Raw genomic sequence first — 57,671 nt, 5'->3', positions numbered from 1 at the left:
GACTGCTGGGCCTGGAGGGCCTGGCCGTCGTCGGGGTCGAGGATGACGGTGCGGGCGGACCGGTGGTCCACCTGGTCACCGCGGACGAGCAGGCGCGCTGCTGTCCCGATTGCGGGACGCCGGCGGTCCGGGTCAAGCAGTGGACGACAACCCGACCGAGGGATCTTCCTGTCGCCGGCAGGACCAGCCGACTGCGGTGGCGCAAGCGGCGATGGTTCTGCGATCTGGCCGGATGCCGGCGGCGGACCTTCACCGAGCAGGTCACCCAGGTTCCGGCCCGTGCCCGGCTGACCACCCGGCTGCGGCAGGCCGCCGGGGCCGCAGTCGCCGACGCCGGACGCACTGTGGTGCAGGCCGCCCGCGACCATGGCATCTCCTGGCCGGTCGCCGCGGCCGCGTTCACCGTCCACGCCGCGGCAGTGTTGCCGGTCGAGCCCGATCCGGTCACGGTGCTGGGCATCGACGAGATCCGCCGCGGCAAGCCCCGCTGGATCTGGGACGAACAGGCCGCCTCCTGGACCGTCACCGCCGACCGATGGCACGTCGGCTTCGTGGATCTGTCCAACGGCCAAGGCCTGCTCGCCCAGGTCGAAGGCCGCACCACCGCAGCGGTCACCGGCTGGCTCACCGCCCGCCCACCAGCCTGGCGCGAACAGGTCCAAGCCGTCGCGATCGACATGTGCACCGTGTTCAAGGCCGCGATCCGCCAGTCCCTGCCGCACGCGCTGCTGGTCGTCGACCACTTCCACATCGTGCAACTGGCCAACCGGGCCGTCACCGAGGTCCGCCGCCGGACCACCCTGACCCAGCGTGGGCGTCGCGGCCGCGGCAGCGACCCGGAATGGCGCATCCGCAACCGGCTGACCCGATCCGCAGCCCGCATGCCCGGCAAGCACGTCGACCGCCTGGCCGACACCCTCGCCGCCCTCCCGACCAAGATAGGCACCCCGATCCTCACCGCGTGGAACGCGAAGGAAGACCTGCTCGACCTGCTCGCAACCGCCCGTCACCAACCAGACCGCGAACACATCCACCGCCTGCTGCACCGCTTCTACACCCGCTGCGCCGCCTCCGACCTGCCCGAACTGCACCGGCTCGCCACCACCGTCGAGACCTGGTGGCCGCAGATCCTGGCATTCCTCACCACCGGCATCACCAACGCCGGCTCCGAGGGCACCAACCGCGTCATCAAGACCGTCGCCCGCGACGCCTACGGCTTCCGCAACCCCGAAAACCAGCGACTACGCACCCGCACCGCAACTACCCGCCGCCACCGCGGACACCTCAACCCCGCCTAACTTCGAAGAGCCCCCATCCTGGGTGGCGTGTCCGATTCGCTGCCGGTTGCCGAGTTGCTGGGGCGGCTGGCCCGGTTGGAGTCCTCGCTGGTTGAGCGGGACGCGCGGATCGAGGTGTTGACGCGGCGGGTGGCTGAGTTGGAGGCGTTGCTGCGCAAGGATTCGCGGACGTCGTCGAAGCCGCCGTCGTCAGACGGGCCGGTGAAGCCGCCGCCGCGGTCGCGGCGGCAGTCCTCGGGCCAGGCCCCGGGCAAGCAGCCGGGTGAGGCCGGGTTCACGCTGCGGCAGGTCGCCGAACCGGACCGGGTGCTCGTGCACACCCCGGTCGCGTGTGGCGGGTGCGGCCGCTCGCTGCGCCGGGCACCGGTGACGTCGGTCGAGGCACGGCAGGTGTTCGACCTGCCCGAGGTACGCCTCGAGGTGACCGAGCACCAGCTGGAGCACCGCCGTTGCGGGTGCGGGACAGTCACGATGGCAGCCCTGCCCGACGGGGTGGGCGCGCCGGCGCAGTACGGGCCGCGGGTCCGCGCCATCGGCGCCTATCTGGTCGGCTACCAGCACCTGCCCTATGAGCGCGCCTGCGAGACCCTGGCGGACCTGCTCGGTGTCGGCATGTCCGCGGGCACCCTGCTCACCGTGCTCGCTCGCACCAGCGACCGGCTGGGCCCGTTCCTGGCAGCGGTCCGGGACCGGATCGCCGCCGCACCCGTGGCGCACTTCGACGAGACCGGGCTGCGCGTGGCCGGCGCCGGCGCGTGGGTGCACTCGGCGTCAACCGCGACGCTGTCGCTGTTTGCGGTGCACCCGTCCCGAGGCCACGACGCCATGGCCGCCGCCGGGGTCCTGCCCGTGTTCACCGGCATCGCGGTGCACGACGGCTACACCCCCTACCGCCGCTACGGCACCGCGCACGCTTTGTGCAACGCCCACCACCTACGCGAACTCGCCGGCGTCCTCGACGCCGACCCGTCCCAGACCTGGGCGGAGAACCTGATCCGGCTGCTGTGCGAGATCAACGACATGACCCGCTCCGCCCGCGCCGACGGGGCCGAGGCCATCGGCGAACGCCTGCTGCACGTCTACCGACAACGCTACGACACCATCATCGCCGCCGGCAGGGCCGCCAACCCCACCCCGCCGGGCCACCGCGCCCGACCACCCGCCGTCAACCTCCTGGCCCGGCTACGCGGATTCGCCACCGACGTGCTGCGCTTCGCCCACGACCTGCGCGTACCGTTCGACAACTCCCAGGCCGAACGCGACATCCGCATGGTCAAACTCCGGCAGAAGATCAGCGGCGGGCTACGCACCTGGACCGGCGCCGAAACGTTCTGCGCCATCCGCAGCTACCTGTCCACCGCCCGCAAACAGGGCATCAACGCCCTCGACGCACTCACCCGCCTCCACAATGGACGGACCTGGCTACCAGGAACCAGCTGAACAGTTACAAATCGGCGTGGTGATGTCGGCATAGTTCTGGAGCCGGGGCACGGCCCTGATCAGGGGAAGCACGCGCTTCCCGTGAGAGGGGTGATGAGGATGGCGAGTCCACGCCGGAAGGCCGGCGCTCTGGCGGCGCAGGTCGACGGTTATCGGGACTGGTTGGCGGAGCGTGGCTATGCGCCGTTGACGGTCAGGAACATGCTCAAGGACTTGGGCCAGGTCGGGCAGTGGCTGGACCGGGAGCGGCTCGAGGTCGCCGATTTGAGCGAGGACCGGCTGCAGGAGTTTCTGCTGGATCGGCGGCAGGCTGGTCGTCGCAGGCTGGCTGGAGCTCGGGGTTGGCTGCCGCTGCTGACGTTCCTGCGCGGCGTCGGCGTGGTACCAGCGGCGCGGCTCGCGGCAACGCCGCTGGATCCGTTGCTGGGGCGCTATCGCAGCTGGATGCACCGCGATCGCGGCCTGTCGGCGTCCACGATGCTGCGATATGAGAACACGGCCCGTCGATTTCTGACCGAGCGCGCGATGACCGGCGGCCGGTTCACACCGGAGCAGTTGACCGGAGCGGACCTGAACGCGTTTCTGCTGCAGGAGTGCGGACGGGTTTCGTCGGGCTCCGCGAAGGGCAGGGTGGCCGAGCTCCGGTCGCTGATGCGGTTCCTGCACCTCAGTGGCGTCATTGCGATGAAGCTGGGGACGGCGGTTCCTCCGGTCGGCGGGTGGCGGCTGGCCTCGGTGCCGTCGACGATGGCGCCGGGCGACGTTCAACTGTTGCTGGACCGGTGTCCGCGCGGCAGCGCGGTCGGGGTCCGCGACTACGCGATCCTGATGCTGGTGGCGCGGTTGGGGCTGCGATCGATCGAGGTGGCCAGGCTGCGGCTCGACGATGTCGATTGGCGCTGCGGTGAGATTGTCGTGCGGGGCAAGGGCCGGCGCGAGGACCGGCTCCCGCTGCCGGTCGAGGTCGGCGGGGCCGTGGTCGCCTACCTTTGCGACGCACGTCCCCAGCTGGGTGACCGGCACCTGTTCCTGACCGGTCGAGCGCCACTCACGCCGATCCGTGCGGATCTGGTCGGCGACGTCGTCGAGCGGGCCTGCGTCCGGGCCGGGCTCACCCGGGTGGGACCGCACCGGCTGCGGCATGCCCTGGCAGCGCAGATGCTGCGCCAGGGCGCCGGGCTGACCGCGATCGGTCAGGTGCTGCGGCATCAGGATCTGGCCACGACCGCGCTCTATGCGAAGGTCGACTTCGCCGCGCTGCGCCAAGTCGCCCAGCCATGGCCCGGGGCCGCGGCATGAACGGGCTGCGCGGGCATCTTGCGGACTATCTGCGGCTTCGTCGTGCTCTGGGACACCGGATGGCGGAGGCGGCCTGGCTGTCGGCGCTCACGGAATTCGGCTCTGGCACTCATCCGGTGATCGACTGATCTTGATGGTTTGATCGTTCCCTTGTGGAGCTTGTTGGCGCGTTGTTCCCGCATCTGCATGGCGTTGTGGTGGACCGGGTTGTGTTGGCGGAGTCGAGCGTTCATGTGGAGGCGCGGTGCGTTGTGTCGGCGGCATCGTGCCCGAGCTGCCGCGGGACGTCTGTGAGGGTGCATAGCCGGTATCGGCGTCGGTTGGCCGATCTGGCGATTGCTGGGCGTCGGGTGCTGATCCGGCTGATGGTGCGCAGGTTCTTCTGCACCGATGCCAGCTGCGACCGGAAGATCTTCGCCGAGCAGAGCGGCCTGGCTTCACGGTATGCACGTCGGACCCAGTTGGCCGGCGGCGTCCTGGAGACTATCGCTTTGGCGCTGGGCGGCCGGCCGGGTGCGCGGATGACCGACGCGCTCGAAGTCCCGGTCAACCGGATGACGTTGCTGCGTATCATCCGCCGCATCCCAGACCGCCCAGTCCAGGCGCCGGAGGTGCTTGGCGTCGACGACTTCGCGATCAAGAAAGGTCAGAACTACGCGACCATCCTGCTCGATATGGCGACGCACCGGCCGATCGACGTGCTGCCCGACCGCAGCGCGGACGCGTTCGCCGACTGGCTGCGCCAGCATCCTGGCGTGCGTGTCATCTGCCGCGACCGCGGCGGCAACTACGCGATCGGCGCCCGAGCCGGCGCCCCGAACGCGATCCAGGTCGCCGACCGCTACCACCTGTGGGCCAACCTCGGCGAGGCCGTCGAGAAGACGGTACTGGCCCACCGGGCCTGCTTGCACCCGCCCGAACCCGCCGCCGAGGAGCAGCCCGAACCGGCACCCGTGCAGACCGCACTTGCGCCTGACGGCGTCCGTGACGTCCACGGCCGCGAACGGCGCCTGGTCACCCGAACTCAGGAACGCTACGCCGCAGTGCAGACGCTGCTGGCCCAAGGCAAGTCCCTCAGCGCGATCTGCCGGGAGCTCAACCTGGAGCGGGGAACGGTCAGACGGTTCGCCCGCGCCGAAAGCCTCGACGAGCTGCTGTTCAAGGCCACGCACCGGGTGACCAAACTCGACCCGTTCAAGGCCTACCTGATCGAACGCTGGAACCACGGCCAGACCGACGCCGCAGCGCTGTTCCGGGAACTGCTCGAGCAGGGCTACCGCGGCGGCAAGCTGACCGTCCGACGCTTCCTGCACCAGTTCCGCGGCCACCACCACATCCCGCAACCCGGGCCACGCCCGATCAAGCCGCGCCACGCGACCCGATGGATCATGACCAGACCTGACCGGCTCACGGATGCCGACCGCGCCTATCTTCGCCAGATCCGGGACCGCTGCCCCGAACTCGACCGCACCGCCGAATACGTGCGCGCCTTCGCCGTCATGATGACCGGACGGCAAGGCGGCAACCTCGAACGCTGGCTCACCACGATCGAGGGCGACGACCTTCCCGCACTGCGATCCCTCGCCATCGGCATGCGCCGCGACCAGGACGCCATCACCAACGGCCTCACCCTGCCCCACAGCTCAGGAGCAGTCGAAGGCGCCGTCACCAGAGCCAAGGCCATCAAACGCGCCATGTACGGCCGCGCCAACCTCGACCTGCTCCGCAAACGTATCCTCGCCCAGCACTGACATCCCCATCCGCCGATCACCGAATGAGTGCCAGAGCCGAATTCCGTGAGCGGCAGACCGCTACAGCTGGGGAATTCCGGGTTCTGGCTCACGAAAAGTGGACGGGTGGCGGACGATCACGTTGATGTCTTCGGACCAGCTTCGACACCGTCGGTAGGCGAAATCGGCACACGGGTGGCATGGCCGTTGAGCTGCGCGGCTTTGCCGGCGGGCGATCGTCGGTGATCATGGCGCGGTGCTTGATCAACCAGTAGTCGGGCTGCGGCTGCCGCATCTCGACCGGGTCGTCGTGGAACGGGCCGAGACCCGCCCCGACGCGGTCTGGCTTCACGCCCGGGTCCGCGGCGACACGGCTGCCTGTCCCGTCTGCGAGACCGAGTCGAGGTCGGTGCATGTGCGGTACCACCGCCGCTTCCGCGACGCCCCGATCAGCGGCCGACCGGTGTGGATCGTGCTGCAGGTGCGCCGCTTCACCTGCCGGAACATCGACTGCACGAAACGGACCTTCGCCGAGCAGGTACCCGACCTGACGATGCCGCGGAGCCGGCGCAGCGTGGCGGTGCGGGGCATGCTGCACGGCATCGGCGCCGCGTTGGCCGGCCGGGCCGGGGCCCGGCTCGCCGCGAACCTCTCGATCAAGGTCAGCCGGCACACCCTGCTCCGGCTGCTCCGCGCGGCCCCCGCCGCCGAGGTCCGCACCGCGCCACGAGCACTCGGCGTCGATGATTTTGCCCTCCGCAAAGGCCAGACCTATGCGACGATCTTGCTCGACATGGACACCCGCCAGCCGATCGATGTCCTGCCCGACCGGGAGGCCGGCACCCTCGCCGCATGGCTGGTGGCGCACCCAGGCGCGGACATCATCTGTCGGGATCGGGCCGGTGCATATGCCGACGGTGCCCGCACCGGCGCTCCGGACGCGATCCAGGTGGCCGATCGGTGGCATGTGTGGCACAACCTCGGTGAGGCCGTCGAAACCGTGGTGGTGGCCCACCGGGCCAGCCTCCCCGAACCCGCACCACCGCCTACCGACCGGCCCACCCCGGCCATGCCCCCGACCGAACCACAGGCTCCGCCCGCACCAGACCCGGCCCAACCGCAACAACCGTTGCCGGATAAGGAGATCCGGCTTGTGACGAGGACCCGGGAGCGGCACGCCGCAGTGCAGGCGTTGCTCGCCGAAGGGTGTACCCGCGCCGAGATCGGCCGGCGTCTCGGCCTGGACCCGCAAACGGTGCGCCGCTTCGCCGATGCGTCCGACGTGGACGAATTGCTCGCCAACACCCGCCGCGAAACGCTCATCGACACCTACGCCCCGTATCTGCGCCAACGCTGGGACGACGGCTGCACCGATGCTACGACGCTGCTCGACGAGATCCGCGCACAGGGCTTCCGCGGCAGCATTCAAACCGTACGCCGATACCTGCAACCGTTCCGTGGCACCACATCCACCGGCGGCACCCGGCCGAAACGTCGAGCCACGCCCGCCCCGCCGACCCCACCGAAGCCGCGCCGGGTCGCCACCTGGATCATGTCCGACCCGGCTAACCTCCGCGCCGAGGACCAGGCCTGCCTCACCGCGATCTACCAACGGTGCCCGGCACTGCAGACACTGGCCGACCATGTCCGGGACTTCGCTGCGATGATGCGGAACCTCACCGGCGCTGACCTTCCACAATGGATGGCCAAGGTCCTGGCCGACGACCTCCCCGGGCTGCACTCGTTCGTCAAAGGTGTCCGACGCGACCAGGCCGCCGTCACTGCCAGCCTCACTCTGCCCTGGAGTTCCGGCGCTGTCGAAGGTCAAGTTAATAGGGTCAAAATGCTCAAAAGGCAAATGTACGGCCGAGCCAACTTCGACCTCCTCCGCCTCCGAATCCTTCAACCCAACTGACATCACCGTCCGCTACCGGTCCACTTTTCGTGAGCCAGAACCGGAATTCCGTGAGCGCCGACACCAACGACAACCCGTACATCGAGGCCAGCTTCAAGACACTCAAGTACGACCCGACGTTCCCGGACCGGTTCGGGTCGATCCAGCACGCCCGGCAGCACTGCGAAGCCTTCTACACCTACTACAACCACGAACACCGACACTCCGGGATCGGCCTGCACACCCCGGCGTCGGTCCATCACGGCACCGCCGGGCAGATCCGTGAACAGCGGCAACGCACCCTCGACGCCGCCTGGGCCGCGCATCCCGAACGGTTCGGCCGCCGCCGTCCACAGCCGCCCCGCCTCCCGGAACGGGCATGGATCAACAAACCAGACGACAACGCCCTCGAACAGGTCGCCGCCACGGCGGCGACCAACCTTCCACCAGCACAAAGCTAAACAAAATCAAGAAACTGTCTCAGTTGACTTGACAGGTTCCGACCCCGGACGGCCGTATCGGCTCCGCCTTCCCACGTTCCACGCGAAAGCCGCAGATCGAGCTCGCGCCGCCTACATGCCGGACACCGCCTGGCCAGTAAGTGGGTGACCGCCAGACTCATCCCGAAGCAGTTCAGATACCCCGGTTTCGATGTCGACCAAGATCCCTTTCGACACTTCGCAGGCTGTGACGCAACGCCTTCCCGATCCCCGCCTGACGCCTCAACCGGCGCCTTTTCCACCTCGCTCACCACGACGGTCTTCAGCCAACGCAGCAGGTGGCGGCTTGAAGCCTCCCCCCACAGAGCGACTCCGAGGGGCCAATACCCTCATCTTCCACGCAGCACCGCCTCCAGAGGAACCGTCCACATAGGACCTCCATCGACGTTCGTGGCACACCTGGGCTGGGAAGATAGGACTTGTCGAGGGTCCTTATCCATCCGTCCGGAGGGCACCTGCATGGTGAAGCGTACCGGAACGCGTCCGAGGGTTGTGGTGTCCGCCGACGGTCGTGGCGTCGTCGGTCATGCCGGTGCGCGCCTACTCACCGACGTCGCCGATGTGACCGGTCTGACCGTCGCGTGCAGTGATGCGCTCGCCGGGTTGCGGCAGCGTCGAGGCGGCCACGACCCCGGCCGGATCGCGGTCGACCTGGCGGTGATGCTCGCCGACGGCGGTGAAACGATCTCGGACCTGGCTGTTCTCCGCGACCAGGCGGCATTGTTCGGGCCGGTCGCGTCCGATCCGACCGCGTGGCGCCTGCTGTCCAGCATGGACAGTGCGGTGCTGCGCCGGCTCGGCACCGCGCGAGCCCAGGCACGCGAGATCGCGTGGGCGCAACGGATCGACACACACGGCGGCCTGCCACAGACCACCGCCGCCGGCCTACCCGTCCCAGGTCTGGTCCTCGACCTGGACGCCTCCATCGTGATCTGCCACTCCGAGAAAGAAGCCGCGACCCCGACCTGGAAGAAGAATTTCGGGTACCACCCGCTGTTCTGCTTCCTGGACAACACCCGCGAAGCGCTGTCCGGACTGTTACGTGAGGGCCGCGCCGGGTCGAACACGACCGCCGATCACATCACCGTCCTGGACGACGCCCTCACCCAGATCCCCGACCACATGCGGCACGGCACCCCGATCCTGATCCGGTCGGACTCCGCCGGCTGCACCCAAGGGCTCCTCGCCCACATCCGCGACCTCCGCGCCACCGGCGTCGACGCCCGCTTCTCCGTCGGCGTCGCGATCACCGAACCGATCCGCCAAGCCATCCTCACCGCCAAACAGCACCTGCAATGGGTCCCGGCCCTCGACAGCGACGGCGAACCCCGCGACGGCGCCGACATCTGCGAACTGACCGGCCTCGTCCCCGACGACAGCTACCCACCCGGCACCCGGTTCATCGTCCGCCGCGAAGAACCACACCCCGGCGCGCAACTGTCCCTGTTCGACACCGTCGAAGGCCTCCGCCACCAGGTATTCGCCACCGACACCCCACCCGGCAACAGATCCGTGCAGCACCTCGAGGCCCGCCACCGCGGCCACGCCCGCGTCGAAGACCGCATCAGATGCGGCAAGGACACCGGCTTCGGCCGGTTCCCCTCCCGTGTCTTCGCCATCAACCAGGCCTGGCTGCAACTCGCCCTGACCGGGATCGACCTGCTCGCCTGGACCCAGATGCTCCTCCTCAACGGGGCCCTCGCCACCGCCGAACCGAAGAAGCTGCGCTACCGGCTCCTGCACGTCGCCGCACGGATCACCCGCACAGCCCGCAGCACCCGGTTACGAATCGCCGAAACCTGGCCCTGGGCAACAGATCTCGTCACCGCGTTCACCCGACTCAACGGGCTACCACGCCCCACCGGCTGACACCCGCACCCCACCGCGTCGACACCGCACGGAGGAAACCGGCCAACGCGCCGGGACCTCGGCACGCCAGCACACCCCACCGACCCAAACCAAGATCAACAAACCGTCTCAGCCACCACGATCAGCGGTAACGAAAGACCGGGGCTAACCATTCCACCCCGGACAGATAGATTGCTGCCGGCGTGCCTGGCGGTGCCGGGCACGCCGACCAGTCGTGAGATGGATGACAGAACGTCGGTGGCACGTAAGGATCAGCGCGCCTCCGCGCAGCCCCATCGGCTCTCCCGGGCCCCGTGTCGCCCGTTTTGGGACAGCGGCCGGGGCGGCACAGGGGACATGACACCCAGCTGTTCGTTGTGCGCTACTTAAGGCAGCGGTATGCGATGCGGTGCGGCAGGCCGCCAGTCTGGACGCTGGCGGCCTCGCCCTGTGATCTGCTACCGCACACCGGGACGCTGCCACGAAGCAGGCGTCGGTCAGTTTGGTGGCGCACCGTTCCCATGGGTCGAGGCGCTCCTCGTCACCGTGAACGTCGAACGTTCGTCGCGGCGATGCCCGCCGGCATGGGGCGTGAACCTCGCGGCCGCCACGTCCGTCTACCGGGGGTCCCATGCAAGCCCGCGGAGGAGGAAAGCTGTGGTCACCACCCGCCGAGGTGTGCCCGTGTTGCTCACCGCGCTGTTGGCGGCGCTGCTGCTGGCGGCGCCGGGTCGTGTCGCGGCAGCGCCTGCCGAGGCGCCGTTCGTGCTGTACTACACCGTCGCCAGCCCCAGTGAGACGCTCACCGGGCTGGCCGACCGACTCCTCGGCGACCAAAAGCGAGCCGCTGACCTGTACCGCCTCAATGCGGGCCGCACCCAGCCCGACGGAGGGGTCCTCACCGACCCGGGGCAGCTGCGCGTCGGCTGGGTCCTGGTCCTGCCCTGGGACGCGGTCGGCGCCGGCGTCCGCTACGGCCAGCTACCCGGCACCGCGGCCCCAACGGCCCCCGCGGCGGACCCCACGAGACCCACGGGCAGCACCCCGCCGCCGACGAGCGCACCGTCGACCGCCGCACCGACGAGCGCATCGGTGGTACCACCGAAAACTACGGCACCGGCCGCGAACCCGACGGGGCCGAACGGCTGCGTCCTCGGCGCCGCCGTTCCCAAGACCGACTGGGCGCGCGAGCGCGTCGACGCCGGTCGCGTCTGGGACAAGGCTCGCGGCACCGGGGTCACCGTCGCCGTCGTCGACTCCGGTGTCGACGGCAGCCTGCCGCAGTTCGGCGATCGGGTCCTTTCCGGTGCCGATCTCGTCACCGGAAAGGGGCGCGGCGACCAGGACTGCCTTGGCAGCGGCACCGCCATGGCCGGCCTTATCGCCGCAGGAGGTGAACAGCCGCTCGGCGTCGCGCCCGCCGCACAGATCCTGCCGATCCGGGTCAACGACACGGGCGCGGCGATGACCGGTGCCGCGAAGGCGTCCGCTCTCGAGGTCGCAGTCGCCGCGGGCGCCGATGTCGTCGCGCTCGGCGCCGGGTTTGACGTCGCTGACCCGGCCATCGCCGAGGCGATCGCGCTCGCACTGCGCCATGACGTCCTCGTCGTCGCCGCCGCACCCGCCAAGGGCTCTCCGCCGGCGGCGCCCGGCGACGGATCGACCGGCGCACTGTTGCTCGTCGGTGCCGTCAACCCGGCCGGTGCACTCGCCAGTCGCTATCCCGAAGGGCTCGTCGATGTCGTCGCCCCGGGGGTCGACCTGCGCAGCCTCGGTATCGCCGGCACCGGAGAGATCGGTGTCGCCGGCGATCAGTACGCGGTCGCCCTGGTCGCCGGCGCCGCCGCCCTGGTCCGCTCGGCCGAGCCGAAGCTGACCGCGGTCCAGGTCAAGGACCGGCTGACGCACACCGCCAACCGGATGGGCAGCGGCGCACCCGACGCACAGTTCGGCTGGGGCATGATCGACGCGGCCGCGGCCGTGACCGAAACAGCGGCCGATGACGGCAACTCCCCCGGTGGCAAGGACGGTGGTTCGACCGGCACTGCCTGGCTGGCGCTCGCCGTGATCGCGGTGGTAGCCCTGGGTGCCGTCGCCCTGTTCATGGTCCGCGTCCGGCGCTGGGCTCGTACCGAAAGCCCGGCGGAGCCCGTCGAAGCGCCGGAACCCTCACCCGCCGACGACAACCGGTCCGCGTGGGACCCGGACGAGCCCGACCTGCTCGACCGCAGCCTGCTCAGCCGGGAGCCGTCGGCAGGCGACAGAGGACCGCGTCCGAGCACACCGCCGCCTGGCGACCAGGGTTGAACGCGGTCGTGGAACACCGGTCGCCGAGTCGTGCACTCGTTGACAGCAGGCGGCGACCCGTCTCGAGGATCCCGTTCGCCGTCTTGATGCAGATGAACGGTTCGGGGCGGACGTCGCAGGCCGCGACCCCGGCAGCCACACGTCGGCTGCCGGGGTCGGCGACGCTGCGGTGGAGGCACGGCAGAGTTTGCGGTTGGTCAGTTGGCGAGCTGGATGTCAGATCCAGGCCGGAAGCCGATCGTGATCAGCAGCGGAAGGGCTGGACCTGGGCCGGGCCGGCGCCCGCCTGCGGTATCCGATCGCGCAGGTTGAGCTTGGGGCATCTCGATGGCGCCGTATCGGGGTCAGCATTTGGCGTGGTGGTCGGACGGTGCGTCGTCGTGCCGGATGGTGCGCAGCAGCAGTTGCCGCTCGGTTGGTTGTGGCGTTTGCAGGTAGGAGAGGCCAGGTTGGTGTGCCCGGCCTGGGCGAGGTCCAGCGGCGTCTGGAAATTTCCGGGCGTTGGTCGTCGGGTGAGCGGGCGGCGATGTCGCGGTGCTGCACCGCGTCGCGTCGTCGCGGTGCAGCACCTCATGGTGCTCGGTGTATATCTGCTGTGCGTAGGTCAAGTCGGTGGCTGACAGGAACTCGGCCAGTGCCGGCGATGGCCGGTCCGGCAACGGCATGACCTGGGACAGGCTGTGGGCAGCGTGAGACCCCGCTCGGCGGCGACCAGGCCGGCGATGCGGTTGACGACAGCGTTCGGGTGGGGTCGGTGGGGGCAACGGCCCATCGACGGCAGGGACGAAGGTGGCGGGGGCGACGGTTTGGCAAGGTGCACCGAACTGTTGAAAGCTTCGGGATTTGCAGGAGTGATCGCCTCGCCGGGCGCGTCGATCCGCTCCAGGGCATACATGCGGCCGGGCTCGGAAAAGCGCGGCGGCCCAGTTCCGCACCGCCAGCCGAGCCTCGTCGGTCCAACATCGTCCTGCGGCAACACCGCCCGGTAGAAGATACGGTGCCCAGCACGGGCGGCTTCCTCGGCCATCCCCTGGGCCCGCAACGCCCGCAGGCAACGGGCAGCGGCGGCCGTCGATTTGATACTGAGCGCGCCCAGGGCACCGGAGGCAATGTCGCCGGCGCTGGCCTGCTCCGGCCCGGCGAGCATAACCGCCCACAACCGCAGCACGGACGTGGCATCCGCCTCGGGATACTTGTCGAGTGCCTCCGCGATTGCGGTAGGGACGGACGGTGGCGTCATGATGGTGGGGAGGGGGTCGATCCGTTGCAGGGCATGGGTGCTGCCAGGCTGGGGAAGTGCGGCGGCCCAGTCCCCGCACCGCCTGCCGAGCCTCGTCACGGCCCGCACACCATCAACCCGGCACCAGCCCACCCAAGGGGACGTTGCCGCCCCGGAACCCATGCGGTACCGCAGCGAAGCGCGCCGTCGGGGACGCGTTTCAGCCAGAAGCGCCCGCGCCTGGACTCTGTGCAGATGTGCGGAAGGCTCAGGAGGTCGAACGCAGAGGCTCACCCGTCCGGCGCGGCGACCGCCTGGGGAGGAGGGCCGCCGCCGCGCCGGGCGAGCTTCATGCGGGAGCGGTCAGGTCCGCGTCCACCTGAAGCCGGCGGTCGCGGCGGCGTTGCCCGTCGCGCCAAACGTGTACACCTTCACGCCCGGATTGGTGTCCGAGTTGACGAGCAGAGCGCCGAGCGTGAACTGGTTGACCGAGGTGTGCCACTGGCCCATCACCTCGACGGTTTCAGATCCCTTCGGGATGTTCCACGCACCGCACGTCCCCGGCGCGACCAGGGTCGTGTAGGCCCGCCCGCCCGTGGCCGGCCCCGGCGGGTCGGGCCAGAGAAACGACAACATGGAGCTGTAGCTGCCCTGCGAACAGAGCATGACCCGCCCCTTGCCCATCGGCGCCGCGGCAGCCGACCCTGTCGTGGCGATCAGCGTCACGCCGGTCACCACCGCCGCGGCAGCAACACCGGCCGCCGCCTTCTTGATAGTGGTGGTCTTGATACCCACTCGCGCGTCCTCCTCCGTCGTGCCTCCCAACCCCCAGCAGAGCGCCAGGGGCGTGACACACCCGCAAGACGTACACGTCAACGGACAAGTTCACGGATCACGGGTCTGTAGAACGAACGGCTCTGGCGCAGAAACGGGGACTGTAAATTTAACGGTGTAACTCAGACAAAGAGGACACCGAGATGACGATGACCGCAGACGCGAATGTGCAGCCGCTGGCCGATGACGTGGGGTTGGCCGGGTTGGTCGACGATGACCTGATCGCACGGTTGGCGGGGCAGGCCCGGGCGCAGGGGTGAGCCTGGTCGGTGAGGGTGGTCTGTTGCAGCAGCTGACGAAGCGGGTTCTGGAAGCCGCGTTGGAGGGCGAGATGGACTCGCATCTCGGCTCGGGGAAGCACGTGCGTGCGGGCCGCACGTCCTCTGGTAACGCCCGCAACGGTCGGCGGGTCAAGACCGTGCTGACCGAGGCCGGACCGGTCGAGCTCGACGTGCCGCGGGACCGGGACGGGTCGTTCACGCCGCAGATCGTGCGCAAGCGGCAGCGCCGGCTGTCCGGTGTGGACGATCTGGTCCTCTCGTTGACCGCGAAAGGGCTCACCACCGGGGAGGTGTCGGCGCATCTGGCCGAGGTGTACGGCGCGGATGTGTCCCGGCAGACGATCTCCACGATCACCGACAAGGTCGTGGAGGGGATGACGGAGTGGCAGAACCGGCCCCTGGACCCGGTCTACCCGGCGATCTTCCTCGACGCGATCCACGTGAAGATCCGGGACGGGAAGGTCGCGAACCGGCCGATCTACGTCGCCCTGGCCGTGACGGTCGAGGGCACCCGGGACATCCTGGGGTTGTGGGCCGGCGACGGCGGTGAGGGCGCCAAGTTCTCATAGTAGGTCCCAGGTCCGGGACCGCTCCTTTGGGAGAGTGGGCTGATCTTTCCCCTGAAGGAGGTTGATATGGCGAGCTTCGCCGGTGGTGTCGCTCAGGCTGGCTATGTGGATCGCATCCGTGATCTGGCGCCGCAGCGCTGTCTGGTGGTCCCGGTCGACGTCGGTAAGCGCACCGCGGTGGCTCTGGTCGCTGACCACTATGGACAGATCATCGTTGCGCCGTTCGAGTTCGACCTCACCGTCTCCGGCGCTGGGAAGCTCGTGACGACTATCGCCGCTACGCGGCAGCGGGTGGGTGCCGAAAGCGTGCGGGTGGGCATCGAAGCCGCCGGGCACTACCACCAAGCTCTCGCCACCACGTTACGCAGCAACGGGTTCGACGTGGTCGAGTTGAACCCGTACCAGGTCAAGATGGCCAGGGCTCAGCTCGGAGCTGCGCGGGTCAAGACCGACGTGCGGGACTGCACGGCTATGGTCGAGCTGCTGGTGCGGGGGCAGGGCTGGCCGCTGCACCGCCAGGACGGCGCGATGGCTGAGCAGGTCGTATGGGTGGCCCACCGCCGGCGCAAGTTGGCCGCCGCGCAGGCGTTGGGCAGCCAGGTCCACGCCCTGGCCGATCTGGCGTTCCCGGGCCTGACCGGGTGTTTCACCACCGGCCTGGAGGCCAAGACGTTGCGGATGCTGCTGGCCACGCTGCCCGACCCGGCGCGGGTGACCGCCATGAGCGCCGAGGAACTGGTGCACCACGCCCGATCCCGTCAGGTGCGGATGACCCGCCCGAAAGCGGCCCAGGTCATCGCCGCGGCGGGCGAGGCGATGTGCGTGCCCGACGCGCAACGCGCCGCCGCAGCGCGACTGCTCGCCGCGGAGGTCGAGGTGTTCGACGCCCTGCAACGCGACCTGGCCGCCTGCGACCAGCGCCTGGCGCAGCTGCTGCCCGACACACCCGCCGGGGTGCTGACCTCGATACCCGGCGTCGGGACACTCACCGCCTCCTACTACGGCGCAGCCCTGGGCGATCCCGCCCGGTTCGCCAACGCCGGCGCGGCCTACCGCTACTCCGGTCTGGCCCCCACCAGCTACGAGTCGGCTGGACGGCGCACCGCCAAGGTGAAGATCAGCAAGGTCGGCTCGGTCGAGTTACGGCAGGCGATGATCGCCCTGGGCACCGGGATCGCCTTGCACCACAACGATTTCGCCGCCTACAAGCGCCGGCTGGTCGACGCGGGGAAGAAGCCGATGGTGGCCGCCATCGCCGTGGCGCACCGCGCCCACCGGCTTGCGTTCGCGGTGATCCGATCGCAGCAGCCCTACGACCCGGCCAAGTGGGCAGCCAGCACCTCCGGCCGTCAGCGGCGAGACCGGTCCGCCATGGCCGCCGACCCGGCGACCGCTGCGACGTAACCGGTCTCAGCAGCCACCATAAACCCCGGGGTCGACCGGATGCAGTCTCCTTGCGGCACGACCGCAAGGCCGAAGGTGGCAGGGGCCGGAGCGACGTCGTCAAGCATCAGCAGCCGAGCCTGGACTGCGTAGCCAGCAAGACGTCCGGTCTCTTCCGCTCACGCGAGTGCGCACAACAGCCAGCGTCACGAACGCGACTACATGAGTAAGCACCGCACCGTGAAGTTCCACCCCAGGATCGGACACCGGGGTTTCATGCCGCGAGGGCGGTGGTCTGACCGTAACAGACGCGGGCCTCGTACGGGGTTCGGTGGCTGAGTGTCGAATGTAGACGGTTGCGGTTGTAATAGGCAAGGTACGCGAACACGGCTCGGCGCGCGTCGGCCCGGGTGGCCCAGACCCGGGTGCCGATCTCGGCTTTCAGGGTCGCGAAGAACGATTCGGCGACGGCGTTGTCGTAGCACGATCCGACGCGGCCCATCGACCCTCTCATGTGGAGCGACTTGAGCGTGGTGCGGAACTCGGTCGAGGTGTACTGACCGGTTTCAACCAGTCGTTGCAACACCACTGTCCTGAGTGGACGATAACAGGTCGTTGAGGGCTTCGCCGGGAGTCCTCCACCCGAGTGCCTTGCGTGGCCGGCTGTTCAATGTTGCCGCCACCGCCTCGAGTTCGCCGGTGTTCCAGCGGGCCAGGTCCATACCTTTGGGAAAGTACTGCCGCAGCAGCCCGTTGGTGTTCTCGTTCGTGCCGCGCTGCCACGGACTGTGCGGGTCGGCGAAGTAGACCTGCACGCCGGTGTCGATCGTCAGCTTCGCGTGCTGGGCGAGTTCCTTGCCGCGATCCCAAGTGAGCGTGCGACGCAACTGCTCGGGCAGGGCGGTGATCGTCGCGGCGATCGCTTCCCGGACGGCTTCAGCGCCGTGCCCGGCCAGGGCCGGGCCGTTCTTCGACCGCGCTTCGACGCCCCAACCGTCCATGCGGGGCAGGTGCAGCAGCATGGTGAAGCGGGTGGTCCGTTCCACGAGGGTGCCGATCGCGGACCTGTCCAGCCCGATGATCAGGTCACCTTCCCAGTGCCCCGGCACGGCCCGGTCCTCGACCTCGGCCGGACGCTGACTGATCATCGCTTCAGGGGTGACCATACCGTCGCGGCGTAGCCGGGCCCGGGCGCGCGGCACCCGCAACGCGCGGCCGGTGCGCAGACACGCGACCAGTTCACGCTTCAGCGCGCCCCGGCCCTGGATGAACAGCGATTGGTAGATCGCCTCATGCGAGATGCGCATGGACTCATCATCCGGGAAGTCCAGCTTCAACCGGTTGCTGATCTGTTCCGGGCTCCAGGCTGTGGCCCAACGACGGTCTTCCCGGCGGGGCTTGTTACGTCCCTTCCAGGCCCGAGCCGTCGGCCCGGCCACGAGCTCGCCACCGGCCCGGCGCACCGCCCCGGACAGTCGGTCCTGCACGTACTCGCGCAGCCGCGGATTGGACACCAGCTTGGCGGTCTTCGGGCGCTTGGCCGCCTGCTGCGCCTTCCACTGCGCCACCACGGCCCGATACTCCTGCCTGCCGGCCCGGGTCGCCGCGTTGCGCCGCAACTCACGCGAGATCGTCCCCGCATCGCGCCCGATCCTGCGGCCGATCTCCCGCACACCCGTGCCCTGCGCCCGCAGCAGCGCGATCTCCTCGCGCTCGGCGAAGGACAGATAGCGGCCCGAAGGCTCGTCCAGGCTGATCGGCGGCATACCGCCAGCGTGACGAAACCACCGCGCCCCAACCGGCCACGACACGCCAACGGCAAGCGCCGCCTCGACCGTCGTAACCCCCGTCGCGATCAGCCGCCAGAACTGCCGCTGCACCGCGCGCGAAGGCTCAGGCCGACCCGGCGACCGCATCGGCGCCCGCAGCGCCCGGTCCGCCGCCCACTGCCTCCGCGCCCCCTCCGGCACCTGCTCCAACTTCATGTTCCGGCCCATGCACACCTCCGTGATCAAAGGTGTTGCGACGACCGGTTGAAACCGCCCTGGGAGCCGCGGTCGGAGTGGAAGATGGCCCGTGGCTTGACCAGACCGCGCCGGTGGGCCAGCTCGACCGCGTCGCACACGAGGTCGGCGCGCATGCGCTCGGCCATCGCGTAGCCGACGACCTCGCGGTTGAACAGGTCGATGGTGGTGGCCAGGTAGAGCCAGCCTTCCTGGGTGGGCAGGTAGGTGATGTCGCCGACGAGGCGGTGCCCTGGAGCGGGCGAGGTGAAGTCGCGGCCGATCAGGTCCGGCGCGGGCGCGGCGGTCGTGTCCTGCTTGGTCAGCGACCGCCGTCGGCGGCGGGTGATGCCGACGATGCGGCGTTCCCGCATGATCCGCTCGACGCGCTTACGGTTGACCCGGCGGCCGCGCCGGCGCAGCTCGTCCGTCACACGCGGCGAGCCGTAGGAGCCCTTGTGCTCGCCGTGGATGGTGCGGATCTCGGCAGCGAGGTCGTCCTCGGCCTCAGCACGCTCCTGACGGGCGGGCTGGGCAGCGACCCACTCGTAGTAGCCCTGCCTGCGACCGACCGCCAGAACGCGGCACAGCCGCGTGACGCCATAGGTGGCGTGGTGCCCGGAGATGAACCGGTAGCGGTGGATCATCGACCCATCTGACTCGAAAATATCCGCGACCACCGGCTCAGGCTGCCGCGATGGGGTCGAGGCGGACGGTGTAGCCGAGGTTGTTGAGTTGGGTGACGAGTCGTCGGGTCTGTCTGGCGGTGCCGGCGCGTTCGGTGAAGTAGTTGGCGCCCAGGTCGTGGTAGGCGACGTCGTGTGTGAGCATGTGCCAGATCGCGATCAGCATCGAGTGCTGAACCGCGACGATCGCGCGTTTCTTACCGCGGCGGGAGGCCACCCGTTTGTATCGGGCCGCGAGGTAGGTGTCCTTGGTGCGGGTGACCGCCAACGCGGCCTCACCGAGCGCGGCTCGCAGCGCGGCGTTGCCGTTGCGGGTCTTGCCGGACAGTTGCTTGCCGGCGGACTCGTTGTTACCTGGACACACCGCTGCCCACGAGGCCAGATGGCCGGCCGACGGGAACACCGACATCGTGACACCGATCTCGGCGATGACCACCTCGGCGATGCGGGTGCTGATCCCGGGGATCGTGGCGAGCAGGTCGGCTTGACGACGCATCGGCGTGATGTGGTCGCTGATCCGCGCCGAGATCCGCTCCACGGTCAGGGCCGCGGCGTCGATGCGGTCCAGCATCGCGCGGACCAGGAAGGCGTGGTGGTCGGTGAACCGTCCGGTCAGCGCCTCGACCAGCTGCGCCCGTTTGGACTTCATGCGTCGCAGCGCCATGTCGGCCAGCACCTGCGGGTCACGTTGCCCCGCGATCATGGCTTCCAGCATCGCCCGGGCGGACTTGCCGAGCAGATCCGCCACCACCGCGGACAGCTTGATCCCGGCGTCTTCCAGCAGCTTCTCCAACCGCGCGATGTCCCGCACCCGTTCCCGCACGACCTCGGTGCGGTAGCGGGTCAAATCCCGCAACTGCCGGATCGGCGCCGGCGGCACGAAGCTTGGCCGGACCAGACCGTGCTGCACCATCCGGCAGATCCACTCCGCGTCGATCACATCGGTCTTGCGCCCCGGCACGTTGTGCAGGTGCCTTGCGTTGAGCAACTGGACGTCGAACGCGTCTTCCAACGCGTAGTACGGCGGCTTCCAATACGCTCCGGTGGCCTCCATCCCGACGGTGGTGATTCCTTCAGCGGCCAGCCAGTCCCGCAGCCGCAACAGATCACCGGTCATCGTTGTGAAGGTGCGCACCTCGACCCGCCAACGGCCGTGCGCGTCCGGCACCCGGATACATGCCTTGACATCACGCTTACCGACATCGATGCCTGCGCATCGCACAACGATGACCTCCACCAGCACCCTCCGACTCGCGAATCATCCGAACCGCCCAGGGGCACCCGACAGGCCGAAGAATCTGACTCACGTGCTCGAAGCAACACTGCGGGGAGCCTGTCACGCGGGCACCCAGCGTCATACTCCTTCTCGGGCGCGCAGCACCACGATGGAACGACGTCGCCGGGCGGCCCACCATTTTCTCCCCGCGGGGAGGCGCGCAGCGCCCGGACTACTCCTTCGCAAAATACTGAGCCGCCTTACGGAGAATCTCCTTCTCCAGCTCCAGCTCAGCGACCTTCTTCCGCAACCGGCGCAGCTCCTCCCGCTCATCCGCGCTGACCTGCCCGCCGCGCTCGGAGCTGCCCCCGCCGCCCGCGCCGGCCTGCTCAGCCCGCTTGGCGACGTTCACCCAGTTACGCAGGGTCTCGTGGTTCACGCCGAGCTCTCGGCCGATCTCACGAATCGTCCGGCCAGGCGACGAGCGGACCAACTCGACCGCATCCCGGCGGAACTCCTCGGGGTACTTCGATGGACGGGGCACCAGGACATCCTTCCCCAGACCAACTGTCTGGTTTCAGGGTGTCCGGTCCGCAGGTGGAACTTCACAGCGGCGGCTTCCCCACAACTCCGGACTGCTCTCAACAACGTAGCGACCACCCTACTCGAATGCTGAGCTTGTGGTTCCCCTCGTAACGTGGAGGCCAGGACTTGAGGATTGAGGTTCATGGCTGAGACGAGACGTCGGTTCCATCCGGAGTTCCGCCAGGGAGCGGTCCGGATTGTGCGGGAAGCGGGTAAATCGATCGCGCAGGTGGCGCGCGACCTGGAGATCAACAGCGGCACCCTGGCCAACTGGGTGAAGCAGGACCGTGAGGCCCGCGGGGAGGCCGCGGCAGGGCAGTTGCCGGAGGACGAGCGGGCCGAGTTGGCCCGCCTGCGGCGCGAGAATGCCGAGCTGGCGATGGAGCGTGATGACGCCCCTATGTTTGTCAAGTAGCGGTTTGTGCTGGTCGTAGCGCTGCGGTGATGAGCGGGAAGACCTCGCGGGCGACGTTGTCAATCCCCTGGAATCGTGGAGGACTCGGTTATGCGGCCTGGTCCTCCAGGGCGCGACTGGTTGATCGCTCGTAGTCGATCGGTGAGCGTCCGTCGCAGACGGAGTGGCGGCGTCGGCGGTTGTAAAAATCGGTGATCCAGGTGGCGATCTTCAGCCGGGTGTTGCCCGGCGTTTTCAATGAGGACGTAGCCGTCGTTCGTGGTGAGGACGGGCGGGCAGAGAAACGCCCCGCCAGCGGTTGCTGGGCGGGGCGTTGGTCATCGCGGTGACGTGCTGCTGATCGTGGTGATGTTGTCATGCTCGCGGTGCCGGATCGGGCTATTCGGTCATGACTTCGCTGATCGCGGCGCGGGTGGAGGATTCGTCGACGATGGCTTTGCCGTCGGCGAACGCGGCGATGAGGGCTTGGACGGCGAGGTTGTTGACGGCGCGGGGGTAGCCGCGGCTGGATTGGTGGATCGCGGTTGCGGCGTCGTCGGAGAACAAGGGGTCGTCGCGGCCGGCGAGGCGCAGGTGATGGCGGAGGTAGGCGGTGGTTTCCTGGCTGGTCATGCCGGGCATGGCGTAGCGCAGGCCGATGCGCTGGTCGAGGGCGGCCAGGACGCCGAGTTTGATGCGTCGGCGCAGGGTGGGTTGGCCGATGAGGAGGCAGGCGAAGGGTGACCAGCGGTCGAGGTCGTGGTTGGTGAGCATGCGGATGCCTTCGAGTTGGTCGTGGTTGAGGAGGTGGGCTTCGTCGATGACGAGGACGGGGGTGCGGCCGCGTTCGGCGTGTTCGCCGGCAAGGGCTTCGGCGGCTTGGGGGACGAGGATGGCCATGTGTGGGTGCGGGACGCCGCCGAGGGCGGTGACGATGGCGTGGTGGATGCCGCGGGCGCCGATGGTGGGGTTGCCGAGGTAGATGATGGTGTGACGGACCTGGTCGAGGGCGGCGAGGGCGGCGCGGACGGCGACGGTTTTGCCGGCGCCGACTTCGCCGGTGATGACGCCGAGGACGCGTTGTTCGACGCACCAGTTGATCCGGGCGACGGCCTCGGCGTGGGCGGCGTGCCGGTGCAGCATGCCCGGTGCCAGGTCACGACCGAACGGCATCCGGGTGAAGCCGTGGTGTGCTTGCAGACGGTCGATCATCGGGTGGTCTCCTCTCCGGGCGTGCTGGTCGGCGTGCTGGGGCCGGTCCGTTGCCCGGTCAGGGCGGTGTAGTTGACCCGGTCGGCCAGTTCGGCCTGGTGGGTGGCGTCGATGAGCTTGAGGTAACCGATCCCCGACGCCGCTGGTGCCGGGTCGGGGGTTTCGGGTTTGGCCTTGGGGTGGGCGTGTCGGCCAATGCGGTGCGGGATGGCCAGCCCGACCGGCTTGCCCTGCAGCCGGACCTCGATGCTGGTCGGGTCGAACGGGTCGAACACGAGCTCGACCCGCCGGCCGGCCAGGCCGCCATCGACCTGGTAGGTGTTGCCGTGCAGGGAGACGGTGCCGGTCTTGGTAACCGTGCGGGCGGCTTCCCAGAGGAACGCCTCGCGCAGCGCGGCCGGGCTGGGCAGCCGAGGCGGGTCACCGGCCTGCCAGCGGTCCAGGGGTGTCTGCCCGGTCTCCGAATGCGTGCGGCGGTGGTACTCGGTCTCGGCCCAGGCGGTGAACAACCGGTTGAGGCTGACCAGATCCGGCACCAGCAGTTCACTGTCCGGTGTGGACAGTTCGACGAGGAACTGTTCACGCACCCGCCGGAAGAACCGTTCGATCTTCCCACGGCCCTGTGGACGGCCCGGGGTGGAGTGCACCAGCTTGATGCCCAGCTTGGCGCAGGCCCGCAGCAGCCACGCGTCGACGAACGCGCTGCCGTTGTCGACGTAGACCCCGGCGGGCACTCCGCGCGAAGCCAGGGCCGGGCGCAGCGCGGCCGCGAGGCGCACGGTGTCCTCGGCGAACCCGAACCGGTGCCCGACCAGCAGCCGGCTGTGATCGTCGAGGAACGCGAACAGGTAGGTCTTGCGCCCGGCGATGACCGGGCCGTGCAGGGCGTCGCCGACCCACAACTCGTTGGGGTGGCTGGCTTCGAACCGGCCGAACACCACGGTCTGCGGCGCCGGGCCGACCAGTTCGAGCCGGTTGAGATGGCGCAGCACCGTGGACTCCGACGGCGCCCAGCCCAGATGCTTGTGCAGGATTCGGGCCACCTGCGCCGCGGTGCGGCCCGGGTTCTCCCGCTTGAGTGCCGCAGCCATGTCCAGGATCTCGGCCGGAGTGCGCGGGGTCGCCTGCCGGGGACTGGGCACCAGGGCGTCGAACCCGCCCCGCCGCCACGCCGTGATCCACCGGTCCAGGGTCGCCCGGGCCACCCGCACCGGCGTCCCGAACGGCCCCGGATGCTCCCGCTCGGCGAGCTGGCGCACCATCCGCCCGCGCTGGCGGGTGGAATACGCCGGGTCGGCAGCCTCCCGGATCAACTGATAGCGCCACAACGCAATCTGCCGGGCGCGGTCGGCCCGCACCCGGACCTCGTCATCAACGGTCGTCAACAACAGCCTCCTCAACACTCGAAGATCGGCAAATGTTGAGGGTTGCCGGTCACACGGCCGCCGACCAGGGCGAACTCGTGTTGATCCACTCCAGCGGCCGATCCGGTGGCCAGTCCGGCGACAACAACCGGCCACCGGACACCGCGCCGGCGACCTGCCACGCCGTCACCATGCGTAGCGCGAACCGGTCGGCCACCGCCCGCGCCGCGGCCTCGATCGCGGCCACGGCATCGGCGAACACCGTCGCGGCCGGGCCGGGCACCACCGGATCGGCCGCCACGGCCACCAGCAGCCCGGTGAACCAGGCCCGGACCTGCTCAGCCTTGCCCGCGAACCGGCGCAGCCAGCCCCTCACCGTCCCCAACGGGCGATCCACCACCGCAGCGACCGGCCGCGCACCCAGCCCGGACGCCGTCGCGGCCAGGGCCCGACCGACCACGCCGATCTCGTCCGCCCGGCGCACCAGCACACCGACCGGCAACAGCACATGCGTCGCCGCGCAGCCCGAGCAGCGAGTACGCCGCGGCCGCACCAGCCACCGCCGGCCCGCCTCACCCCGGATCAGACGCCGCCTCGCCCACCCCCACCCGGTCAACCGGCCCTGACAACCCGGACAACACAGCCCACCCGCCCCGAGCTGCCGTTCGACCCCAGCCGGGTCGTCGTTTACCGTCATCACCAAGGTGCCTCCGCACCGAAGCGGCCCTCCCGAGCGCCTGGCCAAAGGAACACCGGGAGGGCCGCTGCCTGCAGCAACGTCCTCACGGTGATGACGCGCACGAACAAGCGCAACCCCTCCGGGCTGCACCACAGACATCCTCAAGATCAATGACGGACAAGAGCAAACTCGTCGTCACCTTCGGTGACGGCTAACACCGCCTGGCAGCAGCCCAAACGGCATGACCCCCAGCACGGCCCCCGGCGGCCGGCCGCCCCCGGACCCAGCCGTGGGCAGCCGCACTCACATCCACTTTTTCAGGTCGAAGTAGCTAGCGGTAGTTTGTTGCCTGCGGCTTCTGGGCAGTAATAGCCGTGAAGTGTTCGGACTTTTGTAGGTTTGCTGAGGTGTGAGCGATGACTGTGCGTCGTCGGTGTCCACCGGCGCCGGGTTCGTTGGAGGGCTACGCTGCCCGCTTCGATGATCTGTTCGGCAGGCTGGCCCAGCGTCGGGGGTTTCGTGAGTACCTGACCGGGCTGCTCGCGCCGCGTGACCGGAACAAGACGTTGACCTGTCTGGCCGGGGCTGAGCCGGTCATCGGGGCTCAGCATCCGGCGGTACAACGGCTGCAGTTCTTCCTGTCGGAGTCCACCTGGGACCATGAGCAGGTCAACGCCCGGCGGGTGGAGTTGCTGCTGGCTGATCCCGCCACCGCGCCGCATGCCGGTGGGGTGCTGGTCGTCGACGATTCCGGTGACCGCAAGGACGGTACCGCCACCGCGCATGTGGGCAACCAGTGGCTGGGCCGCTATGGCAAGACCGACCGCGGGATCGTCACCGTGACCACCCTGTGGGCCGACGAGCGGCTGTACTACCCGCTGCATGCGGTGCCCTACACCCCCGCGCACCACTTCCCGAACTTCCGCACCAAGCTGCAGATCGCTGCCGACCTGGCCGTGCAAGCCCGTCAGTCGGGCGTGGTCTTCCGCGCGGTGGCCGCCGACTGTGCCTACGGCGACCAGGACGGCTTCCGGGCCGACCTCCGCGCGGCGGGACTGCCATTCGTCATGGCCCTCAAACCGCACCGGGGGACATGGGCCTACGCAGACCAGGCGTACACCCCCGTCGACGCTGCCCGCGACCTGGCCTGGAACAGTCCCGAAGAGCCGGGCGACTGGACGCCGGCGCCCCGGACGTTCCGCGACGGGCATACCCAGACGTGGTGGGCCGCCGAGGCGCGGCTGGGCTGGTGGGGGCCGGACGGGACGACCCGGCTGGTCGTGGCCACCGCCGACCCGGCCACCCTGCCGGAGAAGGCCACCTGGTATCTGGCCACCGATCTGCCTCGACTCGGCGGCCCCCGGGCTGTCGACAGCCCTCATCCACCCGCGGACCTGGCGGAGATCGTGTGGATCTATGGGATCCGGCACTGGATCGAGCAGGGCTACAAGCAGGTCAAGGACGAACTCGGGTGGGCCGATTTCCAAGCCCGTTCCGACACCGCCATCCGTCGCCATCAGACCCTGGTCAACTGCGCGTTTTGCTTCTGCTGGGATGCCTGGTTAGCAGATCGAGCACCGTCACAGCCAGCAGCACCACCCCCTGATCCCGGTGCTCGAGAGGGGGACCCGCACCCGGCAGGCCGTCGGCAGCCCTGTGCTGGCCCCGAACCATCCGGGAGGTCCGCGGCTGGCTCGTTCCCTGGATCATGTTGCGGCGCTGTTGGCGGGCGTGGTCGAACAGGCCCCCACCCGCCGAGCTCCAGGCACTCCTCGACGCCGTCGCAAGTGGACAACCCCTGTACCTGTACCACCTGAGCTAACAAACTACCGCTAGCGGTAGTTTGTTGCCTGCGGCTTCTGGGCAGTAATAGCCGTGAAGTGTTCGGACTTTTGTAGGTTTGCTGAGGTGTGAGCGATGACTGTGCGTCGTCGGTGTCCACCGGCGCCGGGTTCGTTGGAGGGCTACGCTGCCCGCTTCGATGATCTGTTCGGCAGGCTGGCCCAGCGTCGGGGGTTTCGTGAGTACCTGACCGGGCTGCTCGCGCCGCGTGACCGGAACAAGACGTTGACCTGTCTGGCCGGGGCTGAGCCGGTCATCGGGGCTCAGCATCCGGCGGTACAACGGCTGCAGTTCTTCCTGTCGGAGTCCACCTGGGACCATGAGCAGGTCAACGCCCGGCGGGTGGAGTTGCTGCTGGCTGATCCCGCCACCGCGCCGCATGCCGGTGGGGTGCTGGTCGTCGACGATTCCGGTGACCGCAAGGACGGTACCGCCACCGCGCATGTGGGCAACCAGTGGCTGGGCCGCTATGGCAAGACCGACCGCGGGATCGTCACCGTGACCACCCTGTGGGCCGACGAGCGGCTGTACTACCCGCTGCATGCGGTGCCCTACACCCCCGCGCACCACTTCCCGAAAGGCAAGCACGACCCAGACTTCCGCACCAAGCTGCAGATCGCTGCCGACCTGGCCGTGCAAGCCCGTCAGTCGGGCGTGGTCTTCCGCGCGGTGGCCGCCGACTGTGCCTACGGCGACCAGGACGGCTTCCGGGCCGACCTCCGCGCGGCGGGACTGCCATTCGTCATGGCCCTCAAACCGCACCGGGGGACATGGGCCTACGCAGACCAGGCGTACACCCCCGTCGACGCTGCCCGCGACCTGGCCTGGAACAGTCCCGAAGAGCCGGGCGACTGGACGCCGGCGCCCCGGACGTTCCGCGACGGGCATACCCAGACGTGGTGGGCCGCCGAGGCGCGGCTGGGCTGGTGGGGGCCGGACGGGACGACCCGGCTGGTCGTGGCCACCGCCGACCCGGCCACCCTGCCGGAGAAGGCCACCTGGTATCTGGCCACCGATCTGCCTCGACTCGGCGGCCCCCGGGCTGTCGACAGCCCTCATCCACCCGCGGACCTGGCGGAGATCGTGTGGATCTATGGGATCCGGCACTGGATCGAGCAGGGCTACAAGCAGGTCAAGGACGAACTCGGGTGGGCCGATTTCCAAGCCCGTTCCGACACCGCCATCCGTCGCCATCAGACCCTGGTCAACTGCGCGTTTTGCTTCTGCTGGGATGCCTGGTTAGCAGATCGAGCACCGTCACAGCCAGCAGCACCACCCCCTGATCCCGGTGCTCGAGAGAGGGGACCCGCACCCGGCAGGCCGTCGGCAGCCCTGTGCTGGCCCCGAACCATCCGGGAGGTCCGCGGCTGGCTCGTTCCCTGGATCATGTTGCGGCGCTGTTGGCGGGCGTGGTCGAACAGGCCCCCACCCGCCGAGCTCCAGGCACTCCTCGACGCCGTCGCAAGTGGACAACCCCTGTACCTGTACCACCTGAGCTAACAAACTACCGCTAGTGTCGCGTGATTCTGGTGTCGTTACTTCGCGTTGTTCTCGACGAGTTGTTTGACGCTGGCCTGGACCCAGCGGACCTTGGCGAGGATCTCGTCGGCGGTGGCGGTCCAGGTGAATGGCTTGGCTTCGGCGTTCCAGTGCGCGACGTAGTCGCGGATGCGGACGATGAGGGCGTTGACCGAGGTGAACGTGCCGCGGCGGATGGACTGGCGGGTGATGAGTCCGAACCAGATCTCGATCATGTTCAGCCAGCTGCTGCCGGTCGGGGTGTAGTGGAACGTGACGTTCGGGTGTGCGGCCAGCCAGGCCCGGACCTCGGGGGTGCCGTGGGTGGACAGGTTGTCCAGCACCACGTGGATCTCTTTGCCGGCATGGGGTTTCACGGCTTTGCGCAGGAAGGCCAGGAACCGGGCGCCGTCGCGGACGGGCTGGCAGTCGGCGGTGACCTGCCCGGTGGCGACGTCCAGGGCGGCGAACAGGTTGGTGATGCCGTGCCGTCGGTAGTCGTGGGTGCGTTGCTCGGTCACCCCGAAGTCCAGCGGCAGCAACGGCTGGGTCCGGTCCAGAGCTTGGACTTGGGTCTTTTCGTCGATCGACAGGACGACCGCGCCGCCGGGCGGGTCGAGGTAGAGCCCGACGATGTCGGCGACCTTCTCGGCGAAGCGGGGGTCCCTCGACAGCTTGAAGGTGCCCTGCCGGTGCGGCTGCAGCTTGTTGTCCCGCCACAGTTTCGCGACGTAGTGCCAGGACACCGACACGCCCTCGGCCCGTTTGAGGTATGCGGCCAGTTGCCGGGACGACCAGTGCGACAACCCGGTCTCCACCGGCGGTGTGGCACGGGTCAGCGCCAGGACCCGGGCCCTCACCGCGGCCGGGACCTGCTCCCGCGGCGCGGCGTGGGAGCCGTCTTCCAGACCGGCCAGACCGTTGTCCGCGTACCGCTGTACCCAACGGTCCACAGTGGGCAGTGACACCCCGGCCAACCCGGCGACGTCCTTACGGCGCCGGCCCTCCGCCATCCACAACACGATCCGCGCCCGGGTCGCCACCACCGCCGGCACGTCCCGGCTGTTGATCACCGCCCGCAACTCCGCGGTCTGGCCCTCGGTCAGCATCACACCAGGATCAACGACCGACCCGACATAACGCAACCAGCATCACGTGACACTAGGCGATTCGACCGTTCCAGCACCCAGACGGCCCGGTGACCTGCAGCTTTACCGCCGCCCGTGCCTAGAACCGCCGCTCAACTGTGGAACGTGGGTGAACGGCTTCCACAAAGACCGAACTGGTCGAGCGTCACGGACCGTGGCGCAGCCTTGACGAGCTGGCACGACGTCCCGGTCGCCCCGGCCGGAGCGCAATACTCAGAGTCTCCAAGATCACCTGGGCGGTCCAGATCCGCAACGGATCAAGTGGAGCCCGACACTGTGACCCGAGTCGCGCCCCAGCACTGGATGAACCGTCGCGGTGTGGCGTTCGTTCTAGAGGTGTCCGGGAGTGGCAGCTGCGCCGGCGGGTGTTCGAGTAGGAATTGAGCCCCCGTGCGGGGATGGCTGGACATGGTCGCTCGCCGAAGGACGATGCCGACCGCGGTACGCAAGGAGATGGTGGGCCATGACACCGATTAGGCGCCGGCGCGGCCGGCAAACGTCGGCCTCGTGCGCCGGCTGACACGGTTGGAGTGATGTCGATGTCCGCATCCGCGGACCATTCCAGTGTGCGTTCGGTCTTCCTGACCGGCGCCTCCAGAGGGCTCGGCGCGGCCCTGTTCCAAACGCTGCAGACCGACGGCGCCAGGGTGCTCGGTCTGGCCCGCACATTCACCACCGAGCAACAGACGCTGGCGGCGCAGCGGCCGACGTCCGTACGGCTGCGCCCCACCGACCTGTCCGATCCGGCCACGCTATCCGATCCGGCGGGCGTGGGCCCGGCCGGCCTGCCGTCCGGCGCCGAGTTGGCCACGTTCGTCGGCGAGGCCGGGCCGGACGACGAGATCGTGCTCGTGCACAACGCGGCCACGGTCGAGCCGATCGCGCTTGCGGGTGAACTGCCGCCGGCGGCGGTGCTCGCGGCGGTCAACCTCAACCTCGTCGCCCCGATCCTGCTCACCAACCTGTTCCTGGCCACGTTCCGCGACAGCCCGGCGCGGGTGCGGATCGTGTACATCGCGTCGTCGGCGGCACACCGGGCGTACCCGGGCTGGGCGACGTACTGCGCGACGAAGGCGGGCGCCGAGGCGTTCGTCCGGTGCGTAAGCGAGGCGGCGAGCCGGGCGTGCCAGGTCGACATCATCGACCCAGGCGCGATCGAGACACAGATGCAGCAGGCGCTGCGCGACCGCGGCACCGGCATGCCGGGGCACGCGCGGCTGGTCGAACGGCATCGGGTCGGCGACATCGGCGACCCGTCGACGGTGGCGAAGAGCATCGTCGACCGGTACTTCCCTCCGCTGGCGCCGGCGCTCTGACGCCGGTGGGCGGTCCCCGAACGGACCGCCCACCGGGCGGGCATCGACCACCGTGTGCTGCAGTGTGTGGCGGACCGCCCGCGCGGGTAGTTTCACCCAGAGGAGGTGCCTCCGATGTTTATCGTCATGGGTGTTGCCGGGACCGGGAATACCACCATCGGTGCCCTCCTCGCGGGCCGACTCGGCTGGCGCTACGCGGAGTCCGAGCGACTTCCACTCGACGTCCAACGTGGACAAGAGTGGCGTCCGGCCGGCCGCTGCTCTGGGTGTGTACGCCTCGGCTTGGTACTGCCAGGTGCCGCGCGGGTGCGGGTTTGAGCGCCATCACGAACCCCAGCCGCCCTGACGCATTTCGGCACGCAGATCGTCGTGGTCGCCGTGGCCGCAATCGGCCACCACCGCCCGGCACGCGACCCCGGCCGCGCGCGCCTGAGTCACCAGATCCGAAGCGATCTGCAGCGCCCGGCAGCACTGCGAAGCGTTCTACACGTACTACAACCACGATCACCGGCACTCCGGGATCGGCCTGCACACCCCAGCCTCGGTCCACCACAGCACCGCCGGTCTCGTCCGCGAGCAGCGGCAGCGCACCCTCGACACCGCCTGGGCCACCCATCCCGAGCGGTTCGGTCGCCGGCGGCCCCGCCCACCCCGCATCCCGGACCGGACATGGATCAACAAACCCGACAACCCCGACCCCGACCCCGACCCCGACCAACCGACCACCAGCATCCACCCAGCAGCACACCTACCAGCAAGCTAACCGAAATCAACAAGCTGTCTCACTGGACTTGACAAGTTCCGAAGTGCGACGCCGGGGTGTACGCCTGGGCGTGTAACGGGCAGTAGACCCGCGGGTCGGCCCACAGCGTGGTCACTTTCGGTGTTGTAGCTGCCCGGCTTGGTCTGGAACACCAGTTTCGCGCGGCTGCGGTCGGGCCGGTAGGCCAGGACGCCGGCCATGGACATGCGGGTCCAGGAGAACCGGTGCCGCAGCACCGGAGTCTGGCCGCGCGGTGCCCAGGTTCCGCCGACTACCGGCAGGAGCGAGAACCCGCTCTCGTCCTGGAAACAGATCCAGGCGCCGCGTCGCCGAGCCCCCTTTTGATCCTCGGCCAATCCCGCTTCACCCACGCCTCGATCGCTGCGTCGTTACGTTCCACTGCCCGCCGGGCGGGCCGCTGCCGGGTCCAGCCGAGGCGCTGGCGCAGGATCAGCCAGGTCTGCGACAGCGTGTACCGAACCCCGGCCACCCGCTCGATCACCTCAGCGACCCGGGCCAGGGTCCACAGGTCCGTCCCGAACCCGTTCGCCTTCGGCCCCTCCAGCAGCGCCGCCTCCACCTCAGCCAACTGCTCGTCGGACAGCCGCGGGGTCCGCCCCAGCCGGGCCGCGCCGGCCAAGGCCTCCCGACCACCGCTGCGCCACGCCGCATGCCACCGCGACGCGGTCTGCGCCGACACCCCCAACTCGACGACCACATCGGCCTGCCGCGCGCCGGCCTCGAACAACTCCACCGCCCGCATCCGCCGCTCCCGCAACGCATCCACGTCACAACCGGGATCACGACGCGGCCCTATCTACCGTCCAGCAGTACGCATGACCATGATTGTCTTACCCACCAACGGCATCGACCCGCAACGACTCACCCGAATGTTGAAAGATCTTTAATGGACAGTGCTTGCCGCACGACATCTCACGAGCCGTTCGCCTCGCCACCGGCGGCGCCCGCGCTCGCGCAAGGCTCCAGGCCTGCGACTAACCAAAGGCTCAGCCCGCCGGCGAACCACTCAGAGATCATGCCCGCCGATCACCGCGACCGCTGCACGCCCCACTCGACATCCCGGGTCAAGCCTTCAACGTTCTGCCAGGGGTCAACAGCGGCCGCGGTCCTCAACCAGGGTCGGGTAGCCGGAGGCATTTCAGCCTCCGGCTCCCACAGATCCCGGCGTGACAGTCTCTGCAAAGCAGATCGACGCGGCCGTAGCGGGCGATGGTTTTGGTGAGCTGCTTGTCGTCGGCGGCCTCGACGAGCTCGTTGACGAGTTTGGCGGCCATGACGTAGCGGACCCGGTAGCCGGCCATGGCCGCGGCGGCGCCGAGACCGATGAGCAGGTGACTCTTGCCGGTGCCGGAGTCGCCGATGAGGCAGAGCGGTTCGCCGTTGCGGACCCAGGCGCAGGTGGACAGGGTGTGGATCATTGCAGGGTTGACGGTGGGGTTGGCGTCGAAGTCGAAGTCCTGCAGCCATTTGTCGCGGGGGAACCCGGCGGCGCGGATGCGGCGTTCGGAGCGGCGCCGGTCGCGTTCGTCGCACTCGGCGAGCAGCAGTTCGGCGAGGAACCCGCGGTAGGTCAGCTGCTGGCGGTTCGCGGCGTCGGCGACCTCGCCGGCGCGGTCGCGCAGCGTCGGCAGGCGCAGGGTGCGGCAGGCGGCCTCGATCGCGGCGTCGGCGGCCTGTTCGGTCAGGCCTCGACCGCGTTGCGCGAACCCGGCGGTCGGGCTGGTCGTGACCGCCGGCGCGGTTTCGGTCTCGCGGTTGGCGGAGCGGCTGCTGGTGCGTGGGCGTGGGGTCGTGGTGCGGCTGGTGGTCATGACACTCTCCCGGTAGCCGGCGGCGGGCCGTCGTTCGCGGCGCGTCGCAAGGTGAGTAGTTCGTCGTAGTGCGCGACGCTGGGCAGCGGCCGCGGGTCTGGGGGCAGCCCGCCGATGACCGCGGCGGGGTCAGCCAGGCGCCGTTCGGTGAGGCTGACGACCTGCGCCCCGCCGGTGTTGCCCGGCCAACCCGACTGGCCGGTCTGGGCGGGTTGGCCGGGTTGAGTGCGCCGCGGTGTCTGCTGGGTGCGTTTGCGGGCCTCGACCGCCACGACGTCCGGGGTGCTGGTCCCGGCGCGTAAGGCTGCCTCGAGGCCGGCGACGACGTCGGCGTGCGGCAGGTAGCGGTGCAGCAGCAGGACCTCGACCAGCGCGCGGGTGCCGCCGGCGTCGCCGTGGGCGCGGCGGGCAGCGGCCCAGAACGCGTCGTGGGCGCGGGTGAACCAGCCGTTCGCGCGGGCCTGCGCCAGGACCGTCGCGCCGGGCAGCGCGCCGGGCTTGCGGGTGAACACCTCGAGGTAGTGATCCAGCACGAGGGTCTGCGAACCTGTCGCCACCGCCCGTTGATGCCGGGCGACTTCCCGCCGGCCGTCGAAAACGATCACCTCCGACGCGCGCAGCAGCACCCGCACCTGCCGGCCGATCAGCCCCGCCGGGACGGAGTAATGGCAGCAGCGCACCGTGACCCGACCGAACCGGTCGACCCGCGGGGTCAGCCACAGCCCGGTCTCGAACGCGTCGCTGGGCAGTTGGCGCAGCAGCGGCCGCTCGGTCAGGAAGTCCTGCCCGACCGTGCTCGTCCGGCCGGTGATCCGGCGGGCGTCCTCCGCGGTGTCGGCCTGATCGATGACCGCGTTGAGCTCGGCCAGGTCGTCGGCCACCGGGGTGAGGTGGGTGCGCCGGAACCGGCCGATCTCACCCTCGACGCCGCCCTTCTCGTGCGCGCCTTCGACGCCGGGAATGCAGTAGAACGGGTCGAAGCCGATCCCCGGTGAGTTCACGAATACTGACGTCATGCTTGCCTGAACTCACCGCTGCAACAGCGCAGCGGCGGGTGAGTTCGGACTTCGTGGCGTCGATTGATGACACGCCCGTTGAGATCTTTATGCTCCGGCCTGCCGGATTGTGCAGCACTCGTCCCTCAATGTGGTTCAGTGCGGACGGCCGCAAGTCGGCGGTCATCTTTTGTTACTCAGCCGCTCCCAGACTGTTGTCGGCTCTCTCTGCGGCGAGCAGCCTTCGTAGTATCTCCATGTCGCCGATATCTTTCTGCCGCCACGGCCGGCCGTTGCGCAGGTGCGGGAACTGCTCCTTCATCGCGAGCATGCCGGAGACGCTCATGGCAAGGACCGGCGTGCCGTCGAGCGTCACGGGCTCGTCGTCGAAGGACCCTGGCGGAAACAGCCAGTCAGAAAATCCTCCGAGGGGCTGGTCGAATGATCCGTCGGGTCGTCGGTCGAAGTAGGCGGTGCTGAAAGAGGTCCCGTCAAGGATGAACTCGCAGGACTCTTCTGGCGGCTGAGTCGGCAAAGCCGTGCCGCCGGTCCCTTCGATCAGTGCCTTTGATTGCTCGGCGTGGGTGCGTTCGACCCAGAACTCCACGTCGCCGTGCTCTCGCGTGATCCTGCCGATCCTTGCGTCGAGTCCCCAGCCGCCGAACAACCACGCCGGGATGCCCTCGGCTTGCAGGGCCGCGATGACTTCGCGGATGACACGTAGCTGCGCCGTGGCCTTTGGACCCATGGATTGATCCTGTCACGGGGCGCGACGGCCGATCTATAACCCCTGGAGCCAGCGAATCGTGATGTCTATCGACTTGCTCTCAGTGTTCACGTCGGTTTCTGCTCGGCGGGCTCCCCCGGCCAGACGGTCTTGGCGTAGCGCAGAGCGGGTTTGGCGCTGAGTCCGAACATCACGGCGATGTGCAGCGGGTCGCCGTTGGCAGCTCGCGCCTCTTCCAGGATGCGATCTTCGCGGAGTTGGGCGGCGGTGGCCGGTAGGCCGTCGAAGAGGCTGGTGAGCCAGTAGGCGCTGACTGGTCCGCGTTCGTGGGCGGTGCGGCGCGTCAGCAACAGGTGCTGGTTTCCGGTGTCTGGCCAGCGCTGATGCCGGTAGTGCAGGTAGGCGGCCAGCGCGGCAGTGGTGAACGCGTCCAGGCGCCGTCGGGCGGTGCCCAGGTTAATGCGCTGGTTGGGTAGATCGATCTGGTCGAGAGTCAGGTCGCGGACCTGATGAGGGCGTAAGGCGTGGACGCCGATGAGCGCCACCACGGTCTGCAGAGGGGGGTCGTTCTTAGCCGCGTCGCCGATGGCGTGCAGTGCTTCTCCGGTCAACGCGGCCGGCGTGCTCGGGTTGGCGCTGCCGACGTGAATCCGTGCGAGCGGATTGGCGAACACCAGTCGCTGGGCCTTGAGGACGCCGAACAGGTCGCGCAAAGCGTGAGCGTCGGAGGCCCGGTGTTTGCGGTCGTCGAGCCAGTCGAGCACGTCTTGGCGGGTGACCTCCCGCAGTGTGGTGTAGCGGTCGGTGATCTCGGTGAGGAACGGGTGGGCGGCCGCCAGCAGGGTGAAGGTGGTGATGCGGGGTCGGGCTCGCCGCCGTGGGGTGCCGTGTCGGAGCACGGTGATCCAGGCGTCGAGCTCGTCGCGGATCCGCGGGGGCAGCGAGGCGAACTTGGCGTCGATCCAGACGGTGAGCGAGTCGGTGCGGTCGTCGACGACGAGGTCGTCGCTGGCGGCGAATAGGACTTCGAGCACGCGCAGGCCGGGGACGCCGTGCGGGCTCATCGCGGTGACGGTGCTGGCCTTGACGGGCTCGCCGGGTTCGTGGCAGCTGGCGATCATGCGCAGGCCGCGGCGAACCTGTTGCAGGGTGCGTGGTGGCCAGCCGTTGTGCTCGGCCAGGACATCCGCGTGGCGCAGCACCAGCTGCAGGAAGCCTGGATCGCGAGGCGGGTCGAGGCTGCTGGCGTGCCGGCAGTCGCGCGGCGCATCGACCAGGATCGGCTGTTCCCAGCCCTTCGGCCGCGCGGCCGGAGCCGCCAGTGCCGCCGAGAGCGCCGGTGACTGCGCCGGCTTCGAGCGGCTCCTGGCCGCCCGGGAGAAACCGGCGAGGAACAGCTGCTGGCCGGTGCTGGCCGCAACGGTCAGATCCAGCGCGATCTTGCAGTCGGGTCCGGCGACCAGGCTGGCCTGCCGGCGGCAGAGCCGGCAAACGCCCTCGTCGACCGGGACGGCGCGGCGGGCGCAGGTGCGGCAGCGGCCGAGCGGATTCTTGCGGGCGAACGCCTCGCAGCCGCGGCAGACCCGCTGACGCAGCACGCCCCAGGCCAGGCACTGCTCGCAGCTGCGCGCCGGGCCCCGATAGACGCGTTTGCCCCGGCGGCGCGGTGAAGCTGCCGTCATACTGGGGGTTTGCTGCGGCCGGTGTGCCGGCGCTGGATAGGTGCCTCGCCCGCCACGGCCCGCAGCGGAGCGGCCTCGGCCGGGCGCGGCGCCGGCAGCGGAAGGTCTTCCAGCACCAGCAGGTCGTTCGGGGTGCAGCCGAGCACCGTGCAGATGATCTGCAGATCTTCCAACCGGATCGTCACCGGTTGGCTCGACCACAGGTGCGACATCTTCCCGGCGCTGATCACCAGGCCCGCGTCGGCGAGCATGGCCTGTAGCTGCGAGGCTTTCCAGATGTCGCGTTGCGCGGCGGCCAGGCGCAGGTTCCACTTCATCGTCGGCTCCCGAAACGGTTCGCGGCCCGCTGGCCGGCACCGGCCCAGGCGTCTTCGATGTGGGTTTTGTCGACGTGAACGTAGATCATCGTTGTGTTGAGCCAGGCGTGGCCCAGGATCTCCTGGATAGCCACGACGTCCATGCCGTTGCGGTAGAGATCGGAGGCCGCGAAGTGACGCAGCAAGTGCGGTGACAGCCGGCCGGTCTGCGCGGGCAGGTGGGCGGCGACGGCCTCGGCGAGCCCGTCGCGCAGCGTGTCGGTGGTTGCGAAGCCGCTGCTGCCGTCGGCTCGGCGGCGTTCGGACGGGAACAGCGGCGCCATCGGGTCGTTGATCCGGTCGTCGAACTCCCAGCGCGGTCCGTGTACCCACCAGTCCAGCAGTTCACGGGACCCGTTGATCAGCGGGACCAGGCGTTCCTTCTTTCCGCGGCCGTTACTGCCCTTGCCGCGCAGCAGCACCTTGCCGAACCGGCCCAGCTCCCAGCGCAGGTCACCCATGCGCAGCAGGCACAGCTCCGACACCCGCGGGCCGATCAAGCTGACCAGCCGGAATGCCGTGTAGTTGCGGACCGCCGGCGCGTACTTGCGGGCGCTGTCCAGCCCGTGCTGCCAGCCGGTGAACAGCTGCGTGACCTCCCGCGGTGTCGGCGGGATCCGCAGCCGGCCATGGGTGCCGCCGCGCGGCCGGTTCATCTCGTCCAGCGGTGACTCGACCACAAACCCGGTCGCCGCGTGGATGTCCGGCTTGTGCCGCAACTCCAGGAACTCGAAGTAGACGGCGAACCCGGCCGCCTTGCGGACCTTCGTGCCCGGCATCGCCTGCCGCAGATGCCGGCCGAAGAAGGTGTCGATGTGCTGGGGCGTCATCTCCCATAGCGGCCGGCCGAACCACTCCCGCAGTTCCTCGACCGCGGCCACGTCGGCTCGGATCGTCGCGTCGGTGATTCCTGCTGACGAGCGTGCCAGCACGAACTCGGCCAACAGATCCTGCTCGAACGCCGCGATCTGGCCGGGTTCGTCCAGTCGCTGATGCGCCCGCAGGTCCCTGACCACTGCCACCGACACAGCGGCCTCCAGCTCGAAGATCCACGACAACCATCGGCTTCCCGATGGATACCTCAGGAATCCCGAGACTGGATCATAGATTCATCGAAGATCAGGAGTCCAGCCCTGCGTCGAGGTCAGCCCGGTCACCACGCTGGCCAAGGTGGACACCCGGCCGCGGGAACTCACGGCAACACGGGTTTAATGCGACCGGAACGCGACCCAATGCTCCGACTCGCGGCGGTTGCGGCCCAGCAGCACCCGCGACACCGCCGAACGCAGATTGTCGTAACGGATGTGCCCAGCCGGCACCCCACCGATCGCCGTGAACGCGTGGACGTGCCCTTCGATGAACGCCTCCTGACCCTGCGAGGCAAACACCCGATGCACGGCCTTGCCGGAGAACGACAACCGGAACGCGAACAGGAAACACTTCGTGCGTTCCCCGGCCAGCTCGACCCAGACCTCGCCGAAGTCGACTTCGGCCTCCGCCCCCGGTGCGTGATCCTGCAGGATGAACGCCGCCGGCCGAGCCCGCCCAGCGGCCGCCGCGATCTCCGGCCGACGCCGGCGCACGTAGTCCCGCACCGCCGAGTACGACAACCCGACCACACCATGCTCGGACAGCAGCCGATCATGAATGCGTCGTGCGGTATGCCGCTGCTTGCGCGGCGCGTCCAGATCCCCGTGCAGGATCTCGTCGATCACCGACCGGACCGGATCAAGCTTCGGCGCCTGCGCAGTGCGCGGCTTCCGCGGAACGGGCACCGCCGAGCGCAGCGCCTCCCGCACGGTGCGCCGATGCACACCATGCCGCTCAGCCAATGCGCGGATCGACAGCTCTTCACGGCGCGCGTCGCGCCGGATCGCCTCGAACAGCTCCACCCTGGATCTCAACCAGCCCCCTACCGCGATGCGACACGGAACCGCCGAAATTCATCCTGCCGGTGGGGCCAATATCAACCGTCACAAACGCCTGCCATGTCACCCGGCCGGGGCCAAATACGACCGTCACACCACCATCCCGAACTCCGGGTGGGGCCAATTTCGGCCGTCGCATCAATCGGCCATCATCACCGCGGCCGGGGCCGGATATGTCCGTCATCGTGGGGCCACGAACGACCGTCACAGCCAAATCGAAATTCGGCTTAACGACCGCACCGACGCGTTCGAGCGCGCGGTAGGTGGCCTGACCTGGGCAGATGCTCCGACCTAGTGACACGCCCTACCACCAGGTAGCCAAGGGTTTCTGCAGAGCTCAGACCCCAGAGGCGTGGGACTAGTCACCTCCGCAACTGCGGAACCCGGGTTTCGGGCGCGTTACGTTTCTGCTGGTGGGTGCCTTTTTTTGTGGGACGTCGGGGGCTGGAAGGTGGACTCGTTGGGTGGGCGGTGTGGGTTTTAGCGTGTGGTTGCAGGGGTCTGAGTTGTTGGAGGTTGTCGTGCCGGAGAGTGGTTTGGCGTTGTCGTTGTGTCCGGATCGGGTGGCGATGCCGGTGCCGTCGGGTTCGGTGTTGGGTGTGGGGTTGGTGTCGCGGGTGGTGGCGGTGCGGGTGGTGCGGTATGCGTTGGGGTGGCGTGCGCCGCAGACGGGTGAGGTGCGGTTGATCCTTGCTGGGGCGGGGTTGTTGGGGTCGCCGTTGTTGTCGCGGTTTTTGGGGCAGTTGCCGGTGTCGACGCGTGGGGTGAGTTTTGTTGATGCGGTGCCGGTGTCGGTGCCGGGGTTGGGTGTGGTGGTGGAGGCTGCGAATGCGTTGGGGGTGCCGGTGGAGGTTGGGTTGGGGGCGGTTGGGGGGTTGGACGGGTTTGCTGACGGGTTGGGGTTTGGTGGGGGGTTGTTTGAGTTTCGGGATGGGTTGGGGTCGGTGCCGGGGGTGTTGGCGGATCGGGTGCGGGTGTGGCCGGTGGATGTGGTGGGGGAGGGTGTGTTGTCGGTTGAGGTGGTGGCTGGGCGGGTGGCGGAGCGGTTTGGGGTGGTGGTGGGGGATGCGGGGGTGGGGGTGTTTGGGCTTGGGTTTGGGTGGGTGGTGCAGGTGTTTGGGTGGGGGTTTTGGGTTCGGCCGGAGGGCGTTGGGGATGGTGTGGTGGCGGGTGTGGTGGGTGATGTGGTGGCGGGGCGTGTGGGTGCGGGGCGGGTGCGGGCTGGTCGGGCTGGTCGGGCTGGTGGGGGTGTGGTTCGGCCGTTGGTGTTGTTGGGGGTGCCGGGTGGTGGGACGGCGCCGGATGTTGTGTTGGAGCGGTTGGAGGGGTTGCGTGGTGTGCTGTCGCGGGTGGTGGTGGCGCGGTTGTGGGTGGAGTGGCTTGGTGGGCGGCCGTTGCCGCGGGTGACTGAGTTGTCTGATGCGGAGCGTGTGGAGCTGGCCGGGACGGTTCCTGGTGGGGTGACCGAGTTGGGTGGTCACGCTGGGTCTTCGGGTGTGGGGCGTCGCCGGTTGTCGGGGATGCTGGCCGATTTCGGTGTTGTGGGTGGTGATGTGACGGTGGGTCGGGTCGGTGAGCTTGCGCCGCGGTGGGTTGCGTTGCTGCTGGGTGGTGAGGTTGTTCATGCGGATGGGCCGTTGCTGGCGTCGTTGCTGGATCTTGTTGAGGAGGGGGTTGACGCGGCGGGGTTTGACCGGGCTGGGATTGTGGCGGTGGCGGGTGCGGCTGGTGTCAGCACGGTGTTGGTGTCGGCGTTGAGTTTGCGGATCGGGCGGGTGCCGGTGGAGTTGGTGTCCGCTGATCCGGGTGGGTGGTTGATCCGGTTGGCGGCGTGGTTGGGGGTGGACCCGGCGGTGCTGCCGACCGACTTCAGCCGGCCCGGGGTGTCTGGGGTGTCTGGGGTGCCGGGTGTGGTGGGGCCGGTGGATGCTGCTCGGTTGGCTGCGGTTGCGTTGCGGGGGGATCCGGTGTGGTCGGCGGCGCATCCGCCGGAGCAGGAGCTGCGGGTGCGGTTGACGCAGACGGTCGTGCAGGCGTTTGCGTTCGGCTCGGCCGCGGATGAGCTGGGACCGTTCGGGGAGTGGCTGGCCGGGCAGGGGCGGGACATCGACAGTCTCAGCCTCGGCATGGAGGCGGTCGAGGTGCAGGAGCGGTTGCGGCGGCAGTGGCTGGCTGCGGTGTTCCTTGTCCCGGTGGAGGAGATCGTCGAGGATGAGGTCATCCGGCCGTGGCTAGTGTATGGGGCGATGTGGCGGCTGGCGCGGAGGCTGGGGGTCGCGCCGCAGGTCGTGCGTCAGGCCGCGGTCATGGCGGAGGATCTCCTGGCAGATCTCGACGACCTTGATGAGATCGGCGGGCGGTACGGGCTCAGCGGTGCGGCGTTGTGGCGCCTGGCGTTCGATCTCGACCTCGATCCGTGGGCGCTGGAACCGGTCCTGGCCGGCCGGACCACGTTCACCGCCGCCGCCGTCCGCGCCGATCTCGACCGGTGGAGTGCCCTGCTCGGTGTCTCGGACCGCATCGCTCTGGCATTCCTGCGTGACACCCGCCGCACCGGCACCGACCTGGCCAGCACCAGCATCGACGACCTCGACGCCTGGGCCGCGATGATCCTCGTTCCGAGCCGCTCCGCCGACGGCTGGACCGTTCGCGGCGCCCGGGAATGGCTCGGCCCCCGCTACCTCGACCCGGTCCTCTGGGCCGCTGACGCACTCACCTACACCCCGGGCGACCTGATCCGCACAGCCCACGCCAGCGGTGTCAGCCCGTACTGGCTCGCCGCCGCCAGTATCCGCACCGGCCTGCCGTTCACGGACCTCGCCACCATCGCACGAAAACTTGCCATCGACCCACCACAATTCCTCGCCATCGCCGCACACCTGAGCATCATCCCGGACCGGCTCGGCGGCCTGCTGCAAGACCTGCAGGACGACCTGCCCGAATGGCGTTCCCGCCTGAACAGTCCCCAGCCGCACGGCGACCTGTACCGCGCGGCGCTGGCCCTGGCCGAGCAATTGCGTCCTGCAGCATCGCCACGTGATCCGCGCCGGCGTAATCCAGGGCGACGGGTTTTCGGCGACAGCGGTCCCGGCGGTCTTCTCAAGATTCTGCCGGTCGTTACCGCCGACGACCGCGACGTGGTCAGCCATGCCGTGCGCGAAGAGTATGTGAGCGTGCTCCCTGTCGATGCCAGCGGTAAAGTGCGGCGTCGCCTCTGGGCGCATTGGGCCAGGAACTGGGCGCCGCGACTAGGCCAGCCGGTCGAGATTGTCGAAGCAGATCTGTGCCGCCGCCACTGGCTGTCACCCGGCGCGGTCGAAGCGGCTGCTGCCGCGATCGGTGGCGGCATCGACCCGGCCGAGGTGTGGAAGTTCGCGGTCCGTTTCGGCCGTATTCCCAGCGACGTTCACCAACTCGCCGACCAGTGGGGCATCGAGCCCAGCGCCCTGTTCCAGATCGCGCTGACCTTCGACACCGACCCACGCCACCTCAGCCCGATCCTTTCGGTCTACCGGCCAGATCAACAGCGCACCCTGACCGACCACATCACCGAATGGGAAGCGTGGTTCGACGAACAGCGAGAGATCCGGTCCGACCGCGGGCTGCTGATGACCGCCCTGCACGACCATCGCATGACCATCGAATCGGCGACCGACACCGACGAACTCCGCGACATCGTCGACTCCTGGATCGCCACCACCCTCGGCCAGTCCATCGAAGCGTTCCACGAACTCGAACGGACCGGCCCGATCGACGTCCGCGCTGGCTGGGGCCTTATGGCAGGCGTGACCATCCGGCGGCACCGGACATGGAGCCCGTTCTGGACCAATGATCCTGAACAGCTGCGGTATGATTGGTCGTATCCCTTGATCGCCCAGCGGTTCGGCGTTTCGGCGGAATGGCTGCGCGGCGTTGTTCTTCGCTCCGACATCAAGCTCGACGTCACAAACTGGGACGCGTCCCTGCCGACGACCGCCCTGCCGACGACCGCCCTGCCGACGACCGCGCAACTCGCGCTTGCGGCCGACCTCGGGTATCTTCCGACGCTTTCCGTCGAGCAGACCGACCAGCTGCGTGAGCCTGGCGCGTGGCGGGCAACCGTCCGGGAGATGGCGGCCGCGTTTCCCCGTGGCCCCCGGCGGGACCCCCAGGCCAACCTTCTCCGCGCGTCTTCTGTCGCGAAGACTCTGGCGCTGTTCGCCACGTTCCAAAAACTCCCGCGCCCCTTCGACTGGTCCCGGTTCAACGGTTTGGAGCAGGCGATTAAGCACGGCCTGACCGACCGCCCCAAGGGTACGGACCGCAGTGTCATAGATGGCCGGGACTATGACCTTCTCGCGCGGAGCCCGCAGTTCTGGGCCGCCTTCGCTGAAGAGGCAGTAGAGGCAACAGCCTCCCCGGACCTGAAGTTGGAAGCCCACCTGCGGCTGATGGACCGGTTCGTCGACATGCTCGGGAGGCCCTGGTCGGACCCAGGCATCCCCGCCGGCCGGACCTGGCGGGTGGTCCACGCAGCCGACGCGGCGGGCAGCGACACGCACCTTGCGCAGCTGTATGTGCGGCGCGCCATTGGCCTCTACGCCCCGGGCGGCTGGCGGGGGATCCACCTGCAGCCGGCTCCGGAGTCGGCCCGGCTGTCGCGGGCGGCCCTTGGCTTGGACCGAGTCGCGGAGGTGCTCGACAGCGCCGGCTGGGACCGCTACACCAGGTGGCTCAGGGAATATGGTGATACCCCTCTGCCCAGAGCTCAACCTTACTGGAAGTTCCTGCGGGACACCGGCGGGCTTTCCATCGATTCGTTGCTCGCGTCGTTGCTCGCGGCCTACCCCGGCCGCTCGTTTGTCCGGTTCGACGGCTTGCAGGACGACCCGGGGTCTGTCTTCGACGGCGTCGTGCGGCACCTCGCGACGACCGAAGGCGCACGTGGCATCGTCCTCTATCGCACGGGGACCGAGACCATGACTAGGATGGGGCTGATCAACGCCTTCCGTGGCCCGTCCGGCGCAGTCCTGTTCGTCGACCCGCTGACGCTGTCGCTGGCGGTCCTGCCGACCGAAGGCCAGGTCGAGGTGTTGTTCCTGCCGACGGATGGTGCCGGGCCCGGCACCGGTGTCACCCGCGTCGACCCACGCACCGACCTGGCCTGGCCAGATCCACTACGGGACCACGCGGATGCACTCGGTATCAACCGGCTTGTCCTCGGGCAGATGTTCGTCGACACCGGCCGGACGGCGGAGTGGTCCGGTGACCTGAAGGCCGCCCGTGGCGTCGTCGACGACTGGCATACTCACGTCCTCGGCGTGACCGGCGTGCCGGTGGCAGCAGCGGGGCGGATCGAGCGGCTGATACTGCAGCTGTTCCGGCTCGCCGGCTCGTCGGTCGAGACCGCCGACGAGGAAGCCCGCCAGCACGGCGTCTCCGCATCGTGGTTCCGCGCCACGGTCCTGCGCGCTGCTGATGGCGCGTTTACGCCGGATCTTCTGGTGCCCGCAGGCAGGTTCGCCTCCGGGCAGGGGCCGTGGGCCGGTGTGCTGAGTCTGTTGCCGTACGTTGGTGATCTCACCGATGAGCAGTTCGAGGCGCTGCGTGTGGGGTTGGCCGATGACGATGTCGCTATCGCCTCGCTGCCGGATGCCGGGCGGGCGCCCTACGCCGCAGCCGTGCTCGGCGATCCGCAAGCGCTCGCCACATACCTGCTGTCGCAGGTCGCTCCAGCCGGGGTCGCGCACGCCAGCTCCGGCCGTGCAAACCTGACCGAGCAGCGCCTGTACCTCAGTCGTGGCGGCCCTCAGTTGCCTCGCCGGCAGGATATCGTCAGCACGGGCAACCCGCTGGCCGACGTGGTGGCGCTGGATGAATGGCGCCGCGGGCCGGTTGCTGGCCGTCTCTTCCCGCAGTTGGAAACGTTGGGGATTGCGGATCTGGTGCAGCGCTATGCGGGTGGTGGGGGGTTCGTCCGGTTCCTGGACGAGGCCGGCCGTCCGGTGATCGGTGTTGGCGGTCTGGTGCGTCATCTCGCGGGTACCGGCGATGCGGGTGTGGTGTTGTATCGCGCCCTGGATGGTGCTGGCGCGCCCGTCGAGCGGGTGATGTACGCGTTCGACGAGCAGGGCACGGTCATCCTCATCGACCCTGTCACCCTGGAACTGGCCGACGTGGACGAGGATGAGGCTGACGTGCTGTTCCTGTCCACCGGCGGGCAGGCAACGACCGGCGGCCGGGCTGAGCATGTCGACGCCGGTGCTGACTGGGCGGGCAGCCTGGCGGAGTTGCTGCTGCCGCCGCTGCTGCTGCCGGACGGGGTGACCAAGGTCGTGAACAAGCGCGGCGGCAGTGCACTGGTCGTCGACGATTCGGGCGAGCGGAGCCCGTTGTGGAGGAATGTCAGGCGGCTCACGGGCGCGTTGCCCGCCACGTTCGTGATCGTCGACCGGCCGGGCGACGACGAAGTGCTGGGCGGGCTGAAGGTCCTGCTGGAACGGCTGCGGCTGCGCGGGCAGGTGCCGGTGGTCCTCACATCCCGGTGGACGCCGGCGCTCAGCGGTGTGCGCGATCAGTTCGGGGTGGCGATCGTCTATCAAACCGTGCCCCCCGGCGGGCAATCCAGCCTCCGGTTGGACAACGTGTGGGCACTGACCGGCGCTCGAGCCACCGAGCCCGAGCATCACGGGGCGACGCTGGCCCTGCAGATCCTCCATGATGCGGAAGCGCTGGTGGTGCCGTCCCCGCCGGTCCCGCGGAAGCTCGCCTCCTGGCTGGACATGTGGGCCCGCGGTGATCGGGAAGCCTGGTGGAACCTGCTCGCCGTGCATCCCGCACGACTGACGTCCCAGGCGGTGCTGGACTGGCTCGCTGAGATGGCCGACCGGGCACCGCGCGGGGTCAACGACGCCCACGTCCACGGTGCGGTCATCCGGCTGGCCCGCGCCCAACACACCGACCTCGCCTACCGGTTCTTCACCGCGCCCGATGCGGAGGCGCGGGTTGCGGTGACGCTGGCGGTCGAGCCGCAGGACCTGCGGGACGTGACACCGCAGCTGGCAGACCTCGGCGAGGCCATCTCCGCAGGGCCCGTCGACAAGGCCAACGCCGCAGTCCTGCGAGCCCTGCACGAGGTCCTCACCAAAGACAGCCCGAAGGCCGAATGGTTCCCGGCAACCGTCATCAGGAACCTCACCCCGCCCGACAGGATCCTCTGGGCCGACCGGCTCAGCGCGCTGACCACGCTACCGAACCTCGGCCCCAACCAGCAGCTGGCGCTCGACGACCTGCGCACCCTCACCCTCACCTGCTGAAACGATGACCAAGACGTTGTTGCTCAACTGCCGACGCTGTCATGACCAACCGGCGCCGGTCGGTCCTGTGATCCGGGGTCCCTCTGAGAGTCGAAAATGAACAAAAAACCTCGGGTCTGTCAAATTAACGGTGGAAGTGTTGTTCAGGTTTGGGTTTCGGTAGTCGGGGTTGTCTATGTGCGGGGGTTGGAGAGGCGTCCGTCGAAGGTGATCTCGAAGGCGTTCAATGCCTGTTTCCAGCGGTTGGACCAGCGTTGCCGGCCGCGGCCGGTGGGGTCCAGGGACATGACGGTGAGGTAGAGGATCTTCATCGCGGCCAGCTCGTTGGGGAAGTGGCCACGGGCGTTGACCGCGCGGCGGAACCGGGCGTTGAGACTCTCGATGGCGTTGGTGGTGCAGATGATCGACCGGATGTCGGTGTGGAAGGCCAGGAACGGCACCATCTCCGCCCAGGCGTTGGTCCACAACCGGACGATCGCCGGGTACTTCTGTTCCCAGGCGGCGGCGAACTCGGCGAACCGGTCCAGGGCGGCCTGCTCCGACGGCGCGGTGTAGACCGGCTTGAGCGCGGCGGCGATCGCGGTCCAGTCCTTGCGAGAGGCGTATTTGAACGAGTTTCGCAGTAGGTGCACGATGCACGTCTGGACCACCGTGCGGGGCCAGACGGTGGCGACCGCGTCGGGCAGGCCCTTCAGCCCGTCGCAGACGACGATGCACACGTCCTGGGTGCCGCGGTTGCGGATCTCGGTCAACACGCGGAGCCAGCTGTTCTGAAGCACATGTCAAGGGCCTGTTGGGCGTGTTTCTCCGACCTGACGTGATGGCCAGGTTGTTGATCTCTATGGCCGGAGTGGTGCTGGGTGCGTGGCGGCGTTTCCGGTGCGGTGCTTACTCATGTAGTCGCGTTCGTGACGCTGGCTGTTGTGCGCACTCGCGTGAGCGGAAGAGACCGGACGTCTTGCTGGCTACGCAGTCCAGGCTCGGCTGCTGATGCTTGACGACGTCGCTCCGGCCCCTGCCACCTTCGGCCTTGCGGTCGTGCCGCAAGGAGACTGCATCCGGTCGACCCCGGGGTTTATGGTGGCTGCTGAGACCGGTTACGTCGCAGCGGTCGCCGGGTCGGCGGCCATGGCGGACCGGTCTCGCCGCTGACGGCCGGAGGTGCTGGCTGCCCACTTGGCCGGGTCGTAGGGCTGCTGCGATCGGATCACCGCGAACGCAAGCCGGTGGGCGCGGTGCGCCACGGCGATGGCGGCCACCATCGGCTTCTTCCCCGCGTCGACCAGCCGGCGCTTGTAGGCGGCGAAATCGTTGTGGTGCAAGGCGATCCCGGTGCCCAGGGCGATCATCGCCTGCCGTAACTCGACCGAGCCGACCTTGCTGATCTTCACCTTGGCGGTGCGCCGTCCAGCCGACTCGTAGCTGGTGGGGGCCAGACCGGAGTAGCGGTAGGCCGCGCCGGCGTTGGCGAACCGGGCGGGATCGCCCAGGGCTGCGCCGTAGTAGGAGGCGGTGAGTGTCCCGACGCCGGGTATCGAGGTCAGCACCCCGGCGGGTGTGTCGGGCAGCAGCTGCGCCAGGCGCTGGTCGCAGGCGGCCAGGTCGCGTTGCAGGGCGTCGAACACCTCGACCTCCGCGGCGAGCAGTCGCGCTGCGGCGGCGCGTTGCGCGTCGGGCACGCACATCGCCTCGCCCGCCGCGGCGATGACCTGGGCCGCTTTCGGGCGGGTCATCCGCACCTGACGGGATCGGGCGTGGTGCACCAGTTCCTCGGCGCTCATGGCGGTCACCCGCGCCGGGTCGGGCAGCGTGGCCAGCAGCATCCGCAACGTCTTGGCCTCCAGGCCGGTGGTGAAACACCCGGTCAGGCCCGGGAACGCCAGATCGGCCAGGGCGTGGACCTGGCTGCCCAACGCCTGCGCGGCGGCCAACTTGCGCCGGCGGTGGGCCACCCATACGACCTGCTCAGCCATCGCGCCGTCCTGGCGGTGCAGCGGCCAGCCCTGCCCCCGCACCAGCAGCTCGACCATAGCCGTGCAGTCCCGCACGTCGGTCTTGACCCGCGCAGCTCCGAGCTGAGCCCTGGCCATCTTGACCTGGTACGGGTTCAACTCGACCACGTCGAACCCGTTGCTGCGTAACGTGGTGGCGAGAGCTTGGTGGTAGTGCCCGGCGGCTTCGATGCCCACCGCACGCTTTCGGCACCCACCCGCTGCCGCGTAGCGGCGATAGTCGTCACGAGCTTCCCAGCGCCGGAGACGGTGAGGTCGAACTCGAACGGCGCAACGATGATCTGTCCATAGTGGTCAGCGACCAGAGCCACCGCGGTGCGCTTACCGACGTCGACCGGGACCACCAGACAGCGCTGCGGCGCCAGATCACGGATGCGATCCACATAGCCAGCCTGAGCGACACCACCGGCGAAGCTCGCCATATCAACCTCCTTCAGGGGAAAGATCAGCCCACTCTCCCAAAGGAGCGGTCCCGGACCTGGGACCTACTATGAGAACTTGGCGCCCTCACCGCCGTCGCCGGCCCACAACCCCAGGATGTCCCGGGTGCCCTCGACCGTCACGGCCAGGGCGACGTAGATCGGCCGGTTCGCGACCTTCCCGTCCCGGATCTTCACGTGGATCGCGTCGAGGAAGATCGCCGGGTAGACCGGGTCCAGGGGCCGGTTCTGCCACTCCGTCATCCCCTCCACGACCTTGTCGGTGATCGTGGAGATCGTCTGCCGGGACACATCCGCGCCGTACACCTCGGCCAGATGCGCCGACACCTCCCCGGTGGTGAGCCCTTTCGCGGTCAACGAGAGGACCAGATCGTCCACACCGGACAGCCGGCGCTGCCGCTTGCGCACGATCTGCGGCGTGAACGACCCGTCCCGGTCCCGCGGCACGTCGAGCTCGACCGGTCCGGCCTCGGTCAGCACGGTCTTGACCCGCCGACCGTTGCGGGCGTTACCAGAGGACGTGCGGCCCGCACGCACGTGCTTCCCCGAGCCGAGATGCGAGTCCATCTCGCCCTCCAACGCGGCTTCCAGAACCCGCTTCGTCAGCTGCTGCAACAGACCACCCTCACCGACCAGGCTCACACCCTGCGCCCGGGCCTGCCCCGCCAACCGTGCGATCAGGTCATCGTCGACCAACCCGGCCAACCCCACGTCATCGGCCAGCGGCTGCACATTCGCGTCTGCGGTCATCGTCATCTCGGTGTCCTCTTTGTCTGAGTTACACCGTTAAATTTACAGTCCTGACCTTTTTACAGACCCATAGTCCCGGTTGGGGGACTGTGGCCGTGTTCAAGGTCAGGGGTCAGGGCCTTTGGGTGGGTTGGGGTTATGTTGATGGTGGATGGGTCTGTTGTATTGGGGGTGGGGTGTTGACGGGTGCGCAGTGGTTGGGTCTGTGTCCGGTGTTGCGGCAGGTGCCGGCGGGGCGGGCGACGGTGGTTCGGTTGCGTTCGTTGGTGGGTGAGGTGGCTGAGGATGTGGTGGAGTATGCGCGTTCTCGTCCGGCTGATGGTGTGGTCCGGGTGGTGTTGGATGGGGATTTGTTGCGGGGGTCTGGGCTGGAGTTGGGTTTGGTGCCGTATGTGGCTGGGTTGTCGTCGTTGGTGCGTGCCGTGTTGGTGATCGATGCGGGTTTGGTGCGGCCGTTGCCGTCGGCGGCTGAGGCGTTTGCTGCGGTTGACGTTCTGGGTGTTCCGGTGGAGTTTCCGGTGGGGTTGCCGGTGGGGTTGCCGGTGGGGTTGCCGGTGGGGTTGCCGGTTGGTGTGGATGTTGGTGATGACAGCGGCCGGTTGGAGTATCGGGATGCTGGTGGTCGGCCGGTGTCGCGGCGGTCTGCGGTGTCGGTGTGGTTGTGGCCTCGTGGGTATGTTGCGGGAAGCGGCGCTGCCGATCTGTCGTTGGGGACCGGCTTGTTGGGGACCGGCTCGTTGGGGCAGCCTGTGCTCGACCAGTTCGCCACGGACCAGCGGTTGGCAGGCCACGCGCTGGTCTCGCCGGCCAACACGTTCGGCGCGGGCGACGGGTCCGACCACGCCTTCCACGCCGCTACTCACGCCGCTACTCACGCCGCTACTCACGCCGCTACTCACGCCGCTACTCACGCCGCTACTCACGCCGCCGCTGACGCCGCTACTCACGCCGCCGCTGACGCCGCCACTCGCGTTGTTGCCGGTGGGGGCACCGTCGGGCGTGGGGGGCGCGGTCGGGGGGTGAAACGTCGGCGGTCTGTTCAGGGTTCGGTGCAGGGTTCGGTGCAGGGTTCGGTGCAGGGTTCGGTGCAGGGTTCGGTGCAGGGTTCGGTGCAGGGTTCGGTGCAGGGTTCGGTGCAGGGGTCGTCGGGGCGGGTGGAGCGGGTGGAGGTGGTGTGGGCGGCCGATTCTGTTGATGTTGTTGAGGCTGTCGAGGGTCGTTTCGGGCGGCCGGTGACGCCGCCGGGTCGGCCTGATATTGACGGTGGTGGTTCGTTGGGGTTCGCGGCGGTGGGTGTGGAGTTGGAGTTGCCGCGGTTGAAGCTGGCTCGTCCGAAGCGGTCGGGTGGTGGTCTGTTGCTGGGTACGGGGAAGTTCACCGAACTGGTGATGGACGGTCTGTATCGTGACGTGCCGGAGATTGTCACGGTTCCGGTTGGGTTGTTCGGGGACCGGCCGGGCCGGCCTGCCCGGGTTGAGGTGTTCGGGGAGGTGCGGCGGTGGGCGGCGGCGTTGCTGGCCGTCCCGGTGGACGGCCAGCGTCTCGACAGGCTCACCGAGGAGGTCATCGCCGAAGGTCGCGGGTTGGCGCTGGAGCCCAGGTTGGCTGGGACGTTGGTGGTTCCCGATCCCGACGAACCGAGCATCGACGTGGACTACAGCGTGGGTGTGCCGGTCACCCGGCTCGCCGAATTTCTCCGTCTTGCGCTTGAGCGGGCCCGGACGGTGCCGGCGTTCTTTGAGATCACCGCCGCCATGCAGCACACGGTTGACGCGTTGGACTACGCACGGCACGAGGCCGGTCGGCTGCTGCCCGAAGACCCGGGCTCGGCTGAGGTCCTGTCCGGGTTCCTGGCGCTGCTCTACACCCAGATCGCGGCCTTCCTGCACGTCTTCGACGATGACGACAAGGCCGGCAATCCCAAGAGATACACGCTGCTGATGTCCCGTACCTCGATGTCGGGCATCCGCGCGGCCCTGCCCGACGGCCTGGCCGGCATGCTCAAAGAGCATGTGGCAGACCTGATCGACCGCTTCGCGGCACACTTCAACAACCACAACGCAACCTTCGTCGGCCGTGTCGCCCGCAACGATGTGGACACCATCTTCCGCCAGCGACCGTACGGATACGACTTCACGCCGTACCAGTACCTCCGAGCCGCGCTGGGGGCCGGCACCAAACCCATCCACCAGGACAGGCTCCTCGTCCACACGTACTTCCCCGTAACCGACCGCGCCGGCGGGCATCACCTGGCCATCCTCGAAATGCGGTATGCCCTCGGTCAGAACGCCACTGTCGACGAAGCCCTCGACTACGTCGAACAACTCAGCACCCTCCTGGCCCCCTCCACGACCGCGACATAAGCGACACCCCCACCACCCCCGCTCACCCACAACCCCGCCCACACGACCCACCCACCACGCCGCACGCCGGACCCCACCTGCCGGCCCCGACCAGCCAACCGCTGACCAGCCAACCGTTCGAGCCGGGCGGCGACCCCATCCATCCACGCCGGCCGACCGTCCCCACCCACACCCACACCCACACCCACAGCGACACCGGCAGCGGCAGCGGCAGTGACACCGACATGCCTGACGCGCTGCCACCGGCCAGCCCAGCCAGTCCCACGGTCAGTGATCCGCCCCTGCTCGTGGTGACTGCTCTCACCGCGATCCACACGCTGGAACGCGGCACCGCCGACCCGGTTCAGCGCACGTCGGTCGAGACCGCGGCACGGTTGTGGACACACATGTTCACCACCCCCGGGAACTTCTCACCCACCGACGTCACCGGCATCGTCGCGTCCGAGGACCCAGCCGGAAGCGGGGAATCCCCGACCCGGCCCGGGTGGCTCGGACATACCAGCACCTCAAACTGCTGCGGTTGGCAGGCCTGGCCCGACAGGTATCCCACTCCGCCGGCGGCGTGCGCTACCGGCCCGGCCTGCCCCGCACATGGCAAACCAGCGAACACCAACAGATCCAACACTGGACCGGCCAACTCCCCGACCCCGGCCGTACCACCGCCCAACAGCGGATCCCCCCCACCACCACAGCCGACCCACCGCCCGTCCCCACCACCATCAAAACGGCACTGACCGAAACCCGCAAGGTGGTTGCCGCGACCGCGCTGCGGTTGTGGGCAGCCCTGCTCACCAAGCCGGAAGCGGTCAGCGTCGACGACATCATCGCCGGGGACCTGGGCCCGCTCAACATCAACTCGGCGTCCGCCGCTAGCAGCTACCTGTGGGCGTTGCAGGCCCAGGGGATGGTCAAGGAAGCCGCCCGTGCCGGGAACCGTCAATTCCACACGGCGGTGCTGCCACCCGGCGGTGCCTGGACCGACGAGGACCGGCGGAAGATACGGGACTGGGCCGACAAGCTCCCCGAGTCCGACCACAACTGGGCCCTCCAGCGGATCGACGCACCCGGCCAGGTCATCACCACCACCCCCACCGAAGCCGACCCACCGCCCGTCCCCACCACCATCGATACAGCACTGCAGAAAACCCCCAATGTGGATGCCGCGACCGCGCTGCGATTGTGGGCAGCCCTGCTCACCAAGCCGGAAGCGGTCAGCACCGACGACATCGCCGCCGGGGACCTGGGCCCGCTCAACATCAACACGACGTCCGGCGCTAGCAGATACCTGCAGGCGTTGCAGGCCCAGGGGATGGTCAAGGAAGCCGCCCGTGACGGGCACCGTCGACTCCACACGGCGGTGATGCCACCCGGCGGTGCCTGGACCGACGAGGACCGGCGGAAGATACGGGACTGGGCCGACAAGCTCCCCGAGCCCGACCAGGACTGGGCCCTCCAGCGGATCAACGAGCCCGGCAAAGTCATCACCACCACCCCCACCGAAGCCGACCCACCGCCCGTCCCCACCACCATCGATACAGCACTGCAGAAAACCCGCAATGTGGATGCCGCGACCGCGCTGCGATTGTGGGCAGCCCTGCTCACCAAGCCGGAAGCGGTCAGCACCGACGACATCGCCGCCGGGGACCTGGGCCCGCTCAACATCAACACGGCGTCCGCCGCTGGCATATACCTGCGGGCGTTGCAGGCCCAGGGGATGGTCAAGGAAGCCGCCCGTGACGGGAACCGTCGACTCCACACGGCGGTGATGCCACCCGGCGGTGCCTGGACCGACGAGGACCGGCGGAAGGTACGGGACTGGGCCGACGAGCTCCCCGAGTCCGACCAGGACTGGGCCCTGCAGCGGATCGACGCACCCGGCAAAGTCATCACCGCCGCCACCACCACAGCTTCCACCAGTTCGCCAAAGCCTGCCAAACGTCGCCGAACCATCCCCACCACCACCACCACCGCCGCCACCGAAGCCGACCCACCGCCCGTCCCCACCACCATCGATACAGCACTGACCGAAACCCCCCGGGTGGTTGCCGCGACCGCGCTGCGGTTGTGGGCAGCCCTGCTCACCACGCCGGAAGCGGTCAGCGCCGACGACATCATCGCCGGGGACCTGGGCCCGCTCAACATCAACTCGGCGCCCGCCGCTAGCAGGTACCTGGGGGCGTTGCAGGCCCAGGGGATGGTCAAGGAAGCCGGCCGTGACGGGCACCGTCAACTCCACACGGCGGTGATGCCACCCGGCGGCGCCTGGACCAACGAGGACCGGCGGAAGATACGGGTCTGGGCCGACAAGCTCCCCGAGTCCGACCACAACTGGGCCCGCAAGCGGATCGACGCACCCGGCCAGGTCATCACCACCACCACCACCACCACCGAAGCCGACCCACCGCCCGTCCCCACCACCATCGATACAGCACTGACCGAAACCCGCAATGTGGATGCCGCGACCGCGCTGCGGTTGTGGGCAGCCCTGCTCACCACGCCGGAAGCGGTCAGCGCCGACCACATCGCCGCCGGGGACCTGGGCCCGCTCAACATCAACTCGGCGCCCGCCGCTGGCCACTACCTGCGGGCGTTGCAGGCCCAGGGGATGGTCAAGGAAGCCGCCCGTGACGGGCGCCGTCGACTCCGCACGGCGGTGATGCCACCCGGCGGTGCCTGGACCGACGAGGACCGGCGGAAGATACGGGACTGGGCCGACGAGCTCCCCGAGTCCGACCAGGACTGGGCCCGCAAGCGGATCGACGCACCCGGCCAGGTCATCACCACCACCACCACCGAAGCCGACCCACCGCCCGTCCCCACCACCATCGATACAGCACTGCAGAAAACCCGCAATGTGGATGCCGCGACCGCGCTGCGATTGTGGGCAGCCCTGCTCACCACGCCGCAAGCGGTCAGCGCCGACCACATCATCGACGGGAAACTGGGCCCGCTCAACATCAACTCGGCGCCCACCGCTCGCGGATACCTGCGGGCGTTGCAGGCCCAGGGGATGGTCAAGGAAGCCGCCCGTGACGGGAACCGTCAATTCCACACGGCGGTGCTGCCACCCGACGGTGCCTGGACCGACGAGGACCGGCGGAAGGTACGGGACTGGGCCGACAGGCTCCCCGAGTCCGACCAGGACTGGGCCCTGCAGCGGATCGACGCACCCGGCCAGGTCATCACCGCCGCCACCACCGCCGAAGCTTCCACCAGTTCGCCAAAGCCCGCCAAACGTCGCCGAACCATCCCCACCACCGCCACGGCCGGCCCACCGCCCGTCCCCACCACCATCGCCCCGATCGTCGTCCCCACCGTCGACGGGACCCTGACGCCCACCAACCCCACCACCAACCCCACCACCAACCCCACCACCAACCCCACCACCAACCCCACCACCAACCGCATCGCCGGCCCCATCGCCGCCGACCGGGGTCTCACGCTGATCAGCGCAGACAACGGACGCAACAGCCCGAGCCGGATCGCGTTGCGCGATGCGGCTGCAACGCTACCGTTCCCAGTACTCGCCTTGAACGACCCGGCTGCGCTGCTGGACCTGATCGCTGCAGTCGAATGGCTCCGGTGGCGCGGCCAGGCACCGGTCGTGCTCGTCCCCCAGGGCGAGAACCCAGCAGTGGCACACGCACTGCAACAACAGCAGGTCGCGATCGTGTACCCGAGACCAAGAGGACTCGGACACGAATGGCACATACAGGGACCAGACCAACCAGCAGACCAACCAGCAGACCAACCAGCAGACCACCTCACCGAGACCGTCACCGAGACCTTTACCGAAGCGCAGCTGCGGCAGGCACTCGAACACGCCCACAACCTGTCCCAGCCCATGCCGATCCCGGACCGACCATCACCAGAACTGGCCGAGTTCCTGTCAGCCACCGACTGGTCCCACGCACAGCAGATACACACCACACACCACCAGGTGCTACACCAGGACGACGCACCACGGCAGATACGCGAGATCACCACCCGGTCACCCAACGACCACCGCCCGAAGATCTTCCAAGCAGTACTGGACCTAGCCCGTGCCGAACACGCCGACCTGGCCTTCAACTACCTGCAAACACCAGACCCAGCCAACCGGCAGCAGCTACTGCTCCGCAACACCCAACACGACAACGAACCGCCCGACCAGCACCGCAAAATGGACCTCTTCATCATCGCCGATCGGCGCAACCTCCTCGCCGAACTGATCAGATCAGCACGGACAACGGACACAAACACAAGCAACAGCGAAACCGCACTACAGATCGCAATGGAAATCACACTGAGCGGAAACACACTGACACTCACCGACACCGAACGCAACGCAATACGCTGCCTCGACGCCAACCGCCGCGATGAATGGCTGACCGACCGGCACAGAATCCTCAACCTCATCAACAACGAACTCGGACCAGCCGGCACAGACCTCATCAACACCATCCAGCAACTCGCAAAACTCGTAGTCAAATGTTGACCGCGGGGTCTGTGGGTCTGTCAAATTAACGGTGGAAGTGTTGTTCAGGTTTGGGTTTCGGTAGTCGGGGTTGTCTATGTGCGGGGGTTGGAGAGGCGTCCGTCGAAGGTGATCTCGAAGGCGTTGAGAGCCGCCTTCCAGCGGTTGGACCAGCGTTGCCGGCCGCGGCCGGTGGGGTCCAGGGACATGACGGTGAGGTAGAGGATCTTCATCGCGGCCAGCTCGTTGGGGAAGTGGCCACGGGCGTTGACCGCGCGGCGGAACCGGGCGTTGAGACTCTCGATGGCGTTGGTGGTGCAGATGATCGACCGGATGTCGGTGTGGAAGGCCAGGAACGGCACCATCTCCGCCCAGGCGTTGGTCCACAACCGGACGATCGCCGGGTACTTCTGTTCCCAGGTGGCGGCGAACTCGGCGAACCGGTCCAGGGCGGCCTGCTCCGACGGCGCGGTGTAGACCGGCTTGAGCGCGGCGGCGATCGCGGTCCAGTCCTTGCGAGAGGCGTATTTGAACGAGTTTCGCAGTAGGTGCACGATGCACGTCTGGACCACCGTGCGGGGCCAGACGGTGGCGACCGCGTCGGGCAGACCCTTCAGCCCGTCGCAGACGACGATGCACACGTCCTGGGTGCCGCGGTTGCGGATCTCGGTCAACACGCGGAGCCAGAACTTGGCGCCCTCACCGTCACCGTGCTCCCCGGCCCACATGCCCAGGATGTCGCGGTGCCCGTCCGCGGTCACGGCGAGGGCGACGTAGATCGGCCGGTTCGCGACCTGCCCATCACGGATCTTCACCTGAATGGCGTCGATGAACACGACCGGATACACCCGATCGAGGGGCCGGGACTGCCATTCACCCATCGAGTCCAGGACCCGGTCGGTGATCGTGGAGATCGTCTCCTTCGACACCTCCGCGCCGTACACCTCGGCCAGATGCGCCGACACCTCCCCGGTGGTGAGCCCTTTCGCGGTCAACGAGAGGACCAGATCGTCCACACCGGACAGCCGGCGCTGCCGCTTCCGCGCGATCTGCGGCGTGAACGACCCGTCCCGGTCCCGTGGCACGTCGAGCTCGACCGGTCCGGCCTCGGTCAGCACGGTCTTGACCCGCCGACCGTTGCGGGCGTTACCAGAGGACGTGCGGCCCGCACGCACGTGCTTCCCCGAGCCGAGATGCGAGTCCATCTCGCCCTCCAACGCGGCTTCCAGAACCCGCTTCGTCAGCTGCTGCAACAGACCACCCTCACCGACCAGGCTCACACCCTGCGCCCGGGCCTGCCCCGCCAACCGTGCGATCAGGTCATCGTCGACCAACCCGGCCAACCCCACGTCATCGGCCAGCGGCTGCACATTCGCGTCTGCGGTCATCGTCATCTCGGTGTCCTCTTTGTCTGAGTTACACCGTTAAATTTACAGTCCCGACCCCCGCAGGCATCAACGTAGGGCCCACCACGGGGTCAGCCACCAGTCCCACTTTCACGCCAGCG

General features: G+C 68.7%; 36 protein-coding genes and 6 pseudogenes (1 of these 42 cut by a window edge). 18 read left to right on the top strand and 24 right to left on the bottom strand.

Features of this window, described 5'->3' with window-relative positions; translation table 11 throughout:
* The 9 genes and pseudogenes from ACQEVZ_RS40315 to ACQEVZ_RS40275 all read left to right on the top strand — a co-directional run.
* Positions 1–1,298, top strand: the 3' portion of a protein-coding gene (locus ACQEVZ_RS40315; protein WP_433376534.1) for an ISL3 family transposase. The gene continues 19 nt to the left of window position 1, outside the view; the window shows 1,298 of its 1,317 coding nt (coding positions 20–1,317); its start codon lies beyond the left edge, outside the window; it ends in the stop codon at positions 1,296–1,298.
* 27 nt (positions 1,299–1,325) lie between these two features.
* Positions 1,326–2,738 carry an IS66 family transposase gene (tnpC, locus tag ACQEVZ_RS40310; RefSeq protein ID WP_433376531.1) on the top strand — a complete coding sequence of 471 codons (1,413 nt, stop codon included), beginning with the start codon at positions 1,326–1,328 and terminating at the stop codon, positions 2,736–2,738.
* Positions 2,739–2,837: 99 nt separating this feature from the next.
* The gene (locus ACQEVZ_RS40305; protein WP_433376528.1) at positions 2,838–4,037 is read left to right on the top strand and encodes a tyrosine-type recombinase/integrase; all 1,200 of its coding nucleotides are present in this window, start codon (positions 2,838–2,840) and stop codon (positions 4,035–4,037) included.
* Positions 4,034–4,165 (top strand): hypothetical protein, encoded by a 132-nt coding sequence (locus ACQEVZ_RS40300; RefSeq protein ID WP_433376525.1) that lies wholly within the window; start codon positions 4,034–4,036, stop codon positions 4,163–4,165. Before ACQEVZ_RS40305 ends, ACQEVZ_RS40300 begins: the two co-directional genes overlap by 4 nt.
* A gap of 24 nt (positions 4,166–4,189) precedes the next feature.
* The gene (locus ACQEVZ_RS40295; protein WP_433371632.1) at positions 4,190–5,788 is read left to right on the top strand and encodes an ISL3 family transposase; all 1,599 of its coding nucleotides are present in this window, start codon (positions 4,190–4,192) and stop codon (positions 5,786–5,788) included.
* 235 nt (positions 5,789–6,023) lie between these two features.
* Positions 6,024–7,682 (top strand): ISL3 family transposase, encoded by a 1,659-nt coding sequence (locus ACQEVZ_RS40290; protein ID WP_433376522.1) that lies wholly within the window; start codon positions 6,024–6,026, stop codon positions 7,680–7,682.
* 62 nt (positions 7,683–7,744) lie between these two features.
* Positions 7,745–8,122, top strand: a pseudogene (locus ACQEVZ_RS40285) (integrase core domain-containing protein); the annotation flags it as partial.
* Positions 8,123–8,620: 498 nt separating this feature from the next.
* Positions 8,621–10,030 (top strand): IS1380 family transposase, encoded by a 1,410-nt coding sequence (locus ACQEVZ_RS40280; protein WP_433376202.1) that lies wholly within the window; start codon positions 8,621–8,623, stop codon positions 10,028–10,030.
* Positions 10,031–10,693: 663 nt separating this feature from the next.
* Entirely contained in the window at positions 10,694–12,316 is a 1,623-nt protein-coding gene (locus ACQEVZ_RS40275) for a S8 family serine peptidase (RefSeq protein WP_433376519.1), read from the top strand.
* Between the two features lie 604 nt (positions 12,317–12,920).
* Here the strand turns inward: ACQEVZ_RS40275 and ACQEVZ_RS40270 are convergent.
* Entirely contained in the window at positions 12,921–13,655 is a 735-nt protein-coding gene (locus tag ACQEVZ_RS40270) for a hypothetical protein (RefSeq protein WP_433376516.1), read from the bottom strand.
* Between the two features lie 243 nt (positions 13,656–13,898).
* Positions 13,899–14,330, bottom strand: coding sequence for a hypothetical protein (locus ACQEVZ_RS40265; RefSeq protein ID WP_433376513.1), 432 nt, complete (start codon positions 14,328–14,330; stop codon positions 13,899–13,901).
* 188 nt (positions 14,331–14,518) lie between these two features.
* On the opposite strand from ACQEVZ_RS40265, the pseudogene ACQEVZ_RS40260 reads away from it, so the two are divergent.
* Together ACQEVZ_RS40260 and ACQEVZ_RS40255 are read left to right on the top strand one after the other, a co-directional pair.
* Positions 14,519–15,213: pseudogene (locus ACQEVZ_RS40260) on the top strand (IS256 family transposase); the annotation flags it as partial.
* Positions 15,214–15,285: 72 nt separating this feature from the next.
* Positions 15,286–16,623, top strand: coding sequence for an IS110 family transposase (locus ACQEVZ_RS40255; protein ID WP_433376510.1), 1,338 nt, complete (start codon positions 15,286–15,288; stop codon positions 16,621–16,623).
* A gap of 253 nt (positions 16,624–16,876) precedes the next feature.
* Here ACQEVZ_RS40255 and ACQEVZ_RS40250 read toward each other — a convergent pair whose 3' ends face one another.
* From ACQEVZ_RS40250 to ACQEVZ_RS40230, 5 genes are all read right to left on the bottom strand, one after another.
* Complete coding sequence (locus ACQEVZ_RS40250; protein WP_433376112.1) at positions 16,877–17,104, bottom strand: integrase core domain-containing protein; 228 nt, start codon at positions 17,102–17,104, stop codon at positions 16,877–16,879.
* Between the two features lie 64 nt (positions 17,105–17,168).
* A complete protein-coding gene (locus ACQEVZ_RS40245; RefSeq protein ID WP_433377241.1) occupies positions 17,169–18,587 on the bottom strand; it encodes an IS30 family transposase in 1,419 nt (472 codons plus the stop codon).
* Positions 18,588–18,613: 26 nt separating this feature from the next.
* On the bottom strand, positions 18,614–19,252 hold the full coding sequence (locus ACQEVZ_RS40240; protein ID WP_433376109.1) for an IS3 family transposase: 639 nt from the start codon (positions 19,250–19,252) through the stop codon (positions 18,614–18,616).
* 37 nt (positions 19,253–19,289) lie between these two features.
* On the bottom strand, positions 19,290–20,528 hold the full coding sequence (locus ACQEVZ_RS40235; protein ID WP_433376106.1) for an IS110 family transposase: 1,239 nt from the start codon (positions 20,526–20,528) through the stop codon (positions 19,290–19,292).
* Between the two features lie 211 nt (positions 20,529–20,739).
* On the bottom strand, positions 20,740–21,051 hold the full coding sequence (locus ACQEVZ_RS40230; RefSeq protein WP_433376103.1) for a transposase: 312 nt from the start codon (positions 21,049–21,051) through the stop codon (positions 20,740–20,742).
* Between the two features lie 183 nt (positions 21,052–21,234).
* Here ACQEVZ_RS40230 and ACQEVZ_RS40225 point away from each other — a divergent pair, with 183 nt between their 5' ends.
* Positions 21,235–21,507 carry a transposase gene (locus ACQEVZ_RS40225; protein WP_433376508.1) on the top strand — a complete coding sequence of 91 codons (273 nt, stop codon included), beginning with the start codon at positions 21,235–21,237 and terminating at the stop codon, positions 21,505–21,507.
* Between the two features lie 378 nt (positions 21,508–21,885).
* Here ACQEVZ_RS40225 and ACQEVZ_RS40220 read toward each other — a convergent pair whose 3' ends face one another.
* Genes ACQEVZ_RS40220 through ACQEVZ_RS40210 form a run of 3 tightly spaced genes read right to left on the bottom strand, consistent with a single transcriptional unit; the run spans position 21,886 to position 24,759 of the window.
* Positions 21,886–22,698, bottom strand: a complete 813-nt coding sequence (locus ACQEVZ_RS40220; protein WP_433376252.1) for an ExeA family protein — start codon at positions 22,696–22,698, stop codon at positions 21,886–21,888.
* Entirely contained in the window at positions 22,695–24,083 is a 1,389-nt protein-coding gene (locus tag ACQEVZ_RS40215; RefSeq protein WP_433376255.1) for a DDE-type integrase/transposase/recombinase, read from the bottom strand. Before ACQEVZ_RS40215 ends, ACQEVZ_RS40220 begins: the two co-directional genes overlap by 4 nt.
* Before the next feature lie 49 nt (positions 24,084–24,132).
* Positions 24,133–24,759 carry a DUF6431 domain-containing protein gene (locus ACQEVZ_RS40210; protein WP_433377274.1) on the bottom strand — a complete coding sequence of 209 codons (627 nt, stop codon included), beginning with the start codon at positions 24,757–24,759 and terminating at the stop codon, positions 24,133–24,135.
* 398 nt (positions 24,760–25,157) lie between these two features.
* On the opposite strand from ACQEVZ_RS40210, the gene ACQEVZ_RS40205 reads away from it, so the two are divergent.
* On the top strand, positions 25,158–26,558 hold the full coding sequence (locus ACQEVZ_RS40205) for an IS701 family transposase (RefSeq protein WP_433376505.1): 1,401 nt from the start codon (positions 25,158–25,160) through the stop codon (positions 26,556–26,558).
* A 100-nt stretch (positions 26,559–26,658) separates the two neighbouring features.
* A complete protein-coding gene (locus tag ACQEVZ_RS40200; RefSeq protein ID WP_433376502.1) occupies positions 26,659–28,083 on the top strand; it encodes an IS701 family transposase in 1,425 nt (474 codons plus the stop codon).
* A 35-nt stretch (positions 28,084–28,118) separates the two neighbouring features.
* Here ACQEVZ_RS40200 and ACQEVZ_RS40195 read toward each other — a convergent pair whose 3' ends face one another.
* Complete coding sequence (locus ACQEVZ_RS40195; RefSeq protein WP_433376193.1) at positions 28,119–29,210, bottom strand: IS630 family transposase; 1,092 nt, start codon at positions 29,208–29,210, stop codon at positions 28,119–28,121.
* A 605-nt stretch (positions 29,211–29,815) separates the two neighbouring features.
* Between ACQEVZ_RS40195 and ACQEVZ_RS40190 the strand changes: the two genes are divergently transcribed.
* Entirely contained in the window at positions 29,816–30,565 is a 750-nt protein-coding gene (locus tag ACQEVZ_RS40190) for an SDR family NAD(P)-dependent oxidoreductase (protein ID WP_433376499.1), read from the top strand.
* Positions 30,566–31,599: 1,034 nt separating this feature from the next.
* On the opposite strand, the gene ACQEVZ_RS40185 is transcribed toward ACQEVZ_RS40190, so the two are convergent.
* From ACQEVZ_RS40185 to istA, 8 genes and pseudogenes are all read right to left on the bottom strand, one after another.
* A complete protein-coding gene (locus ACQEVZ_RS40185) occupies positions 31,600–32,115 on the bottom strand; it encodes a winged helix-turn-helix domain-containing protein (RefSeq protein WP_433376496.1) in 516 nt (171 codons plus the stop codon).
* Between the two features lie 343 nt (positions 32,116–32,458).
* Positions 32,459–33,160, bottom strand: coding sequence for an ATP-binding protein (locus tag ACQEVZ_RS40180; protein WP_433376493.1), 702 nt, complete (start codon positions 33,158–33,160; stop codon positions 32,459–32,461).
* Between the two features lie 250 nt (positions 33,161–33,410).
* Positions 33,411–34,143 (bottom strand): annotated as a pseudogene (locus ACQEVZ_RS40175) (Mu transposase domain-containing protein); the annotation flags it as partial.
* 205 nt (positions 34,144–34,348) lie between these two features.
* Positions 34,349–34,903 carry a nucleotidyltransferase domain-containing protein gene (locus ACQEVZ_RS40170; protein WP_433376490.1) on the bottom strand — a complete coding sequence of 185 codons (555 nt, stop codon included), beginning with the start codon at positions 34,901–34,903 and terminating at the stop codon, positions 34,349–34,351.
* 86 nt (positions 34,904–34,989) lie between these two features.
* The gene (locus tag ACQEVZ_RS40165; RefSeq protein WP_433376487.1) at positions 34,990–36,564 is read right to left on the bottom strand and encodes a hypothetical protein; all 1,575 of its coding nucleotides are present in this window, start codon (positions 36,562–36,564) and stop codon (positions 34,990–34,992) included.
* Positions 36,561–36,881, bottom strand: coding sequence for a helix-turn-helix domain-containing protein (locus ACQEVZ_RS40160; RefSeq protein ID WP_433376484.1), 321 nt, complete (start codon positions 36,879–36,881; stop codon positions 36,561–36,563). Before ACQEVZ_RS40160 ends, ACQEVZ_RS40165 begins: the two co-directional genes overlap by 4 nt.
* Positions 36,878–37,948: a tyrosine-type recombinase/integrase gene (locus tag ACQEVZ_RS40155; RefSeq protein ID WP_433376481.1), complete on the bottom strand. Its 1,071-nt coding sequence runs from the start codon at positions 37,946–37,948 to the stop codon at positions 36,878–36,880. The genes ACQEVZ_RS40160 and ACQEVZ_RS40155 overlap by 4 nt, the downstream gene beginning before the upstream one ends.
* Before the next feature lie 183 nt (positions 37,949–38,131).
* A pseudogene (istA, locus tag ACQEVZ_RS40150) lies at positions 38,132–38,824 on the bottom strand (IS21 family transposase); the annotation flags it as partial.
* Positions 38,825–39,357: 533 nt separating this feature from the next.
* Here istA and ACQEVZ_RS40145 point away from each other — a divergent pair.
* Complete coding sequence (locus ACQEVZ_RS40145) at positions 39,358–46,143, top strand: hypothetical protein (RefSeq protein WP_433376478.1); 6,786 nt, start codon at positions 39,358–39,360, stop codon at positions 46,141–46,143.
* Between the two features lie 173 nt (positions 46,144–46,316).
* On the opposite strand, the pseudogene ACQEVZ_RS40140 reads toward ACQEVZ_RS40145, so the two are convergent.
* From ACQEVZ_RS40140 to ACQEVZ_RS40125, 4 genes and pseudogenes are all read right to left on the bottom strand, one after another.
* Positions 46,317–46,907, bottom strand: a pseudogene (locus ACQEVZ_RS40140) (IS256 family transposase); the annotation flags it as partial.
* A 333-nt stretch (positions 46,908–47,240) separates the two neighbouring features.
* Positions 47,241–48,332, bottom strand: a complete 1,092-nt coding sequence (locus ACQEVZ_RS40135) for an IS110 family transposase (protein ID WP_433376395.1) — start codon at positions 48,330–48,332, stop codon at positions 47,241–47,243.
* Positions 48,251–48,577 carry a hypothetical protein gene (locus tag ACQEVZ_RS40130; protein ID WP_433376398.1) on the bottom strand — a complete coding sequence of 109 codons (327 nt, stop codon included), beginning with the start codon at positions 48,575–48,577 and terminating at the stop codon, positions 48,251–48,253. The genes ACQEVZ_RS40135 and ACQEVZ_RS40130 overlap by 82 nt, the downstream gene beginning before the upstream one ends.
* Before the next feature lie 72 nt (positions 48,578–48,649).
* Positions 48,650–49,345 (bottom strand): annotated as a pseudogene (locus ACQEVZ_RS40125) (IS256 family transposase); the annotation flags it as partial.
* 275 nt (positions 49,346–49,620) lie between these two features.
* Here ACQEVZ_RS40125 and ACQEVZ_RS40120 point away from each other — a divergent pair.
* Together ACQEVZ_RS40120 and ACQEVZ_RS40115 are read left to right on the top strand one after the other, a co-directional pair.
* Positions 49,621–51,708 carry a hypothetical protein gene (locus tag ACQEVZ_RS40120; RefSeq protein WP_433376475.1) on the top strand — a complete coding sequence of 696 codons (2,088 nt, stop codon included), beginning with the start codon at positions 49,621–49,623 and terminating at the stop codon, positions 51,706–51,708.
* 748 nt (positions 51,709–52,456) lie between these two features.
* Entirely contained in the window at positions 52,457–56,185 is a 3,729-nt protein-coding gene (locus ACQEVZ_RS40115) for a hypothetical protein (RefSeq protein WP_433376472.1), read from the top strand.
* A 74-nt stretch (positions 56,186–56,259) separates the two neighbouring features.
* On the opposite strand, the gene ACQEVZ_RS40110 is transcribed toward ACQEVZ_RS40115, so the two are convergent.
* Positions 56,260–57,507, bottom strand: coding sequence for an IS256 family transposase (locus tag ACQEVZ_RS40110; RefSeq protein WP_433377271.1), 1,248 nt, complete (start codon positions 57,505–57,507; stop codon positions 56,260–56,262).
* Positions 57,508–57,671: the final 164 nt, after the last annotated feature.

This window comes from Dactylosporangium sp. CA-152071, assembly GCF_050936335.1.
GTDB classification, from domain to species: domain Bacteria; phylum Actinomycetota; class Actinomycetes; order Mycobacteriales; family Micromonosporaceae; genus Dactylosporangium; species Dactylosporangium maewongense.
This window is presented reverse-complemented; position numbering and strand designations above follow the sequence as displayed.

Coding starts and splice junctions, on each gene's coding strand:
- ACQEVZ_RS40305 (WP_433376528.1), top strand. CDS start 2,838: ATGGCGAGTCCACGCCGGAAGGCCGGCGCTCTGGCGGCGCAGGTCGAC.
- ACQEVZ_RS40300 (WP_433376525.1), top strand. CDS start 4,034: ATGAACGGGCTGCGCGGGCATCTTGCGGACTATCTGCGGCTTCGTCGT.
- ACQEVZ_RS40280 (WP_433376202.1), top strand. CDS start 8,621: ATGGTGAAGCGTACCGGAACGCGTCCGAGGGTTGTGGTGTCCGCCGAC.
- ACQEVZ_RS40255 (WP_433376510.1), top strand. CDS start 15,286: ATGGCGAGCTTCGCCGGTGGTGTCGCTCAGGCTGGCTATGTGGATCGC.
- ACQEVZ_RS40250 (WP_433376112.1), bottom strand. CDS start 17,104: ATGGGCCGCGTCGGATCGTGCTACGACAACGCCGTCGCCGAATCGTTC.
- ACQEVZ_RS40245 (WP_433377241.1), bottom strand. CDS start 18,587: ATGAAGTTGGAGCAGGTGCCGGAGGGGGCGCGGAGGCAGTGGGCGGCG.
- ACQEVZ_RS40240 (WP_433376109.1), bottom strand. CDS start 19,252: ATGATCCACCGCTACCGGTTCATCTCCGGGCACCACGCCACCTATGGC.
- ACQEVZ_RS40225 (WP_433376508.1), top strand. CDS start 21,235: ATGGCTGAGACGAGACGTCGGTTCCATCCGGAGTTCCGCCAGGGAGCG.
- ACQEVZ_RS40220 (WP_433376252.1), bottom strand. CDS start 22,698: ATGATCGACCGTCTGCAAGCACACCACGGCTTCACCCGGATGCCGTTC.
- ACQEVZ_RS40210 (WP_433377274.1), bottom strand. CDS start 24,759: ATGACGGTAAACGACGACCCGGCTGGGGTCGAACGGCAGCTCGGGGCG.
- ACQEVZ_RS40205 (WP_433376505.1), top strand. CDS start 25,158: ATGACTGTGCGTCGTCGGTGTCCACCGGCGCCGGGTTCGTTGGAGGGC.
- ACQEVZ_RS40200 (WP_433376502.1), top strand. CDS start 26,659: ATGACTGTGCGTCGTCGGTGTCCACCGGCGCCGGGTTCGTTGGAGGGC.
- ACQEVZ_RS40195 (WP_433376193.1), bottom strand. CDS start 29,210: ATGCTGACCGAGGGCCAGACCGCGGAGTTGCGGGCGGTGATCAACAGC.
- ACQEVZ_RS40180 (WP_433376493.1), bottom strand. CDS start 33,160: ATGACCACCAGCCGCACCACGACCCCACGCCCACGCACCAGCAGCCGC.
- ACQEVZ_RS40170 (WP_433376490.1), bottom strand. CDS start 34,903: ATGGGTCCAAAGGCCACGGCGCAGCTACGTGTCATCCGCGAAGTCATC.
- ACQEVZ_RS40165 (WP_433376487.1), bottom strand. CDS start 36,564: ATGACGGCAGCTTCACCGCGCCGCCGGGGCAAACGCGTCTATCGGGGC.
- ACQEVZ_RS40160 (WP_433376484.1), bottom strand. CDS start 36,881: ATGAAGTGGAACCTGCGCCTGGCCGCCGCGCAACGCGACATCTGGAAA.
- ACQEVZ_RS40130 (WP_433376398.1), bottom strand. CDS start 48,577: ATGGCGAGCTTCGCCGGTGGTGTCGCTCAGGCTGGCTATGTGGATCGC.